This window comes from Anabaena sp. CCY 9402-a (assembly GCF_963920945.1).
Taxonomy (GTDB): Bacteria; Cyanobacteriota; Cyanobacteriia; order Cyanobacteriales; family Nostocaceae; genus Trichormus; species Trichormus minutissimus.
In genome coordinates, this window is record NZ_CAWUDL010000040.1 from 1 (window position 1) to 57,671 (window position 57,671).

The window sequence follows — 57,671 nt, forward strand, 5'->3', positions numbered from 1 at the left end:
TCACCTGTCACCTGTCACCTGTCACCTGTCACCTGTCACCTGTCCCCTGTCCCCTGTCCCCTATCACCTACCTATTGACCAATAAAGACCCAGCTAATAGAGAAATTGTTATCCCTAAAGCCGAACCTGCTATGACTTGTACAGGTGTATGTCCTAACAATTCCTTGAGGCGGTCTTGGTTAAAGTCTGGTTTTTCATGAAATAATTCATCAATCATTTGATTGAGGATGCGGGCTTGCTTACCGGCAGCTTGGCGCACTCCGGCTGCATCATACATGACGATAATAGCAAAAATTGTAGCCAAGGCAAAGTCAGGCGATGCCCAACCCAGGGTTTGTCCAACACCAGTGGCCAGAGATGTCACCAAGGCTGAATGCGCACTGGGCATACCTCCAGTGGTTACTAAAACACGGACATTCAGTTTGCGGTGTTGAACTAGCTCAATCACCAGCTTTAATGCTTGAGCTAAAAAACAAGCTGCCAGCGCAACCAGCAGCACCCGGTTGTCGAAAATGTCGCCTATGTCCTGCATGGTCTTTTGGTTCGGTTAGTCAGTATTAGCAGTAGTCGTTTTTCACAGAGTACGTTGAGATGCAACCCAAAATGCAGTTTCACCTTTACTCATTACTCATTACTCATTACTCATGAGAACGTTGAGATGCAACCCAAAATTCAGCGTCACCACACTCCAATTAAAAATACCCTACGGGTAGGCAGGCTTACGCTAACTCAGGAAAGCAAGCTACAAAATCCAAAATTTACAGCCCATTGTGATTGATTGCAATGGGTTTTTGTATTTAATTTGGAATTTCCCCAGATGTTAATCTAATGATTGCGACTGGTGATAAATTGAGCGAGTGCTTTGAGTGGCTGTGCTAATTCCCCAAATGGGTTTAGTTCTGCACAGGCAGACTCAATTAGTTCTTGGGCTTTGGCACGGGATTTTTCAATACCCCACAGACTAGGATAGGTAACTTTTTGCGCTACGAGGTCTTTACCTGCGGTTTTGCCTAATTGCTCTTGGGTACAGGTTATATCGAGAATATCATCAATGATTTGAAATGCTAGTCCGATGTTTTGGGAATAACGCGTGAGTCTTTGTACATCTTCACATGATGCGCCTGCGACAATTCCGCCGCAGACAACAGAGGCTTCTAGAAGGGCAGCTGTTTTATGGTTATGGATGAAGTTGAGGGTTTCTAGGGGAATATCTGACTTACCCTCTGAATCTAAATCGACCACCTGACCACCAACTAACCCCGCAGCACCTAATGCTTTTCCCATTCGGGCAATAACTTGCAATACCCTCTCCCTAGCTACACTTTCAGGTGTATGAGTCGCAACCAATTCAAAGGCGTAAGCCAATAAGCCATCGCCAGCTAAAATTGCAATGTCATCACCATAGACTTTGTGATTTGTCAGCCTACCACGACGGTAATCATCATTATCCATTGCTGGCAAGTCATCATGAATCAATGACATGGTGTGGATCATTTCTACTGCACAAGCCGTAGGCATGGCCATTTCGATTGTGCCGCCCATCATTTCACAGGTAGCTAGGCAGAGAATGGGACGCAGACGCTTACCTCCAGCTAATAGCGAGTAGCGCATTGATTCATAAATTTTTTCTGGATAAATGACAGGAAGAGACTCATCCAGCGCAGCTTCACAAAGTTTTTTTCGCTCTTGAAGATAAGCTGTTAGGTTAAATGAGGCTTTTTCTGGCATCTTCTGAAGGTTATCAGCTGCTACCATCCTTAGAATTCCTTAAATTTTTGGCTTTTGGCTATTTGTCATACACGTCACAATTTTAAGATGCTCTGGAGTCAAAAGATTAACTAATACTTCATTAATCAAGGAAGATGAATGATAAATGATGCGTTATGTTACATTTCATAATTTTTCATTTATCAATTAAAATTCCCTTCTCCTTTGCTGCTTTTAAATAGCTGGCAAATGTATTTTCTAACAACAGAGCCACCGTCATTGGTCCGACACCGCCAGGAACTGGGGTGATATATGCCGCGACATTAGCCGTTGGTGCAAATTCAACATCGCCAACTAAGCGACTTTTGCCACTATGATCAGTGACGCGATTTATTCCCACATCTACCACAACAGAGCCTGGTTTCACCATGTCAGCAGTAATTAATCCGGGGATACCTGCGGCGACAACGAGAATATCAGCGTTTCTAATGATACTGGTGATGTCTTGCGATCGCGAATGGGCAACAGTAACAGTAGCATCTGCTTCTAGTAGCATCAAGGCCATCGGTTTGCCAACTAAAATACTGCGTCCTAGCACTACCGCCTGTTTTCCCGCCAAAGGAATGTCATACTCTGCTAATAGGCGCATCACTCCTGCCGGCGTGCAACTGCGTAAGCCTGCTTCCTCTCTTACCAGTCGCCCTAAATTGACTGGATGCAGTCCATCAGCATCTTTATTTGGGGTAATTTGATGCAGTAACTTGACAGAATCTAAATGTTTTGGTAATGGTAGCTGTACGAGAATACCATCTACTTGTTCATCTTCGTTGAGTGTAGCGATCGCATCTTCTAATTCCTCTTGAGTGGTTTCTTTAGGAAAGTGTTTCCCAAAAGAAGCAATACCCACCTTAGAGCAAGATTTTTCTTTGTTACGCACATAAGCAGCAGAAGCCGGGTTATCACCAACCATCAACACCGCTAACCCAGGAGGACGGCCGATTTTGGGTTGTAATTCCTTGATTTGAGAAGCCAGTTCTTGCTGAATTTTTTCAGCTAAAGCTTTACCATCCAAGATTGTGGCAGTTTTTGTTTCCATAAGAATTCCTAAATTTCAGTATAGACAAGTTTTAATAGTCAATAGTCATTAGTTATTGAATCAATAGTTACAAATAACCTTACTTGTAGATTATTATGGCGTTGCCGCCCAATTGTCTATTTTCTCATATTGGGGACTGGAGATTGAGGACAGGTAACAGGTGACAGGGGACAGGTGACAGGTGACAGGTGACAGGTAACAGGTGACAGGTGACAGGGAAAAGAATTAATGACTCTAATCTATTTTTTAAATTACAAATTATGAATTACAAAGTACGAATTGGTATTACCTTAGTCTTAGTGGTGGGACTTTGTAGCTGTGCGCCTTTGAATGTGTCTGGCTTGAAAGGCAATAAAATTAGCTTTGGTAGCAATGTGACGGCGATTCAGAAAATTAAAGCCACACCAGACAAACAAGGTACTGTTTATGTCCAAGGGAAGGTAGAAAGAAAAGTTCCCTTATTAAAGCGTTGGGCATATTTAATTAATGATGCCACTGACCAAATTTGGATTGTTACTAATGAAAGCAATTTCCAACAGGGGGAGACAGTAGTCATGCAGGGTAAATTACTATACCAAAGTATTCCCATCGCTAAAAAAGATTTTGGGGAGGTTTATTTAGAAGAAAAGTAATAATACTTAACATAGATTCCGGTAATAAGATAGTATGAATGACCAAAAAATTCATGTAGCGATCGCCATTCTTTACCAAGATAATAAATTTTTAATGCAACTGCGGGACAATATCCCCAATATTCCCTACCCTGGTCACTGGGCGTTGTTTGGCGGTCACATCGAACCTGGCGAAACACCAAATGTAGCAGTACAGCGAGAAATTCTAGAAGAAATCGGCTACACTCTGCCACCTTTTGTGCAATTTGGCTGTTATCCCGATGAAAAAGTTGTGCGTTATGTCTTCCATGCACCCCTACTGGTAGAATTCCATCAATTGGTGTTAAATGAAGGTTGCGATATGGCGTTATTAACACCAGCAGATATTAGTCAAGGTAAATTTTATTCAAAAAACCTTGGAGAAGCAAGACCTTTAGGTTCTGTAGCCCAGCAAATCTTATTAGACTTCATTAGTCAATAGTCATTAATTCTTCTTCCTATCACCTGTCACCTGTCACCTGTCACCTGTCACCTATATCCCCTATCCCCTGTCACCTATCCCCCCATACCAGACACAATAAAGTTATAGCGCGTGTGGAGTCACCACTAAATGCAATCAATAAACAAATTGCCTCGATGGTTAACTGTGGGACTGGCGTTTCCTGTAGCTATTCTCAACGGTTGGCTATTAATTCAGGTTGTACAGTATTTTCAACCCTTGGTGAGCGTTTTAGCATCTGCCACCTTGTTGGCTTTTGTTTTAGATTATCCCATCCAATTTTTTCAAAGCCGTGGAGTGAAACGCAACTTGGCGATTGTTGGCGTATTATTGTTAGCTGTGGTGATTTTAGTAGGCTTAGGTCTAACCTTAGTACCACGGATCATCGGACAGCTGAATGAACTAGTTAATATTCTGCCTCATTGGATTGATTCTGGCGTTCAACAGCTTGACGTTTTGCAAAATTGGATAGCAACGCAAACTTTACCCGTAAATTTGAGCGGTTTAGCCACACAGATTTTAGAGCGATTTTCTAACCAATTGCAGTCTGCAACTGGTAAGATATTGGGTTTGGCTTTCGATACTATTGGGGTTGTGGTGAATGTGCTACTGGCGGTAGTGCTAACTATTTATATGGTACTAAATGGCGATCGCTTGTGGGATGGCATTTATCAGTGGTTTCCCTCTCACATCGGCTCGAAAGTCCGGCAAATACTACGGGAAGATTTCCATAATTACTTTATCGGTCAAGCCACATTAGGTGCTGTACTGGCCGTAGTGGTGACATTAGCATTTGTAGCGTTGCGAGTTCCTCTAGCACTACTTTTTGGGATTGGTATTGGATTGTTCTCTCTGTTTCCCTTTGGTACAGGTATTGGAATTACTATTGTTAGTTTATTAGTCGCTTTAGAAAACTTTTGGCAGGGAGTAGAAGTTTTAGGGGTAGCCGTCGCCATCGACCAAATCAACTCTAATTTTGTTGCACCACGCATTCTTGGTAATTTGACTGGTTTGAATCCTGTTTGGGTGGTAGTTTCTTTGTTATTGGGAGCTAAATTAGGCGGCGTTCTAGGTTTATTAGTTGCTATTCCTACCGCCAGTTTTATTAAAGATATAACCGATACTTGGCGGTCTGGGGAATTCAATCAGATAGAGAATACAGAATCAGACTCAGCAAAGGTTGAAGGTGAAGTAGTAGTTACCCATAGCTAAGTAATAGGAAGTGAATTCACACAACCCCTCTCTTGGTAGGGGAGAGTTTCGGAGAGGGGTTTTTGAATTCGTTGAACTCACTTTAATTAGACAAGAAAACGTAGCATTCCTAAATTTCTACATTCATTCTTTGTCAACAGATGCTAAATATCTAAACTTAAGCTTTAACTTTTTTCATTGGTCTTGCTTTTCTTTTGACTATTAAACTAAGACCACAAACAAGAATAGCACCTCCCATAGTTGTAGGCTCAGGTACTTTGGTATAAGTTACTTGACCAAAACCAATTTCAGTATTTTGAGAAGTGCCATCAAGAATTGTCAAATCTTCCCCAACTATTTCATAGAAAAATTCAGCAGGATTAACTTTATCAAAAAAGAAATAGCTTAGTTCTACAGATGGACTTCCTGTAGAAGATGGAGTCAAGGATACAACAGGGAAGTCTGGATAGGCTATATCATCTTGTTCTGTATAAATATTAGAGTCTCCGTCAAATTGAAAATAAAGTGACTGAACTATTGCTTCTGGAAAAATACCACTACTAAAAGTTGCGTCATCAAAACTAAAAAAGCCTTTTCCTGTCTTTGTCGGACTATCAACATTAAACGCATAATTAACAATAGCAGCAGATGCGGATTTTACATCTACGGCAGAAAAACATACAGCCAGACTAGCAGCAGTTAAAACTAAATTTTTAACTAATTTCATCTCAGTTTCCCTCACAATAAAGTTCTGCAATTAATGCACACAGCAAATTGTAAAAATAAGCTGACTTTAACTGTCTTATTGCTCAAGTTTTTTTGAACTTACAAGCAAGCACAGTAATTATTATTTATTAACACTATGCAAAGACAGTAAATAAGTCGCTAATTACTTAGACCTAGCTCATTTTTAGATAGTTAGTTTAAGCAGAATTTAATTAGAGGTAAAATGATACTCGATTATTTACACTATTAAGTTTTGTAACTGATTTCTAAGAAATTTTTATTAACCCTGGGATAACTCTATCTTTACGTATTGTCGTAAGAGCATATGGTAAACACTTATCCTGTAATACTTTTGCAGGATATTGCTATTAATTAGTATGGAATCTAATCATTCATTAAAGCTAAATCGTCGTCGGTTTTTGCTAAGTTCAGCTGTAACAGCCGGTGGAATTATTACCACAAACCTTGTATCAAAATCACAAGTTTTTGCCCAAGCACCTGCAATTATTACCTCAGATAGAATGCGTCCTGCTGTACCTTATGGCATAGCTAGCGGAGACATCACGAATAATAATGTAGTGATTTGGAGTAAGAGCGATCGCGCGTCCAGAATGATCGTAGAATATTCTACTAGCCCAGCTTTTAGTAGTGTGCAGCGCGTTTTAGGTCCACAGGCTTTAGCAGATAGCGACTTTACAGCCAGATTAAATCTCAGAAATTTGCCACCTAATCAACAAATCTTTTATCGGGTGCTGTTCCAAGATTTAAATCAAGATACCTACAGTGAACCTGTCAATGGAACTTTCCACACTCCCGCGATAACTGGACGAGATATTTGCTTCGTTTGGGGTGGAGATACTGCCGGTCAAGGATGGGGTATAAATCCTGAATTCGGTGGGATGAAAATTTACGAAACTATGCGCCAAATGCAACCCGACTTTTTCGTCCATTGTGGCGACACTATTTACGCGGATGGCATCATTCAATCCCAAGTCACACTAGATAATGGCACAATTTGGCGCAATATTACCACAGAAGAAAAATCTAAAGTAGCAGAAACACTCAAAGAATTTCGTGGTAACTATCAATACAACTTACTAGATGAAAATTTGAAGCGTTTTAATGCAGAAGTTCCCATGCTGGCACAGTGGGACGACCACGAAGTCACCAATAACTGGTATCCTGGGGAATTTCTTCTCAGTGACAATCGTTATATAGTTAAGGATGTTGACTTGTTAGCACAACGGGCAAGACAAGCCTTTTTAGAATATATGCCCATTGGCTATACAACCAATAATACAGACCAAGCTAGAATTTATCGTTCCTTCAACTATAGCCCCTTGTTAGATATTTTCATGCTAGATGAGCGTACCTACAGAGGGCAAAACACTCCTAATAATCAGCCAGTACCCGGCAAAGATACCGTTATGCTGGGTAGCAAACAAATCCAATGGATAAAACGCCAATTGCTGACATCCAAAGCAACATGGAAAGTAATTTCCAGCGATATGCCCCTAGGACTGATAGTTAGAGATGGTAGCAGAGACTTTGAAGCTTGGGCTAATGCAGACAATGGCGTACCATTAGGTAGGGAACTGGAAATAGCTGATTTACTCCGATTTATTAAACAGAGAAATATCAAGAATGTTGTGTGGATAACTGCTGATGTGCATTATGCAGCCGCCCACTACTACGACCCTAATAAAGCGCAGTTTCAAGACTTCAAACCTTTCTGGGAGTTTGTCGCCGGGCCTCTGAATGCTGGGACATTTGGGCCAAACACACTAGAAAATACTTTCGGGCCACAATTGATATTCCAGAGCCTACCTCCAGGTACAAGAGGAAATCGACCCCCAAGCGAAGGTTTACAATTCTTTGGTGCAGTCAAAATCAATGCTGCTACAAAGGTGATGACAGTATCACTACGTAACTTGGTAGGGCAAACTGTTTACAGTACAGATTTGCCACCAGAAGCTTAGTTAAATACTACACAGTCTAAGTCCGGATGGTGCGCGGACTTAGCCTAAATTAGGTCTTTGTAGATTATTTACAGCACTTTCTGCAATAGGTAGAGGGCAGGAGGTAGAAGGCAATATTATAAATATAACCTTTGCCTGTTTTTTTATGTCTACAGAAGCTTTTGCAAAAACTAGCTGGGAGTGGCAGCTATCTCAGTTCCAACAACAAATAGGAGAATGGTTAGAATACCAGTTTTATCGCTTTGAAAAAGTTCTCCCTGAATTTTCTCCTAACTGGAAACTCAGCCCTTGGGTGGCTAATTTACTGAACTTTTTGTTTTGGTTAGTAGTAGCTTTATTTGTGGCCGGAGTGATTTGGCGATTATGGCAAGAATTCAGTCCTTATATATATGCGTGGCTGGGTAATAATGGTAATTCTGCCCGTTATCGCTCAAAAATGTCTAACGAAAATGTCTCTCTAACAACTTTGTTGGAGCGATCGCAACAATTCTATCGTCAAGGTAACTACCGCGAGGCGTGTCGTTGTCTTTATTTAGCAATTTTGCAGCATCTGCATGATACAAAAATTCTCCTTCACCAACCCAGTCGCACCGATACAGAATATCTACAATTGCTGAAATTATCTAGTCAAACTTCTATCCAACCATACGAAACTTTGATGACAACTCACGAACAATTATGTTTTGGCAATGGGGAGATGTTACCAGAAAATTATGAGCAGTGTCGCCAAGCTTATCGGGAGATTACACAGCAATGAAGTCCTCAAAACGTAATGCTTGGATAGGTGCGATCGCGATCGCTGTAATAGTTATATTAAGCTTTATCGCTGCCCCCACTACTAAAATTTACATAGGTTCTAGCTATAGCCGCGCCGCCGATGGCTACGGTGCTTGGTACGCTTATATGCAGCAGCAAGGAACTACCATTCAACGTTGGCAAAAACCCCTAGAAAAGCTAGAAACTGAGAAAAAACCAGCCACCCTGCTCAGAGTTATGAGTTATTTGAGAGAGCCAGATTTGTTACCTGATGAGCAACAATGGTTAGACAAAGGCAATGATTTAGTAATTTTAGGTGTGCGATCGCGAGTTAGTCTATCAGATTTTCATACGCTGCAAGCATCGCCACTGGGTGAAGTTAAGATTGCTACACGCAGACGTTATCAAAAAGCTAAACAATCAGATATTTCTTTAGGCGATCGTTTTGGATCTGTGGTTTGGCAAAGCACACGCAAGCAAGGTAAAGTCTTGTTCTCCACGACTCCCTACTTGGCCGCCAACGCCTATCAAGACGACTTGAATAATTTTAAATATCTAGCCAGTTTAGTTAACCGAAAAGGCAACCAATTATTTGTAGATGAATACATTCACGGTTATAAAGATGCCGATGTCAAAGAAATAGAAGGTGAAGGAAACCTAATCGATTATTTGGCAAAAACTCCTCTATTAGCCCTACTCGTACAAGCTGGTATTTTATTGTTAGTGCTGATTTGGTCACAAAATCGCCGTTTTGGTCAATCAACAGCTTTAGAGACACCAGTGATAGATAATAGTGAAGCATATATCCAAGCTTTGGCAGGTGTATTACAAAAAGCTGAATCCAGCGATTTTGTTGTCGAAATGGTGGGAAGAGAAGAACAATTACAACTCCAAAAAGCTTTGGGATTAGGATCAGTACCGCTAGAACACCAAACTCTGCTAGACCTTTGGGTCAAAAAAACAGGTAAAAATGCCGCAGTATTAGATACTGTCTTAAAATTGCCAGCACGCAAACGTCGTGTCAGTCAACGAGATTTATTCAACTGGCTAGCAAAATGGCGAATCTTGAGGGAGTTTTAAATGAGTAATGAGTAATGAGTAATGAGTAAATTTCATTACTTATTACTTAAACCCTTGAATTTACGGTAAGTTTTTTTAGCAATGACACTACAACCAACGTTGTTGTTTAGCAAATGCAATACTAATAACTACAATTAATATGATCACACTAATCACAGCAGGATAAGACCAAGGTTGCTCTAGCTCTGGCATATATTTAAAGTTCATTCCGTAAAAACCAGTAATGAAAGTAATTGGTAAAAATATAGTCGAAAGGATAGTTAAACGATCAATTCGCTCACTAGTTTTACTGGCAATGTTATCGCGTTGAATTTCCATTAATTCTGACATCCAAGCTCTCAACGCTTGATATTCTTGCCAGAGATGATCAATTTGATAAACTAATTCTTCATTAAATAATACTTTTACTGGCTGAGTAATCCACGGGAAATCTTCATAATTCATCCGAGTTAGAAGTGACTTGATATTTTGAAAATTACGCCGACCGGAGCGGGTAGATTGCCTCATCGCCGCAATTTTATGGTAAGTTGTTTCATCCCCAGAATTTGCTAATACTTCATCCTCTAAATCATCGAGTTGTCTAGAAATAAATTCAAATACGCTATGATAATTGTTTAAAATATCTTTTAAAATTAAATATAAAATATAATCGACACCCCTGTTTTGAACATCTATAGTTCGCTTTTGAATATTATTGATGAGTATAGTTAAAACTTTGACTTCCGTTATTTCAAAAGTAATAATAAAATTTTTACCTAACACAGTGCTACCACGTGCCACTTGAAATTCTTGATTTTTAACTTGATGCGTGAGGATTTCATAGCCATCAAATAAGCAATCTTCTATATCTTCATCAATGCCTGTAAGGGAACGGTTAAAAATCATGTCAATCCGAGATGGATTGATTTGGAAGTGGTTAATAATTTTTGCAGTTCCAGTCCGATCCCGAAAGTGAATACAGCGCAACCAGATATTATGAGAACCATCAATTCTTTTCAGTACCGTATCAACATCTTTATTAGAAAAAAATTCCAGGTGATTCTGAGAGAAAGTCAGGAGAGTTAGCATATAGAGATCCTACTTCATTTTTGCTCATTACCACTTGATAATTGACTGAAAATTACAACAACTTGTGATTTCCATAAATATCACGAATTTGTTGATCGCGTATGATGTGTGCGGCTAGCGATTGAGTCAATACTCCACACCTATGAAGGCGATGATCTCCAACCGACCAGATACCGTTGGCGAATTCATTAAAAGGGTGGTTTTTGGAACTTTTGTTGAGGGATTACCACGGTGGCATAAGGATTTCCAGCGTTAAAAAACATTTCGCCAACGGTATCCCGACCATAGGCGATCGCTTGCCAATGAGTTACAGCCGGGAAACCCCGTTTGGCTACCAGAAATTGGTTTAGGAATTGGTTGTGAAAGAGGAAATTATTGTGGAATAACGCGGGAATGGATGTATTGGTACGATGAAGCAGGAAAGCGTTATCTCACACCAGAAGAACAGATTAAACAAGCACAACAACAGGCTAAACTTGCAGAACAACGCGCTCAAGAGTTGGCGGAACAATTAAGAGCATTGGGAATAAATCCTGATCATCTGGATAAATAAGAGGGACTGGGTACAAATTAAGTCAAAAGTCATAATTTATGCAAAGTTAGGTAATATACTGACCTGACAGCAGTCATAATTGAAACTGCGATTTTTAGATTCTGTTTGACTTTTTCCTCGTCTCCCTCCTGTTCTGCACTGAAATCTATGAGTGAAACCCGTCCAGTCTTAATTAACCTTGGCGAAAACCTTAACCAAATTATCGTCGGACAATCCAGCCTAGTACACCAGCTACTCATAGCACTATTATCAGGCGGACACATTATTTTAGAAGGTGTACCAGGAACTGGTAAAACTCTCCTTGTGAAAGTTTTAGCCCAACTTATCCAAGCAGAGTTTAGCCGCGTGCAATTAACACCAGATGTCTTACCGTCAGATATTACTGGGACAAATATTTTTGACTTAAATAGTCACAGTTTCACGTTGAAAAAAGGGCCTGTATTTACCGAAGTTTTACTCGCAGACGAAATTAACCGGACTCCTCCTAAGACACAAGCAGCTTTGTTAGAAGCAATGGAAGAGATGCAAGTCACGCTGGATGGAGAAAGTTTGCCATTGCCGGATTTATTTTGGGTAATTGCCACACAAAACCCCCTAGAATTTGAGGGGACTTATCCTTTACCAGAAGCGCAACTAGACAGATTTTTATTCAAGCTAGTGGTAGATTACCCTGACCAATCTGCCGAAAAGCAAATGTTATTAAATCGTCAGGCTGGTTTTGCTGGGCGACGTTTAGAGATTAACCGTTTGCAAGCAGTTACAACGGTAGCAGAAATCTTACAAGCAAGACAAGCAGTTAAAAACGTCAAGGTATCTGAGACAATTATTGACTACTTGTTAGCATTGGTGAGAGCATCACGCCAGTCGGTTGATTTGGCTTTGGGTGCATCACCCCGCGCTGCTGGTGCTTGGTTACAGACTTCTCAAGCTGCGGCGTGGTTAGCTGGACGAGATTTTGTCACCCCAGATGATATTAAAGCAGTTGCATCGCCTTTGTTGCGTCATCGCTTAATTTTGAAACCTGAAGCGATGCTGGATGGTTTACAAATTGATGTGGTAATTGCATCGGTGATGAATCAAGTACCAGTACCCAGGTAGTAATCATTATTAAGTGATGTTTCGCCGACAGAATTTTCACTGCTGTTATTCTTATGAGATTGCATAAAGCTTCGGAATCCAACCTAATTAGCAAATGTAAGGGAAAAAAACCCATCCAAGCTAATTCATAATTGGAGTTAATACCGATGAATGTCAATATTCGCTTTACTATGGCTATGATTCTCACCATTACTGGAACTCTGATTACGACAGTGGCAAAGGTAAATGCTCAATCTGTTGAGGAAGTTCAATCTCAGCCTTTGTCTACTCAAGTAAGTCCTCAAATTTTACGCAAAGTGGATATTTTGCGCCCGAACAGCAAATTCAACAGCCAAACGCAGGATCGATTCAGATTATTTGATCAGTTCCGCGATAATACGCCTGGATGGATAGAAGTAAAAAAAGATCCTTTTCAACGACGAATCGAGCAATTGCGCCCATCTGCTGTCGATACATTTCAGAAAATTGGTCATTAATTTGACAATCTTTCTTAGGGTTAGTCAGATATTGAAAATCAGTTAATTATTAATAAATTAACTCCTCTGACCTACCCTATGAATGTATCATTTGCATAAGTCCTGAAGAACCTTAATTTTTAATTAAGAATAATAATTACTGGTTGTTTGTATTAATTAAAATTACAAACAACATTTTTTAAAATTCTTCTAGCAAAACATAAAATTTAATTATGAATAAGCGAAAATTAGTTCAATTTGTCATCAAAACATCTAAGCATTGCAATTTGCGTTGTCGCTATTGCTATGAATATGAAGGGTTGGCAGATAAAACAGCCATCACTCTTGAGCAAATAGAAAATCTCTTTCGTCATGTTGCTGACTATTATCGCAATTTAGATTTTCCTGTTGATATTGAATTTATTTGGCACGGTGGAGAGCCATTGCTGCAACACCCTAGTTTTTATTGGCAAGCATTTGATCTACAAAATCAAATTTTTGATCATCCTAGCGATCGCGTCACTAATGCAGTGCAAACTAATCTAACTTTACTGGATCGGGAACGTTTAAGATTATTGTCGGAAGGGTTTGATCATGTAGGTGTATCTATAGACTTATTTGGCGGATTAAGGGTCTATCAAACTGAATTAGAGTCCCAAGACCGTGTGCTTAAAAATATGGATAAGCTATTGGATGCTGGGATTAGATTTGGCTGCATCACCGTCTTAAATAAGCGCAATATTGATCGGATTGCTGACATTTATCAGTTCTATCGTTCGATGAGCTTATCTGCCAGAATTCTCCCTCTGTTTAAAGGTGCTTTTGATAATCAACACGCTGGTTTTGAAATTACCGCATATGAAACTTTGGCAGCCTATAAAAAAATTTTCGATATCTGGATTGCAGATGATGAATTTGTATCCATAACACCTATTTCTGATGCAATTCAACAGGTCGTCTATCATTATACTCCCGATGCACCAACAGTTTTTTATGATAAGCGCGAGTGGGAATGTATTTATCTAGTTAATACGGATGGAAACCTTTATAGCTACGCCGATGCTTACAATCTAGAACGTAGCCACGGTAATATCTTTACCACGCCGATGAATCAATTAATCGATAATGAACAGCATTGGCGAATTGTCAAAGATGCAGAATCACGTATTGAACAAACTTGTAGTAATTGTCAATATTTTGGTAGTTGTAGTGGTTATCCAATGGCAGAAGGTAGCCGTGAGTATTATGAAGTTGATGATCGAGGTGTTATGCAATGTATTGTTGAACAAGGGATATTAAAATACATTGATTTCCGATTTCGTGAAATGGGTATTATTGACCAGGAGAATTATAAGATGGTTCTAGACCGTCTTAATGTTAATAGAGAAGTAAACACAGCATTAAGCTACGCTTAAACAAAGATAGATTGATGTAATTGTTAATTCTACCTGATGGTATTAGCATTGGCATTCATGAATAATACAGTTCAGTTAATATTTATGGGCGGATAGATGATGTTTTTGCTCTATTCTGAACTGTATTTGTCTTGATTGTAACTTTTTGTAATGCACTAATTTGAATAATATTTTCACTATTTTAGTATATTTTTATGGAACTCAGTATATGAATCAAATTATTGAAGATATGAAAATTATTTTGGATAGAAATGTAGAATTAAATCCCGAACGATTTTTCTTAAATAATGGTACTAGTATATTATCCGCAGCCGAGGCAAATAATCTTAATTACCTACAAAATTGCTTTATACCTACACAGGAATGGCGAAAAGTCAATTCAGTTGAACTAGAGCAATTAACTTCGATTGATGACTTGCACGGTAATTGGGATTTGGGTGGTCATATAGGTATTATTACAATCCCTGAATATCTGATTCAACCCTTGAGAGAAATTATTAGAACAATCGATATAGATTTGAGTCATTTAAGAGATGGTATGAGCAAAGTTACATTGCACCCTAACTATCAGTATGCAATACAAGCAATCCGCGCTCATCTCCAACAATATACTTTAATGACCAATGACGAAATAAAAACATTGGGAATACACTGTTCTAAACCTCAATTAATAACAACAACAGTAAATACTATTAAATATCTTCCTCGCCAGCCTTATGTAGGATTGCATTTAGATAGTTGGGAAAATTCACCTTTAAAACGTAGACATTTATCTAGTAATCGAATCTGTATCAATATTGGACAAGAGAATCGCTATTTTCTGATGATCAATCTTTCCTTAATGAAGATATTTCATTTGTTAGGGTTATCAACTATAAGTGATATCTCTAAACATTATCGTGGGGTGAAACTACCATCAGATTTTATGCTGTATTTTCCCACATATCCAGTGATGAAGATGACTTTAGCTCCCAATGAAGCTTACATTGCACCAACTGAGAATATTATTCATGATTCATCAACTTTAGACAAGCAGGAATTGGATTTTAGTCTAACTTTTCTGGGAAAATTTGGTATTTTGCATTGAGATAAAACTAGTATTTGATTTGTGAAAAACCTCATTACATCTCTCATTTTCTTCTCTCCTATTCCCTGTTAATAAATAGATTTAGCTAAAGTGTAAAAATCAAAGTCTTTGAACATTTCTAAAAATTTAAACACCGCCGGAATATGTAAAGAATCAGATAAAACAGCTATCCCCATGACTCTTTCTAATGGTTTGGGTAGGCTATAAACTTGCACTTCTGGAGGAATTGGCACTGCTGCTAAACGTGGCAGAATGGCTGCACTTAATCCTTGATTAACTAAACTAACAATAGTTGAGTCTTCTTGAATGTTGCTAGTGGTTTTGATGAAAGATGCTACTTGTTTTAAGTGATGATGTAGAGGTCTTCCACATGGTAGACAAGCAAGTATAACTGGTGAATATGTGTCTATATCTTCCCAAGTAATTTTTAAATCGCTAATTTTAGCTTTTGGCGGAAGTAAAACAACATACTCATCCCGCAAAATTTCCCAGGCTGCAAATTCATCACTAGTGGGTACATAAGTAATACCCAAATCGGCACGTCCTTCACGCAAACATTGTTCTGCTTCCAGATAAGAAAGACATTCGATCATTGTGACAGAAATGTCTGGGAATTGGTCGTGAAATTGGGCGATCGCTTTTGGTAATAAATGAGTAGCTACACTCCGAAAAGATGCTACCCGCACGTGACCACCATGTAAACCTTTATGCAGGTTGGCTTCTTGCTGCATCATCTCTAGATGCTGCATTGCTTGGCGAGCATGATGTAAAATTCGCTCTCCCGCAGGTGTCAAAACCGCGCCATAACGACCTCTGGAAAATAAAGGTACACCTAGTTCCTCTTCTAAAGTAGCGATCGCATGACTAACTGCCGGTTGGGTAAGTTGTAATTCTAAAGCTGCTTCACTGAAATTGCCGCGCTCCGCTACTGCAACTACGGCGCGAAGTTGGGAAATTTTCATGGACAATTTATGATGTTAATTTTATACAATCATTTACTTAATGACGGGTCAAAAACAATTTCAGAGAATTTTATTCTGAATCTATATCCTTTATTCTGACATCTTTTGTTTTCTATAAATACAATTTATAGAAACTATACAAGCCATGATTTGATTACAAATAGGGATGTTGTTAAAGTGATGTTGACTCGATCACAATCAGGAATAATCTTATGCAAGATGATATTGGGTGTCTACAATCTAAAGACATAGAAACACCTACTAGCATAATATTTAGACATAATTTCTGCTGGGGATTTTTACATAAAATTTGGCAAAAAGTAGTAAAAATATTACTAACAGAATCAAACGAAATTCAGGTTAATCAAAAGGTTGACCGTCACGGTAATAAATATTGGCAGGCCTACGACCCTGTAACAAGGATGTCTTTTACTTCAGGTTCAGAGGTTGATATCCGTATGTGGATTGAACAAATCTACAAGTATCAACAAACTAACTCTAGTAATTGGTAATATTCCTGCTTTTCAAATCTAGTTTCATCTTTAAAGATATCCCACCAACTCGGTTAATTTTTTCACTACCCGGAATGACTTCCCAACCCAACTTTTGATATAAATGTAAGGCTGGATTAGATTGTCGGATACTCAGGGATATTGAGGGATAAACAACTTTAGCGGCTGCTAGTAAATGTGTCATTAACTCTGTACCAATACCTTGATTTCTATATTCAGGGTAAACTGCGATCGCTAATTCAGGTGTTTGCTCATCAACAAAACCATACCCTTGATTTTCCCCAGCTAGTAAACGCAACCATACCGCCCCTATTGACTGCTGGCTACTTACCAAAGTAGCCACAAAACCCATGTCATCTTTTAAACCCCAATTGCTGACATATCTTGCCAACTCAGGATGATTCCTGGCATCCTGTACCGTCAAATCACCTTCTTCTGCCATGTGCGCTGCTTCATAGAGCATTTCCCACAAGAAAGGTTCGTCCTGTTGTGTAAGTTGACGAATTGCGTAATCCATGATCTAAATTTTCCTAAAAAGTCACTCTACTCAAGGTAATTTACTCAGGGGAGTAGCTAGACCGTCAATGCTTACAAGATTTTTCTGTTGTTGATAGTCTTTGACTCCCTGTTCTCCTTTTTTATCCGCCCAATTAACTAGAGTTTGGCGTTGACCCTTATATTCATAAAGTGGTACACCAAAACCACAGGATGTTTGCACACGTTCCACATCCACAATGATAATTTGACGAATTCCAGGGATTGGCGGAAACAATGAATACAAGGAATGCCAATCAGGGGAACTTGGTAGAATTGTTCTGCCCCGTCCATAGAGACGTAAGATGCAAGGGGGTTCTTCAAAGGCGCAAAACATCAAAGTAATTCGCCCGTTTTCTTCTAGATGGGCTGAAGTTTCGTTGCCACTGCCGGTTAAATCTAGGTAAGCGACCTGATGGGGAGAAATCAGCCGCAAACAATCTAATCCTTTAGGTGATAAATTCACATGACCATCAGGACTCAGGGGTGCAGAAGCAACAAAGAATAGTTGTTGAGCTGCGATAAAGCTTTGCAGTTGTGCTGTAATACAGTCAAAAACTTTAGCCATAGACTATAAAAACAGTGAGTAGGGAGTAGCAAAATACTTTACCATTGATATCTGATTTGGTTAAGTCTGATTGCGCAGCTAGGACTATTTTAAGCTTTTGATGGTGTCTTGATAGTAAGTAATCAAGCCCTCAATAATTTTAACTAAAATGCGATCGCATTTTAGTTGCGTAGCGAAGGGTAGCCACAGGTTTTTCCGTTAGGATTTTATCAGGCGCAAGTCAAAAGACACAATCTTGATTTATTCCACCGGGGAAGGTATTCACCATGACTGGTATCACCAAGACTAAGAAAAAGGGTAAGTCTTTACCTCCTAAGCTCATCATTGGCATGGGTAAATTTGTGTGGACAAATATTTGGCAGATAATGATGTCAAAACTTGCTCCTCGAAATCAATCAGGAGAGTATATTCGTCCTAGTAGCGAGTTTAGAAATTTTATCCAATCCGGGGGAAATAGTCCCTATCAACCAGCAACCGGACGTTATACCCTTTTCATCGGCATGGGTTGTCCTTGGGCGCACCGCACGCTAGTAGTTCGGGCGTTGAAAGGATTAGAAGCAGCCATATCAGTATCAGTGGTTTCTCCGTCTGCGGAGTCGGGTGGTTGGGTGTTTGACTCCCCTGAGGAAAATTGTTCTACTCTGGCTGAATTATATGCCCTTGCCAAACCTAGGTATAGTGGACGTTCTACAGTGCCAGTGTTATGGGACAAACAAACAAAGACTATTGTGAATAATGAGAGTGCAGATATTATTATCATGCTGAACTCTGAATTTAATGAGTTTGCCTTAAATCCCATACTGAATCTCTACCCAGAGGAGTTAAAACAAAAAATTGAGTCTTGGAATGAGAAAATTTACAGCTATGTCAACAATGGGGTGTATCGTTGTGGTTTTGCTCAGACACAAGAGGCTTACAACAAAGCTTGTGATCAGCTATTTACAACTCTGGATGAGATTGAGGGTACACTGGCTGATAGTAAATATCTGTGCGGAGATAATATTACTTTAGCCGATGTGCGACTGTTCACGACGTTATTCCGGTTTGATATTGTCTATTACGGTTTGTTTAAGTGTAACCGCCGCCGAATCAAGGATTATGAGCATTTGAGTGTCTATTTGCGTAACTTATATCAGCTACAAGGCGTTGCTGATACTTGTGATTTGGAGAGTGTGAAGCGAGATTATTATGGCAATCTTTTCCCCCTCAATCCCGGTGGTATTATTCCCTCCGGGCCTGATATGTCATATTTGAATCTTGATTGCTGATGAAACCCGAAGAACCCCACCCCGTTCACCCAAAACACAGTATATTTTGGGCTATTTTTATTGGCTTTTTATCACTCCTGGATTTTACTTAGCTGAGAAAATAGTTTTTCCCAGTCAATTGCAGGTGGTCTGCTTCCTTTATTGACTAATTCAAAAACTTGTCCTTCAGTCGATGGGTAAAAAAGAGATTCCACACAAGCTGCCGCGACATCAATTCTACTAGCATCACCTGCTAGGGTATCACCTTTACCAACAACTACATCTAACTTACTGTCTGTAGTAGCTTTCAAAAGAGTATTGAGATCGTAGGAAGTATAAGGGCCATCAATCAAGCGTCCTGGACGAATGATTGTGTAAGGTAATCCCGAATTGATAATTGCTTCCTCACCCTTTTGTTTAGCATCCAGCACACCAAAGCTATTGAGAATACTAAAAGGGGGTTGATTTTTACGGAGAATTCCCACCGATGAAATAAAAACAAACCTTTTCAGAGTGCTGGGTACAACAGCAACGAAGTTACTTACACCCACAAAATCAACCTTTTCCGGTGTATTTTTTGCCTTAGCTTCTCTGTAGTCAGTATCCAGAAAAATCTTTACCCAATCAATCAGGTTAGGTTTGGGGTCAAAATCCCATCTAGCAGAAGGAAAAGCAGTAGTTCCAGTACAACAGATGATGTGAGTGACATTCTCTACTGCTGCGGTGAGTGTGCTTGGTTCGCGGATATCCCCAACCACAATTTCTACCTTGTCATCAAACATCTTTGTAGCTTTTTGTGCATTCCGAGTTAGAGTACGTACCCTGACATTCTTCTCCAAAAGTTTTCCTACTACCAGTTGTCCCACACCACCAGTTGCACCAGCAACTAACACCAAATCATCATCTTTCATCAAAGTCATAACTGTTCCACAGATAGCCTACTGTTAATCTACTCAAAATATGAGTACGCAGTTTGCTACCACAGGCTTAATTTGTAATTCCCTATGTACCAGTTATCTTGTGGATGAGGGTGATTTCCTAATCCCCAATCCCCAATAAGTCAAAAGCCCGGCTGTGATAACCGGGCTTTTGATAATTGTAAAGGGGATATATTCCCCAAAGGGTTCAATATAAAGTTTCTGTATAAACCGTTGTATTTGACTCTACTAATCATTAATACCACTGCGTTTTGAGGATTTCCGGAAAATTAGCAAAATTTTTTGAGAAAATCAATCCAGGAAACTACTGAGAGTATAAACGCGTAGACTGGAGAATGGAGGAGAATTTCTGGTTATTTACCGCATTTTTACTGATGAATAATCTATCTGGTAGCTGGCAAGAGTGGTTAACGGTATCAATTTATTTGGGGTTGACAGTATTTGTGATGTGGTGCGTGTTCGCTACACAGAGGAGGTGAGGGGACAGGTGACAGGTGACAGGGAAGAAAAGCTAACGACTAATGACTCTTGACTAAATACTTAAACCAACACACACTTATGGAGGCGATGGTCTCCGACCGACCGTAGGCCATTGCTTGCTTATGGAGTAGATTTGTATTCAAGACGTTGGTGCAGATATATTTTGTTAAAATACGAACTTGGTAAATAAAATTATTCTCAGTAATATGTTGGTTGTGCAATGTCGCTGTCATAGCGATCGCCTAGGGTGGGCGAAATGCCAACGCCTACGGTGGTGCGGAGCATCATCGCACACACTCAACACGGCAAATAAACAGCATTGGGAGTATTGGAAAAATCAGTTGAGGATTAACACATGAAATATGGCATTGATATCGGACATAATTCCCCACCAGATACCGGAGCTAGAGGGATAAAATTTGAGGATAATTTAAATGTAGATGTTGGGAATAGAGTTATATCTAAGTTACAAGCTTTAGGACATGAAGTCATATCGTGTAAGCCTGATCGGTCTACGTCAGTCCAAAATTCACTCTCACAAAGATGTAACAAAGCTAATGCTGCTAGAGTTGAAGTCTTTGTTTCAATCCATTTTAATGCTTTTAACGGACAAGCTAACGGGACGGAAGTCTTTGCCGCTAGTGATTCAGGTAGAAGAATTGCCCAACCTGTATTAAATGAAATTGTTAAACTAGGATTTTTTAACCGTGGGGTTAAGAATGGATCTCACTTATTTGTCTTGCGAAATACAAATATGCCGGCAATTCTTGTAGAGTGTTGCTTCATAGATTCACAAAAAGATATGAATCTGTTCGATGCTGAAGCAACAGCCAATGCAATTGTTAAAGGCTTGACAGGTAAACTACCTAGCGTTCCAGTAAATTCTGTTCCAGATGAAGAACAGAATATAGATACTAGTGTGATGAGACTGCAAAAGTCTTTAAATCGGCTCAAAATTACCGATAGAAATGGCAAAGTATTAGTTGAAAATAATCAACTCAACGCCGAAACAAAATTTGCCATAGAGAGATTTCAAGGCATTGTTGGTATTGAAAGAACTGGTATTGTCGGGGAAACTACTTGGAGCATAATTAATCAGATTTTAGCCAAACGCATCATCAGACCTAATCATGCTGGCGGCCCAGTAGTCAAATATATACAATACCGAGTAGGTGTAGATGCTGACGGTATTTTCGGACCACAAACAGAAGCAGCAATTAAGAGATTTCAAAGACAAAATGGGTTACTTGCTGATGCAATCATCGGGCCAGCGAGTTGGCAAAAGTTAATTGGTTAGTTTACCCAAGTCTGCGGCCAAAAAGTTAAAAGTCAAAATGTGAAGATTTTCTTACTTTTGACTTTTGACTTCCTTTAATTAACCACGATTCCGTTCTAATAACAGCATCATGAGCAAGCTGAGTATAACTTGTTCTTCTTCGCGATCGCTGAGTTGATCGACTGGTTTAATGATAAATTTTCGAGAAAGAAACGTCGGGATTTTCTCTAACCGCATCACAACCGTACCATCAGCCCGACTCACCAAATACACAGGATTGAACACATAACCAGTGAACAACCCCAAAATCGGGATTTCTGCCAATAGTGCATCTGCAACCTTTACCCAAGGATTTTGCTCTTGAATATTTAAATGAGTCGTATCACCATCAAAGATATCATAACGAGCTTTCCACAGGGATTTTAACCCACGGCGTTTGACTGCACCAATATAAGCACCGTTACTGTCGGTGAAGTCATACCGAGCTGAGAAATCAATAATGCGATCGGCTTTAACATAGTAAAGAGGACGAGTACGTTCCGCATCAGCAAAGACGGTAATCGCTTCTTTGAGTTTGAATAATTTTTGCTTAACGTAGAAAACCAAATTATTTTGGGAATCAGCAACAGATATTTGTGGTGCGAATGCCCAGAGTTTAAACGTAAGTTCCAGTGGATACTGCATAGTGTCAATGAAAACAACCGAATTTATAACTTCATTATTAATCCCATTTATGACCAATGTATAACAAGCCACCAATTAATTAATATGAAGAGTGCAGAGTTGAAAGTGCTGTTAGCGGTAGCGAGGCGTTGAGCAGCGTACTCTTTTTCTTACTCAGCACTCAGCACTAAAGTGCTGACTACAAACCCTCAAAACTAGGGTTGAGATTTTTTCCAGAAAAATTGGCAAGGGGTTGCATAAACAGACAAAGGTCAACCTATTGAATCAGTGAAGGGGTTTCAACCCAAACTACACATCAACACTGAAATTTGAGGAACATGACCATGAAATTACGCCACTTAACCAGTTCTTTACTCACCGCAACTGCATTATTAACCAGCACACTTCCCGCTTTTGCCGGGCCTTTTGATGCTCAACCCGCAGGTATTTTTAAGCCTATTAATGTAGTCCCCAGTAAAGTTGGCAATACAACTCCTAGCACACCCGCACCTATCAGTAACCCAGTCGGTAACACGGAAATTCAAGGCTTAGGCGACCATCAATCTTGGGTTGATCCCAACACACTAGCAAAAGACCCCCGCGCTTTGTGTAGTGATGTCGGTTTAGGTAACAACACCCGCACCAGCAACAGCAAAATCGCCTTAGCTACATCTACCAGCACTCGTTCTAGTTCTTCTCGCAGCCATAATGATGGCGGTGGCGGTGGTGTCAGCATCTTTGGTATTGGTGTCAGTGGTAATGGTAGTAGCCAAGGCAACCAAAGTAACAGTAACTCCAAAGATACCAGCAACAACAGCACAGATGAACGTAGTAGCAGTTCTGCAACTGTAGTTCAAGGAAAAAATTGTGATGCGTTCGTTAACTCCGCCGCCGCTAGGGATATGAACTACCAAGATAACCTCACCCGCCGCTATGAAATCAAAACTGGTCGTCGTGGACAACAGGTTAACCAATTACTCGAAGATAAATAATAATTAGAGGTGTAAGGGTAATAGTCCATCTCCAATTCCCTCATTCCTCTAAGTCTGAAACAATTATTTTTAAATTTTGAATTCTTACGCCGCCGGGGTTAGTTAGTACCCTGGCAATTGCTTTATGTTTAGGAGAAACCATGAATACCAGACTACGAGGGGGAATCATTGCCCTCACTACAACCTTATTGTTGAGTGTCACACCTTTAGTTAGTGCTGAAACTCCTTCGCGCTCAATTCGTAATTCGCAAATTTTACCCTATCTATTAGATAATCCGCGTGATAGCTCGTTAGTAAGAGTGCGTTGTGTTCCCAAGTTTAGGCAAGGAGAAAACAGAAAGCGCAGTATTATTAGAGACAGTCTCTTAAACTCCAATTCGCAACGCCATGATACTGTCACTATTGAAATAGAAGGTAATTGTCGCAATGTCAGAGTTCGGGTGCAAGAAGACTCAAACTATTCTGATTACCAAGTTGAGAGTCCTGACGTAGACGATAATTATCCCGACGTTGAAGATAGTTGGTTAACCCGTGAGGGTTCGGGATGGCATTGGCTATTACGAAATCAACGATGATATTCCCATGCCCAAAAATAGTTTGTGATTTTTTCCAGAAACAGGCTGCATAAACCCAGAATCACCAACCTATTGATTAAGTGAAGGGATTAACACCCAAAACACTGAAATCAAAGGAAGAAATGACAATGAAAACCCAAACCTTTTTAAGCCTCGCCTGTTCTCTGTCTATTTTAGGTGCTTTAACACTACCAGCTACAGCCCAACCTGTTCCCACCGAAGCAACTCAACCCCAGGTAGTCAACGCAGAAATTAGCATTCCCCAAGATACAGCACTCATCGTTTCTTTCCCCGCACCGATTACCGTAGATGTAGGGCAAAAAAAGGACTATCCCCTGACTGTTCCTTTAGCTAGTGCCATTAAAGATGCTCAAGGTAACATCATTGCACCAGAAAATACTCCTGTTAGCATAGTGTTGAAACCAAGCGATGGCGGTGCAAAAATTGTCGCTCAATCTATAGTGATTAATGGCCGCATCGTTGCCATTAAAGCATCTAGTCAAACCATCCCCGGTACTACTATTACCCACAAGCGAGCTAATGACAAAGCTGTAGAAAATGGTTCTATTTTTGGTAGGATTGGCGGTAGCATCATGGGATTTTCCAGCAATGGCGATCCAGATCAGTTTGACAGGGGTGCAATGTTAGGTAGTGCTGTCGGTTTGATTTCTGGTTTACGTTCCGCAGAAAATACCCGTGTGGTGCAGATTCCCCAAAGTAGTGTTTATGTATTGTCCCTAGATACTCCTATCACTTTATCTGCTCGCTAAAAACTGGAGGTTAATTAACCCCTCTTCCTAATTGACAACGGGATGCAGGATTGTGAGATGAAAGTTATGTCTATTTTCTGCTTGCAAATATCGTTCTTGTAAAGGTTGCCATTCTTGCCACCACCGATAACGGTTAGCAGTTAATAAGCTAGTGAATTGAGGTAATTTGGTGTTAATGTCTGACTTGAATACATCCATTAACCACTCACCCATAACTACACTATCTTGAATGTTGCCCAAAATATCTTGAATGTTTTTTATGTCTGCAATATAAGCCGCATAAGATTCGCTATATAACTCAGTAAATAATTCCATTTGATAGCGTAAACGCTTGGCTTGTTTTCGTAAATCGTGAATAGCTTCGCCTTTATTCGTCAAAATTTTTTCTATCTCTTTTGTTGGCAATTCACTATAGATTTTCACCCCAGAATCTACAATTTTAGTCCCTACCAAAAATCCAGGATGGAGCAAAAATTGACTTAGTTCAGGTAATAGTAAATCTGGTAGTACCTGCTGAATTGGGAGAGATGCTAAGGGTTTATAAGCTGGTTTTTCTAACCATTCTTGCAAAGATTGTTTTAAGGATTTATAAGATTCATCCTTCAAAGTTGTTAGGGTTTTAGTCACAGCATCTTCACGCTGTTTAGCTAAAGCATGAAAAGCTGTTTGTAGAGCTTTTTGTTCTTTGGGGGGTAAGTTTGGTTGATAAATAGTTTCTAAACTTTGCTTTAATACATCTAAGTCGCGCAGATTACCAAGGCGGCGAGCAATTTTACCGACATTTTTCTCACTAGCCTGCTTAGGTAAATTTAATACTATGCCAAACCGACTAATAGCTGTGCGTAGGCGACGCATCCCAACTCGCATTTGATGTAGTGCTTCTGGATCTTCATCTTTCTTAACAGGTTTTTCCCACTTCAATGTTTTATTAATGTGTTTTTCAATAGCCTGATAAGCGTAGTTTCCTAGAGTTTTTACTGTAGATTCTGTAGCTAATTGCATGGTTGATAGTAATGACTTAAACAGGTTATTGCATAATAGCATTAGTTAAAAATTTCTATCTATCTGCTGATAGTTATCTTTTTATCAGAGTTGGAGCTTTTAGTATTGTGATTAACAGCAGAAAAAATTCAGCCGTTAGTTTTCATGAGGATAAAAAACTATTTCTCTAGTTTTGAGGCGGCGTTTTTGTACTTTTTCAGAGTAAGTGTAATGGCGTTTTGCGATCGCCACAAACAAAATAGAATTTTATATCAATAATTGTATTATTTGATACTGGATTTATCACTTTAATTGACTATACTCCGCATCATGATCGGGGAGAATATCTTCTACATCCCGCAGCACAGGTACAAAGAAACCCAGGAAACCAACCAGCAACATACACACCGCACAAATCACATATAACAGCGCAATTCCTGCACCAGTACCAGTTCCAAATAATCCTCCAAGAAGACTAACCAGAACACCACCTGATTGTAAGGCAGGTGTAAAAACTTGATCTGCCAATAGCCCTGCTACTAAATAGCCTACCGCAGAACCGATCTGTAAAAGTAGCGATCGCGCCGCAAAAACTCTTCCTTGCACATTGGGTGGTACTTTCGCTAACCAAATAGCACTATCTGAACTGCCATTTAAAGGGAAATTGAACGAAGAACAAAATTGTGCCGGAATCCAAACCCAAGGTGTTCTACCCAAACCAAAGACAATTTTACTGATACCTGCACCCATCATCCCCAATAAAACGCCTTTAATTTTCCGTTTAAAACCACCCCCAGTGCTAACAATTATCGCCCCTGTCACACCACCAAAACCAGCCGCAGCAGCCAAGCTACCTAGCACTAAAGTATTATTATTAGTGCGCGACAAAATCATTGGCGAGTAAAGGGAATTTCCCATATCATGGGGTAGCCAAAACAATAAATTAACTATTAACAATGCCAGCAAACTTTTGTGAGTAGTAATATAACGCCAACCCAATCCCAAATCTTGCCAAATATCAACTACTCTTTCGTTGTTTGTCGTTTGCACTGGTTGCGGAATACTAACTAAAAATAAGCTGCTAATTGCGATAGCGAAAGTAAAGATATCAATTAACCAAATTCCTAGAAAACCAATGACAGTGTAAAGATACCCCGCCAAAGCAGGTGCAATAATTTGACTACCGTAACCGGATAAAAATTCTAAACTACTAGCACGAGTATAGTGTTGTTTAGGAATCATCAGTGATACTGATGCTGAGTACGCCAAAGATTGAAATTGATTAAAAGTTCCAACAATCGCGCCTGTCAGGTAGAAGTGCCAAATCTGTAGATTATTGGTAAGATGCAACAACAAAATTACAATTGTGCTGAGAACGGCAACTGTATCACCCACCATCATTAAAAATTTGCGGTTAAATCTGTCTACAATTACACCACTAATGGGAGTAATAATAATACTTGGTAACAAACTAAAAAAACCTACCAGAGTCAGGGTTGTGGCTTTACCTGTAATTTCCCATGCCCAAATTTCAATTGCAAAGCCAGTCATATTGCTACCGATGGTAGAAACTAATTGACCAAGCCAAACGATGAGAAAATTACGCATACTAGCTGGATTTGGTTGTTGTGGCATAAAAATTCTCTTACTCTCTGCGCGACGGACACTTTCGACAAGTCAGGAAACCCGCCCACCGAAGTGTCCTCCTCTGCGTGAAAAAAATCCTCCCGTAAAATATGCAATGCCCATGAATATAATTTCAGTCAGATTCTTTCATGTATTCCTTGATTTGGGCAATTCGTTCCTGTGGTTTTAATAAAGGACAGTTTGTACACTTTTCATCAAATGGAGGAATGAAAGCATATAAACAACAGGTAAGACGGACTGTGGTTGTAGCTGGTAAACCGGCTTCGTTGAGTTGTTCAGTACGTACTAAGTTGTAAAGAAGATTGCGTCCCGGCATAACTGAACTGTATGGTTGTTCATACAAGACCGAATAATCTGTTTGTATCGCCTCTGAATTTGTACATTTATTGATTTCAGCAAACTGTCCTTCTGAAGCGTTCACCGCATTACCCCACATAGTTTTTTTGGAGAGTTTGGTTAAGCGATGAACACGGTCTATCATTGGGGCTAGATTACGCTGGAATAAACCTGTAAATACAGCTTGGTGTAAGGCTTCTACACTATTTACTATTTTTCCGGGGTAGTCTTGGGGAATGGGAATAGGTAATCTCTGAGGATAAATTACAGTACCACTCAAATCATGAAACCATAAAGCTTTGGGTTCACCGTCTTCTAATACAAAACTCACATTATTTAATCCAGCATCTAAACCGACACCAGCCCAAGTCATCAAGGCTAAAACACCCGGTAATGTTGTCCAGCTATAAACTTTGTTCCAGATGGATGCAGCAATGCGAATATCTTGAGTTTTTTGGTATATATCACTGGCTTGCCAATGAGATAAAAGTCTATCTGCTTGTAAATAATTATTTAATGAAATTACCTCAGCACCATCAGGAGGCTGAGTAAAAATTATGCAGTCTGTATAGGAACTATCTAAAGTGTGTTGAGCAAGAGTAAATATTTTTTGTAAGAAATTTTGTCCAATATTGCTAGTTATTTGTTGAAACATTATTTTTTTATTAAGTATTTAAATAGGTCATCTAAAATGGCATTGGCTGATAGAATATTGCCAAATATCCAGTAACCAGAATCAACAGTATATACTCGCTGATTTTTCACTACATTTAGTTTTTGCCATAAAGGACTATTTTGATATTTTTGAAAAGAATCTTCTGCACCAGGATCTAAAGCCACAAACAAAAAATCTGCATCTAATAACTCTAAACGCTCTAAACTAACTGAAACTAAAGGCTGATTTTCATAAGTAGTCAGTTGATTTTGCATCTCTGGTAGAGGTATTCCTACTTCTGTAAACAGACTTCCAGGAAATGAATATTTAGTGCGAAACTCTGTAAATTGATTACCAGCATAAAAGCGACTTACCGAAATGGTTTTTTCTTTGAGATTCTGATTTATAAAGGTGCGTAATTCTTGAACTCGTTGTTGATATTGCTCAAGTAATTTTTGTGCTTTCTCACTTTTTCCGATGATTTCAGCAATCCGTGAAAAAGCATCTTTCCAACTATTTTGAATATAATCTAGTGTAACTGTGGGTGCTATTTGAGAAAATAATTTGTATTGTTCTGTGCTGACAGAAAAACCCAAAATTAAATCTGGATTTAATTGCACCATTTTTTCTATATTTGGCTGACCATCTTTCCCTAAAGAAACTATACCTTCGGCTTTTTTACCCAAATTTGGTATTATGCTACCTGTAATATTAGGCTGTGCTGTTGCTATTGGTTTTAAGTTCAGTGCAAGTAATACTTCCATAGAAGTTTCATCCAAAGCAATAACGCGCTGAGGCTTTACAGGAATACAGCTTTCACCTAAAGGATGTTTGATTAGTCTACACTCAGATGTTTTTATTCTTGTCGTTATCAAGTCGGGATTTTCAGGAGAATTAATATAACAACTATTAACCAAAATTAAAGTTAGGGGTATGAGAATAAACAATTTGATGTAGCGAAGTAAAAACTGTTTCATTATTAGATATTAAATTAATTATTCCACTAAATATTTAATGAGGTCATCTAAAATAGCATTAGCTGATAAAATATTTCCAAAAATCCAGTAACCAGAATCAACGGTATATACATGATTATTTTTTACTACATTTAGTGTTTGCCATAGAGGACTATTTTGATATGTTTGAAAATTTTCTTCCGCACCTGGGTCTAATGCTATAAACATCGCGTCTGATTCTAGTAAATCTACACGTTCTAAACTAACATTGTTATAACTGACATTTGCACCTCTACTAACTTGCCATTGTGCTAGAGGGATAGATAATTTTAATTCCTCTAAAATGCCGACAGGAAATGATAATTGATTCAAAAATTGTGTAAATTGAATAGTTGTGTAAAATCGCATGACAGAAATTTCTGTATTTTTAAGTTTTTTAGAAAAAATCAAGCTTAATTCTCCAACTCTTTGTTGATATTCTGCTAGTAGCTTTTCTGCTTCTAGATTTTTATCAAGTATTTTAGCAACCTGTATTAAGGTTTCTTTCCAGCCTGTTTCTTTATAATTAATAGAAAATGTTGGAGCTATTGCAGAAAATAATTGATAATTTTGAGGACTGATAAAAAAACCTACAATTAAATCAGGATTCAATTTGATAATTGATTCAAAGTCGGGATTACTTTCCTTACCTAAATCAATAATTCTATCTATTTTACCTTTCAATATAGATGATTTATTTCCTACTCGATTTGCTGTTGTTGCTGCTATTGGTTTTAAACCTAAAGCTACTAAAATCTCTAAACTCTCTTGGTCAGTTACAATGATACGTTGGGGATTTAGAGGAATACAGGTTTCTCCTAATTCATGCTTAATATTTCGACACTCAGATGTGAGTAAGTTGACTTTTGATGAGTAGCTTTCTGGCAGAGAAAAGTTATAACAACCCTTGAGGAATATTAAAGACAGGGTTATTACCAAAAATAATTTTATGTAATAAAACCATTTATTCAACATTGTATTTTTCGGCAATGAATTTGCTCATAAAACAGCCCTAAGATAAATCAAGGGCTGTATTTAATTAATCTTCAATCAAAATAGCAATTTGTCAATTACAATTGCCAACCTAATGTGAATTTTACCGTGCGGGGTGCGCCAGGATAAACGCGCAGCAGACTTTCACCTGCTTCAAAATACTCATTGTCAAATAAGTTTTGTACATTCAAAGCTGCTCGGAAATTATTTTTGCGGTAAAACAAAGCGGCATCGGTACGTAAGTAACTGGGTAGGCTAAAGCTATTGTCTAAATTTCCCTGTCTTTCTCCTACATAAAAAAGTCCTAAACCAAAGCCTAATCCTTGGAGATTTCCCTGTTGCAATTCGTAGGTACTCCACAAACTAAAAGCGTGTTCTGGTACATTATTAATGCGATTTCCGACTGGAATATCATTGTCTTCGGTTACTTGTGCATCTGTGTAAGCGTAGCCACCAATTATTTTCCATCCTGGTGCAATTTCACCTGTGATATCTAGTTCAACACCTCGACTTCTTTGTTCTCCTGTTTGAATAGAAGTATTACCACTGGGATCTCTTTGATCAGTAGTAAGAACATTTGCACGTGTGATTTGATATAAAGCTAGAGTAGAAGAAAGATTTTCTGTCCAATCTACTTTCATTCCCACTTCATACTGAGTTCCCCGTTCTGGTTTAAAAAGTGTATTTTCAAAACTTGTGCCAGTTACTTGTTGAAATGAACGGCTATAGTTAGCGTATAAAGAAATGGCTTGACTGGGTTGGTAGACAATACCAATACGGGGACTAAAGGCTTCATCTTGTTGAGAAGAAGTTGTTTCACCTTGAGCATTTTCGGATTTTTGGTTGACAATATCAAATCTACCACCTAGAACCAATTTAAAGTTTTCTGAGAGGGAAATTTGGTCTTGCAAATAGATACCTAAACCCTCGGAAATAAAAGGTTCATTAGGAAATTCATCAAGTTCTGCGCCAAGACTATCGCGGCGATAAATGGGATTAAAAATGTCTAGGGGAGCAAGTTCTCTTTCAAAGACCCTGCCTTCGTTATAAGAAATATCTCTTGAAAGGTCAATCCCAAATAAAACTTTGTGTTCAATACTACCTGTTTTGAAATTGCCGACAATATTCGTATCTAAGTTGTAGGCTTGTTGGGCGAATTTAGCAACAACTAAACCTCTTTCTAGTGTGCGGTTATCATCTAATAGTGCAGAGGGAAATAAAGAATTTTGTGCGACACTTAAATAGGAAAAAATAAAGTTATTCCGTAACTGCCAATCTTCGTTAAACCGATGCTCAAAATTGTAGCCAATGCGTAGAGATTGACGGTTGTTTTTATCAATTTCATCAAAAGGCTCGCCAATAAAACGATTACGGGGGATTTTACCGTTGGGGTTAGGTAAGACTGTACCCACAGCAGGTAAACCCCGGTCATTAGGTTGTTTTTGGTCTGAATACTCAGCCTCTAACGTTAATTGGGTGTTCTTACCCATTAACCAAGTTAAGCTAGGAGCAATAAGGAAACGCTCTCTTTCAAAAAAATCAACAAATGTGTCTGTTGTAGATACAGATGCGTTTAACCGATATAGTAAAGTTTTGTCGTTATTTAATGGCCCGGTAAAATCTATAGAACCGCCATAGGTGTCAAAACTGCTAATAGTTCCCTCAAAGGAATAAGAAGGAGTGCTTTGGGGTTTTTTCGTGACGATATTAATCGTACCTCCAGCACCCCCTTGTCCAAATAGAACTGATGCTGGCCCCCGCAAAACTTCTATCTGTTCTATATTTTCAGTATTCACATTACTTGTGATATTAGTATCGTCCCTTAGTCCGTTACGGATGATATTACGGTTACTAAAACCACGAATGGTAAATCCTTCAAAAACTGAACGTTCTGAGTTATCGGCTATAACACCTGGTGCATTTTTCAAAGCTTCATTCAAACGCCTGACTTGCTGGTCTTGCAGGACTTGTTGAGGTATTACCTGAATTGCTTGGGGTACATCACGCAGAGGCGCATCTGTTTTTGTGGCGGTGCTGGCTGTAGGTATGCGATAACTATCCCGTTCACCTGTGACAGTCAACTCAATTGGTTCATTACTTTCGGCTGTTGGTTGTTCTGGTGGTGTTTCACTCGTCGGCTGTTCTGGTAGCTGTGTTACTTCAGCTACAGGAGCAAGTGCAAAGATTAAACCTTCTTCACTATCAAATAACTCTGCTGTTGGTAAACCTGCCTCACCTGTTACCGTTACCCGCACAGTATTAGCATCAGCTTGAGTGACACTTACAGATACAATCCCGCTTACTGGATTAGCAACGGTAAATTCTTTGCCTTCAGGCAGTGCTAAGACTGCATTAGGAACATCTGCAATATAATTATTCTCTGCACTTTTAATGACAGGACGAAGTGCTTCTGGTTTAGCACTTTCTAAAATAACTTCAATACCCTTTTCTGTATTAGTGACTTTTACACCTGTCACTTCCACAGGTGCAACATCATTTTGTTGTACCAGTAATAACTTTGCTGTACTGCTAGAATAATGTGATTTAGTTTCTGCAACGGCTGGTTTTACAAGTAATGATACCAGTGCCAACACGATCCCTGCTGAAATAACCTCTTTCGCTGGTCGAGACTCCATACCCCTCACTCCACAAAGTCAAACTCAATATTGCAAGTAATTTGCAACTATCTGTGGAAAAAGTTTATGTAATTTATGTGATGTAAGTCTATACAGTAGACGGAGAGTTTTAGACCATAGACGGAGAGTGTGATCAATTTTTGACATAAACCTGCAAGTAAGCAGCAAATAGTCAAATAGGGGAGTAGGTTTAGGGGTTTGTTGGTTTTGTGATTATTAAACGGCTTTTCTGCCTAAGCGACAATCTTGGGGAGTAATACCAAACTTACGTTTAAAGGCGGCGGCGAAGTGGCTTTGATTGGCATAACCAACTGTATTGACTACAGTTCTCACGTTCTGCTTTTGTTCCTGTAGCAACTTTCGCGCTATTTCTAGGCGATAGTCACGCAAATATCCAAATACTGTAGTACCGAATACTTCACGAAAACCGTACTTGAGTTTGTTGTCATTAATGCCGACTTTTTTCGCTAAGTCGATTAATGACGGTGGATGATCATAGTTTTTGGTTAAAATATCCTTGGCATGATAAATTTTCTCAACATCACCAGCTTTGAGATTAATGAGGGGTTGTTTATCTCCCTCAGTCTCTATCAGTTGAGCAAACTGCAAAGCTAGCAATTCTAATACCTTGCCTTCCAGATACATTTTTTGTATTATCCCTTGATAGGGTACATTGAGCATTTGCTGTAATGCTGTCTGCATGGGTAGGGTAATCTTACCGACTGGGCGGTGAAATAGCGATGGAGAGTCACTTTCTAAAAAAGGCTGTAACTGTTTTGGTAAATGCTCTAGTCCATCGATGAAGGATTTAAAGAAGTCTAGGTCTATACAAATTTTAATTAAATAGATGCGATCGCCTGCAAAATATTGTTCTACTTCTTCAATATCTGGTAAGTAGAATAGGTAATTATTTCCTACTGTTTCTTGATAATTTTCTCTAACCCCTGGAATCCCTGGACAAATTACATTATGATTACCTGATAAATAAAATTTAGCTGTTAGTATGTAAGCACCAGAGTGATCAACTATACTATTGACTTGCTGGTAGTAATAATCATCAAAAATTTCTAGAATTAATCCTGGGCGGAATTCAACTACTTGGGAATAAGTATCACATAAGCTGTGGCGGAATCTCTGAATTTGGTCAAATCCTTTAGTATTATAGGTTACCTCTAGATTTTCTAAAGTTTCCTGTTCAATTTGATTGATTTGCTCTTCCGTCAGGATATTTGTCATGCTTTAACGGCAATTTTGTGAATAAATTGCGAAGTATTCTTAACTAGAAAAAGTATTAATGGTTAATTTACAACAATCATGAGTATATTTGCAATAAGGAATTTATAGCATTAATCCTTGAGCTTGTCATACCAGGTGCTGCTTTGGGTGTAAGTGGGTTGCAAATGCAAACTCTCTTTAAAAATCCCTTGGCGATGCCTTTTGTGTTACGAATTAGTTCTGGTGCAAGTTTAGGTGTAGCGTTGGTAGTATTAACTGTAAGTATGACTACACCAGCTTTATTAAATTCTGATGAAATTTTACTAATGCACTACTTTAGCTTGTCAGTCCACTACGGGGAGTCTGAGAATAGTAAGTAAGTCGGTGTGAATAAACCTAACTATGTTAAGTAATATAAAGTTATTGTGATCGAGTTCGTAGTAAGAACTTTAGTCCTACAATAAAGACTAAAGTCCTTACTACAAACCTTTAATTATTTACGCCGTTTTACTTAATAATGATATTTGTGATTTAAGGGATTCGATAAAATGACTAATTCACATTTCCTTAATCAAGTTTTATTAACATTTAGAGAAAATTTTGGAGAACATAGAAAAGATTTGTCCGCAGTCAGATTAACTCAAGACAAGTATTTATGGTTCGGTTCAGATGAAACATCAACAATTGAGCGATTATCTTTAGTTGTTCAGGATAAATTTGCCGAACATCAACAATTTCGCGTGACAGAGTTTATGTCTTTACCTGCACCGGAAGATGAAGAAATTGATATTGAAGGTTTAGCCTGTGATGATTATTATTTATGGTTTGTAGGTTCACACAGCTATAAACGTAAAAATACTAAACCCGATAATACTGATAAGAAAAATATTTCCAGGCTAGCGAAGATCGAATCTGAACTCAACCGCTATATCTTAGGAAGAATCCCTTTAGTAGATGGACAATTACTCAAGTCTTGTCAACATCCAGAAAATCCTAATGTGCAGTTAAAGGCGGCTAAATTAGAGTTAACTAAATACAGTAATGTATTGATGGTGGCTTTAGCTGATGATCCGCATTTAGGTTTTTTTGTGAAAGCGGCTATTCCGGGAAAAGATAATGGTTTTGATATCGAAGGTTTAGCTGTCAATAAAAACAGGATTTTTTTAGGATTGCGTGGCCCTGTATTGAGGGGTTGGGCGATAATTTTGGAAATTGAGTTAGAAAGTTCTCAGTCTGGCTTATTAAAATTACGCAAAATTGGTGCAGATAAAAAAGAATACAAAAAGCATTTTATTTGGTTGAATGGTTTGGGAATTAGAGATTTATGTTGGGATGGCGAAGACTTGTTAATTTTAGCTGGGCCGACTATGGATTTAGATGGAGTTGTACAAGTTTATCGGTTGAAAAATGGTGTGAATTTACCAGAAAATACTCTGCATAATCCAGATTTTGTCCAAGAAATTCCGCATGGCGATCGCAATAATCGTGCTGAAGGTATTACCATATTTTCAGATATTGCTGGTGTGTCTTCCCTGCTAGTAGTTTATGATTCTCCAGCCCCAGATAGACTAGTAGATGAAAGTAGTGTTCTAGCAGACGTATTCAGACTTGGTTAGAGATTGGTTGAGATAGCCTGGACTGGACACGTGGGAATACACTGCTCACAGACAATACAACGCGATCGCGTAAACGTCAGTTTATAAGTTTCTGGATGCAGACTCAAGGCTTCTGTGGGACAAACCCCAGTACACAAGCCACAGTGAACACACGCATCCTCATCAACAGCTATTTCCCCCAAGGTAGAAGAAACATTGATATGTCGCGATCGCATCCACTCTATAGCTGCATCTAATTGATCAATATCTCCTGATAGTTCTACGACTAGTTTACCAATTTGATTGGGCGCAACTTGGGCGCGGATAATATTGGCAGCAACATTAAACTCTTTCGCCAGTACATAAGTCACAGGCATTTGTATTGCACGTTTAGGGAAGGTGAGGGTAACTCGTTTTTTCACAGATTTAGCAGAGGATTTTTATTAATGATAGTGGTGAGTAATGAGTGGTGAGTAATGAGTGATGAGTAATGAGTAATGAGTAATGAGTGCTGAGTGATGAGTGATGTTAGCGGTAGCGCGGCGTTTAGCCGGTGTTGAGTTGGCATTTCCTCATCTTTGCTCCCCTACACCCGGACTGCTTTACTCGGTTAAACTAAAAGAGAAATTAGTTAATAAGTTTTAATAAATTTTTATGACAAGTGATTCACCTGCAAAGCCGGAAACTACTGCTGGGACGAGATTGAGAAACTTTTTGATTGCTATAGTAGCGATCGCTCTTAGCGTTGCTTTATTCTTGGGATTACGAACTGAGACAAATTCTTTTTCTTTAGCCAACTTAGAGTCAGCATCTATACCCCTAGAAGTTGCTACCACTAACGGTAAGCCTTCTATTATAGAGTTTTACGCTAATTGGTGTACTGTCTGTCAAAAAATGGCCCCTGCGATCGCTGAACTAGAACAGCAGTATACTGATAAGGTGAATTTTGTCATGCTGAACGTAGATAATACTAAGTGGTTGCCAGAGATGCTGAAATACCGCGTAGATGGTATTCCCCACTTTGTATTTCTAAATAATACTGGGGAAAGTGTAGCTCAGGCGATCGGTGATCAACCACAAACAGTTATGGCCAGCAACCTGGAAGCTCTGGTGACAGGTTCTTCCTTACCCTATGCTCAAGCTAGCGGTAAAGTATCGCAATTCTCTGCACCAGTTACAACCACTAGTCAAGATGATCCGCGCAGTCATGGGATTCAGGTAGTTAATTAGGAGTGTAGGAGACAAAGGGGACAAGGTAGAGAGTTTCCCCAGTCCCCAGTCCCCAGTCCCTACTCACCAATTGTCTTTAACTTTTTCTTCATAAAAAAGCCTTGAAATCTCCGCCAGTTTGCTTTTACAACTTTCCATTGTTGTAGGGTATGTAGAATAATCAAAGCCAAAAATGTATAGGCTATCCAAAAATGAATGTTCCTACCTAAGTCTACTAAACTAGAGTTTTGTGGAAAAATATCGGGTAACGTCAACCCAAAAAAGGGGACGTTATTACTTCGATAAGAATTAGAAAAGAAGAACCCACTGACTGGAACTGCAAACATCAATAGATAAAGCAAAGTGTGCAGTGCAAATTTCCGTGTCCATTCAGGCGTAAACTTTGGCAAATTCTTAGTGTATTTTCGCCACCATACCCGCAGCAAAACTAAAATCCGCCAAGTCAACAAAGCGACTACCAATGCTCCCATTGATTTGTGAAAATCATATAATTCTGATCTTAGGGGAGTTTCACGGGATAGACGCGCCATAGCTGAACCAGTGGTAAATAAAACTAGATAACAGACGGCCATTATCCAATGTACAGACATGAGTTGCTTGAACGCAGAGTTAACTCTAGATTTCCTAAATACTGGCGTTAAATCCATACAAACACACCTGATTTTGGCATGGTTTCATTTTGCAATTTTATTGGGCGTTAGCAGTTATCTATGACTCAATGTGTTAAAAAATAGTGCCATAATTGTGACGTTAATAGCATTTTCAATTGTTCCCTTCTGACTCTGAATATTCCTCTGTGTTCTGCAAGTAATTTTTAGCAAATAAAGATTATTCACTTCGCTAATAATTCTACGCGTAAGGAAAAATCAAACCAGGCATGAGTGCTATATCTTATCTTGCTGATAAGTTTCTAAAACACCACTACGCATCATTAATGGTGGCCATATCAACAGAAAAAAGCCCATCCATACTAACACAGGTATGGAAATAATAACTGTCAGCCAAATAATTTTAAAAAGTAACCAGCTACCACTAATAATAGTGATGCCAGTGAGTAAGATTGACCAAGGTTGACACCACCAAGGCTTATATTTCCAGGGACTTAGAGGCTGTTGCTCAGACATGAGATTTTGTTTTTCTGTAATTAATCTTTGTCATACTTGTACTTGTTAGCGTCTACTCCTAATTTGCCCTCTCCACTCATCCAAAGAAACGTATTTATTTTCTATGATATCCAAAGCCTCAATTACACCACTGGAACTAAATACACGAAACCAATAAACTGTGTAATTGTGGTTGTTTGGATCATCTTCAAAAACGCGGATTGTGTAGTAAGGCTGGGTAGGACTAGGAACACTGTCTACGATCGCAGCTACTTTAATTGTTCTTCTAGAAAGCTGTTCTATTTCTTTGGCTTTACGTTGTACTAGAGGGAGTTTCCAGACTAAGCTAAGGGCTGTTTTTTCATCAATTTCTCTGGTAGTCTGAGCAACCTGGACAACATTATTTTTCTCTAGTGCAGCTAATATTTGAGGCGTAGCTAGCTCTTGATTTAACCTATTTCTGGCAATTTGAGCCATTGCCATATGTCCCACGCCTACTAATAAAACAGTCACGATAGGATACAAAATGATTCTTTTCATGTATCTGTCCTTCAGAATTGCTATGACATTTACAGGCAAGGTTGAAGACATTGATTGTTTTGGGTTACTTTACAAATCTTAATTAAGTAATTTTACAATAAAACCAGAACAGGTTAACAAATAAAACGATTTTGCAGATGCAAGTTGGGTTAAGCGCAGTGAAACCCAACATAGATATCGGTGTTGATGGTGGGGATTTAAACCCACCATATGCCTTGATAAGTGATAACTGATTTAAACTCCTACAGGTGTATTTGCCTGCCTAACCTGTGGTGTTGCTATCATTCGCATTCCGGCTGGTGCTGCTAAAGTTAAACCACGACGTATAGGACGCACGGGACGTTTATTCACTAGAGAAACTTGATACTGCGATAAAATCGTCGCTAAAGCAATTTTCATTTCATACTGGGCAAATGCTAAACCTATACAGCGACGATTCCCACCACCAAAGGGCAAATATTCATAAGGGGAAAATTGCTTTTCTAAAAAGCGTTCCGGTTGAAATTGTTTAGGCTGTGGGTAAACTGTTTCGCGGTGGTGTGCTAAATAAATACTGGGAACGACTAATGTCCCTTTGGGTAGTTGATAACCCATAACTTCAATTGGTGATTTGACAATCCGCAAAAATCCAGCCAGGACAATGGGATATATCCGCAGGGTTTCTTGACAAACGGCTGTCAAATACGGCAATCTAGCAATATTACTCGGTTCTGGGTTAAAACCGAGGGTATTTATTTCCTCTAATAACTTCTCCCGGACTTCTGGCAATTGGTCAAGCCAGTAAAAAGCCCAAGTCAATGCCGAAGCAGTAGTTTCATGTCCTGCAACCAACATTGTCATTAATTCATCACGTAATTCCACATCTGACATCCGCTGTCCGTCGTCATAACGAGCCGAGATTAATAAACTGAGAATATCTTGGCGATTTGCCCCAGACTCAGCCCGACGTTCCGCAATCAAAGCATAAATTAATTGGTCGATTTTTTGAATCAGGCGCACCACTCGCCCCCAAGGACTCCATGCACCTAAATCTTTTTGCATGAAATCAAAAAAGAACAGGGTAGACATTAAAGGAGAACCAATCAAGTCTAATACGGTAGTCAGGGATTCCCGCAATTGTTGAAACATTGACCCTTCATCTACGCCAAACACCACCCGCAAGATGACGCGCATAGTGATTTCTTGCATGGAGGCGCGGATATTAAAGGGTTTGCCAATCTCCCAATCGTTGGTTACTTGTTGAGTTATCTCCTGAATCGCTTGTCCGTAAGCCCGCATCCTCTCACCATGAAAAGGCGGTGTTAATAATTGCCGTTGACGCTGGTGGCGATCGCCTTCCAGTAAAATGACAGAATTATCCCCCAATAAAAACCTTAAAATGCCGTTCCCCCCTCCAGTCTCGAAACATTTAGCATCAGCCGTAAAAATCTGCTCTAATGCTTGGGGATGGCTGAAATAGACAATTTGGTTATCCTTATTGCGTCTCCAGACTGTGAAGTTATCACCATAAACCTTGGCAAAATCTTCCACATACTCCACTGGCTGAGTAATGAACTTGAACAGCCGGCGTAAATAATGGACTCTTGGCCCGTCGGGTAAGTTTTGAGTTGCTGTCATCTGAGTAGAAGTTCATATCTATTGCATTCTATTGTTACGAGTTTTTTTTATAGTGGGGATTTTTCTGGCTCTTCTAGCCACGACTCAAAATCAAATTAGAGAAATCAAGCCGTGTGCAACTTTCTCAGCCGCCTAACCTCCAACTCCTTCTCTCTTAAAGCAGAAGCAAAAAAAATAATTTTTTTTGATTTTTGAATTTTGATTTTTGAATTGAAGAAAGCGGTATATTCATGTAAGGCAGGGTCGGGAGTCAGAAGTGCCAAAAATCATCGCTATTCTTAACGGTAAGGGAGGAGTCGGTAAAACGACTACCGCAGTTAATTTGGCTGCCCAGTTTGGAAAAAAGAAAAAAGTTATTCTTGTAGACACAGATATTCAAGGTTCTGCTAGCTGGTGGTTTGGGCGGAATGAGAATGGTATGGGATTTGACCTATCCCAAGAAACAAATCCCCAACTGTTAAGTCAGTTGCAAGCAATCAAAGGTTACGATTTAGTAGTAGTGGATACGCCGCCCGCGCTGCACTCGGAAGCCTTGGCGGCCGTAGTAGCGATCGCAGATTATCTAGTGTTACCTACACCTCCAGCCGCAATGGATTTAGCCGCCCTGATTGAAACAGTCAAGGCTGCTGTAATTCCTGCTGGCGTTCCCCATCGAGTGTTACTCACAAAGGTTGATACACGGAGTATAAATGAAGCAATAGAAGCCCAACACACTCTCCAGAGGCTAGGGATTCCGGCTTGTAAGTCTTTTATTCGGATCTATAAAGCCCACGAACGGGCAGCATTGGAAGGTGTGGCAATTAATCAATGGCGAGGAAATAATGCTAGAGAGGCGGAGTCAGACTACCGCCGCGTAGCTGAAGAATTACAGCGTGATTGGAGAAAATAATGGCTAGAAAACAAAGTCTTTCGGACTTAATCCAAGAAGAAGCACAAAAATTTACACCCTCAGCAGGTGAATCTGCGATCGAAGTGGCTGCGGAAGCAGTTGTAGAAGATGCCGCAACCCCAGAAGAAATCACTGAACAAACACCGGAAGCATCGGCTACTAAGCGTACTAATCCCACCAAAGCTGATTTAGAAGTAACCATTAAAGAATTACAAACCAGTTTAGCCGCGTCTCAAAAAAGTTTAGCTGCGTCTCAAAAAAACGAAAAGGCTCTCCAGGCGCAAATAGTTGACTTACAATCAGCTTTAGCTGAACAACAAGCTTCAGTAGAAAAGGTGACAAAAGAACTTTTTGAGACTAAAAAAACCGCGCTGCAACTAGCTGAAGCTAATTCCCAACTCATAGAAGAAAGTAAATCCTTACAAAAGGAACAGGACACACTCATCGAAGCTAGTAAATCTTTAAAACAGGAACACGCAATACAAATTCAAAAACAACAAGAACAAAAAAGTTTTAAGCCTATTGTTAACTACAAAAAATCTCACCGCTCACCTGAACATATGCCAGTACAGCAAACAGATGCCCAGGAAGACTTTTCTGCTAATACTTGGTTGTATGACTAAGATAGGTGACAGGTGACAGGGGATTAAGAAAGCAGGGGAAGCAGGGGAAGCAGGGGAAGCAGGGGAAGCAGGGGAAGCAGGGGAAGCAGGGGGAGCAGGGGGAGAAAAATCCAATTCCCAATGCTCAATACCCAATTCCCAGTCCTCTGGACTAGAATTTAATCAGGCTGATCTAATTTGAGTGCTAGAAGATGTGAGTTTATTTGTATCTCGATACCAAGTCTGAAAACTGGAAGTTACGGCAATACAAACCAAGTCCGGATGGTGCGCGGACTAGTGAAAAATTAAAGTTTTACCCTACTTCCCTCTTTGCTGTCACCTGTCCCCTGTCCCCTATCACCTCTATTTCTGAAGAATTTGCGTGTCTTATACAATTTCGGGATGCCATTCAATACATATCCGCTTCTAAATCCTGAGAATTGTTGATGAAATATTGGATATTGTCCATATTGTTGCCTGTAATGGTGATTTCTCATCCTATTGCCGTACAGGCGGCTGCTAGTATAGTTGTTGATGCTGGTGATAAATCTCTCAATATCACTGGTTGGTTGGGTGAAGAAAGTGCTTTGGTTGGCAATTTGCGCTTGACTGCTCAAGGTGAAAATATTGAGAAAGTTGTATTCTTAGCTTCAGACTTACGGCGCAAAGAAGGCGGTGAAATGATCAACCGTCAGCAAATAGCGATCGCGGGTGAATCACAACTTTCCGTCGGGATTCCGCAAGATTTCCAATTGCGGGTAACTAATATTCGTCTCCCTGGAACTTATGAAGGGACAGTACAAGTATTTCTACCCAATCAATCCCAACAGCTAGTCCAAACTATTCCTCTCCAGGTAATTGCTAAAGTTAGACCAAATCTGATTCCTGTGGGGGGTACAGAACAAATTCAACTGCGTCTAGTTAACTGTGACGGGTTTCTGGGATTTTTCGATTGTCTCATTGCTAAAGGGTTACTCCCAGCCAGTGCATTTTTAAACGAATGGCAATTGCAATTTGATAACCCTACCCAAGCACCGGTCAGCATCATTGATACTAAAGTCATCCTCAAAGGTGAGCAAACTGGATATCAATTAACCGAACAGAGTTTGAGTTTACCGCAAGGGCAAATCATTTTAGCGAGCGATCGCATCATGAGTTTACCTTTAACTTTAAATCGCTCTGTTATCCCCCCAGACCGTTATACAGGTGCTATCTACCTGACTTTATCTGGACAAACTCAACGATTAGTCATCCCCATAGATTTAAAAATGCGGTCTGGGCCGATGTTACCTCTGATGGTGTTAATTTTTGGTGTTCTATTAGGACGATTATTTAAATATATGCAAGAGTCTGGCGGTCATCTCACCAGAGCGATTACAGCAGTTTATCGTCTCAAATCTCGCATTAGACAAGAGGTGGAACACGCTGAAGACCAGAAAATATTACAACGGATGGTAGATTGGGTAGAGCAATTAATTAAATGGGAAAAAATAGATCAGGCATTTGCAGAAATAGCCGCGATTGAAGCCAGACTTGAAGCATTAAATAAACTCCGCAAAATCGAGATGCAATTACTGGAGATTAATGGAGAAGTAAATTTATCTAAATTTGCTCAAGAATTGCAGAGAGATATTGCTAAAACTCGGATATTTCTGGCACAAAAAAATGATGCCGCCGCTAAAAAAGCGATGCAAGCAGTAATGAGAGGTATGGCCACCCTCAATCAAAAAATGGATGTTAACAATGGCATCAGGCAAAATCAGCCTTTTTTCTCTCTGGAATTAGCTAACGCTGTCAATGATTCATTAATTCGGGCTGATGAAGTTTCTCTTCACGATTTACCAGATCACTCTAATTGGGAAATCCGCTTGCAGGATTTTTTAGTATTACTCTCTGGTGTATCTGATGATGTTCGCATTGGTGCTACAGTTTGGCTTATCCGACCATTTTTATCGCTAACTTTACTAGTCGGCTTATCTTTGGTAGGTCTTGGTTCGCTTTATGTAGATAATGGTCTTACGTTTGGTTCTAAGCCTTTTTCTGATTATTTGGGATTAATTTTATGGGGCATTAGTGCTGATGTGGCTAGCCGTAATCTCAGCAGTTTACAAAGTCGTAATAGAGATGATGATTCTAATCTCATTTAATTTTTTTATCAGTTTTTGCAATTATTTTCTATCAATATGACATTGCTATTCTAACTTTCTCAACTTGTTTAGGTGCTGGCATATCATTAAAAAGTGCGATCGCTCGATTAAAATTATCCTGGCTCTCTTTCATTTCACCAATTCTTTGATAAGTTAAACCTAATTGATAGTGGGCTTTAGCTAAATTGCATTTATCAGAAACCTTGGTCATGCTGGTAATCGCTTCTTGATGCTTATTTATCGCTATTGTAAACTCTCCTTGCTCTCGATACAAAGATGCTAGACAAGATATAGCTCGCGCTTCTAAAAAGGAAAACTCATTATATCGACAATGGGTAATTGCTTCATTGCAGTTTTCTAAGGCAGTTTCTATCTGCCCTAAGTTTTTGTAAGTTAAGCTAATAAATAATAAGCTGACTCCTCGACCCCAAGAGGTTAATCGGTCATTGCGTAATCCCCTATTTATCTCTTCTAGCATAGAATTTACATGGTTATTTTGACTCACTGAAGATTCTAAATAAGCTAAACAACATAGAGAATACACAACATATTGGTAATAAGTTTTGTTATTGGCTACGAGTTTTTTTACCGAGTGCAAAAGATAATTAGCTCGTTCTACTTCCCATAAATCTATATAACAAAGGCCTAAATTAAAAATACTCGATACTTTCTCTTGAAAAAAATCACATTTTGTAGCTATTTCACTGGCTTTATGGTGACAATCCATTGCCCCGGAAATGTTACCAATTTGGTGATAGGCTCGTCCTAAGATATTATGTAATATACTCAAATGACACTCAGAATTTAAGTTCTGAATTAGAGGATTGATCACAGCAATCAATGTTTCTAACAAACCGACTCTAGTAAACAATACACCCAAAGATAGAACACTATCCCATCTATTTTGCCTACCTTGGATAATCACATTGGCGGCTTGCTCAAAATCACCAATTTCCATATAGTGATGATAAGCTTCTAGTGCCATCAGTGCATTTTGATGGTCTGCAACTTTAGTCACACTATTATTCCAAAACTCTGCTGCTTTGCGGTTAGTAATTTCCCATTCTCCGCTTTGCCTTAATCTGGCGATCGCTTCCGTACAAATCACTGGATGTAGCCAGTATTTCCCTTTACGAGATTCTATCAATAAACGGTCAAATAAAGATTTAATGACTCTTTTTGATTGTTGTTCTGGCACATCCCAGAGCAAACACTGGAGTCCTTGGATACCAACATGATTCACATCTTGATAACGATAGCATCCCAATCGACAAAGAAGTTTATAAGCCTCCCTATCCATTTGTTTTAAACGGTCAAATTGACTGGAAACTAAATGTTCTAGCTCCCTTTCAATTAATAAATCATCCCGATTTTCTCGCCAATAAACATCTGCATCTCCTTCAAAATCCGTCATAATTACGCCACTGATAATTTGCATCGCCTTCGCATTACCACCGAAGGCTTGCCACATTTGACTGCGTGCTGTTAAACTCCCTTTCATCTGACGAATTGCAAAAAATTCTTGCCAAGCAGACTCATCCAACCCTTTGAGAGCATAGAAATTGACATCAACTCCAGACTCATAGAGGCGTTCCCGACTAGTAATAAGTGTGACTGATTGGAGTGTGGGATCTGCTAAGACTCTTAATAGTTCTATGTAAAGACGACGATCAGGTATAATACAGCCATTTTTATCTAAGGCTGATTCCAGATTGTCAATTAATACGCCTGTTTTTCTGGTTTCATCCCGGAGTTTGCGCCGCAGTCGGTCGAGATTAATCCCAAATTCCTTACCGGGTTCTTCGTTAAAGTGTCCTCTTAACCATTCCTCAACTACACTTTCCACAGAACCAATGTTTTGGCTTTCCTTCGCCATCCACAGTTCTAGGAGATAAAAACCTTGAGCTTTGAGATACTTACGCGCTAAGGTAGTTTTACCGACACCACCTTTACCTTGAATCAGAATAATTTTCGCACCAGAATTAACTAGGGAATTAAGTTCAGCGATTTCGCGATCGCGTCCTACAAAGTTATAGTCTGGTTCTTGTGGCTTGCCATTATTGACGGCTGAGTTTAAAATAGGTGTCGTTCTTGAGGATTGTTGCGATTTCCCGAATCTCTCCACAGCTGCGCGAAAAGTGGATTTCGAGACTTTTTCCCCCAGTACATCTGAAAGTGTATGCCACAGTTCAGCACCAACTGCTTTCAAATGTGCTTCTGTGTATCGACAAAGGTCAGCCATATCTTGATACGTCTGTTTTTTATCCTCCCACGCAGAACGCAAGATGACCCTTTGAACTATATCTAGATGTTTCCCTGTGTGATCAAATACCAACCTGTCCAAAAGCTCTAAGGCTTCTTCTGCACCCATCGATCATCGTCTGTATCATTGTTGGTTCATTATACTCATATTTTCACTGTTTCTTGCCTCATCTACATACCACAAACTACTTTTTCCTACCAAGTGAAAAATACTTAACTTACTTAATCCGACTGCAAACTAAATCAAACTGTATTACTCTTGTAATTAATACAGGCAAGTTAGGTTAATTGCCAAGTGAATGTGGTTGAGGAAAGATGTAAATCGCTACTACTTTTAATTGAATCCTGAGCAATCATAACTGAATAACTAATATTATCTAGCAAAACTGAATAAAAGTAGCGGTTACTAAATAGGCAGTAAAGATTAACTAACTAGATTCTGTAGAGAGTGTTTACAAATAGTGTGTAAGTCTTCACCCTACAGGAGGTTCAATAATGTTGAATAAAGAATGTCATCACGATTGCAATCATAGTTATTGCCCATTTGCTCAAGATACCAAGAACCCCAATAGATACGTTTGTCTTAAATGTGGTGTGGAGAGAGAAATAAATAGATACTCTGGATTTGGTTCATTGTTGATGTTGTTATTAATGTTATTTGCCGCATTTCAACTGATAGTTGTTTTAGAAAGACGTAACTATCAAAATCAGCAGCGACCAGAGTCAGCAGTCACAATTCAAGAGAAAGTCAGAATCCAGTAATTAGATTAATACTAAATTCAGGCTTCTGTATTTTTCTCCAACTATTTCCAGGAGTGCATTATGAACACAAATGAAGATACCATCCTATTTCGTGTTACGTCTAGGTCATTGAAATACTTCTTGTTAATGTTTCTTGGCTTTTCTATTGTCTATGCTATTTCTCATGCTTTAGGAGGTTTAAACATCATTCCCATACTAGTTTATGTTTTACAACATTTATTTGTACCATTGGGAATCATGCTTTTTTGCTTAATTACAATCACCGTAATTTTTGAATCTTTGCGTTAGTAAGATATAAAAGTTGAAAAATGGTTTGTAGTCAGCACTTTAGTGCGTAGAAAATCAGGACTAAAGTCCTTACTACGAACCTTCTTTGCATTTATTATTTCTTCCAAGGAAATTTTGTCCCCATTTCAGTTAATGCAGAAAAGATGAGATACGCAATTAGTAAACCAACACCTGCGAAAAAAGCCAGTAATTCATTATCCATAAAAAAAGTCCGCTTGAGCGGACTAGGGTAGAAGGGTCAAATGATCGAAATTGACTATGAGATTCTTAAATCCCTCTTGTATTGTTAGCAATTAAGTATTCAAAATCAAGCATTAAGCAACAAGTTTGAGACATAATTACTAGAATTATGTCTTTGGTTGTAGATATTGGTAATCTAAAAAACATTAAATCAACTAAAAAACTTCTCCACGCATCGTATAAATATTTCTACACCCATTCCCAAGGCTGTTTCATCAAAATCAAACCGGGGATGATGATGGGGATAGGCTAAATCTTTTTCTGGATTAGCAGAACCGAGAAAGAAATAACAACCAGGAACTTCTTGTAAGAAAAATGACATATCCTCTCCGCCCATAGTTTGGCATTCTGGGACTATCCCCATAGGCGTTTCTACAATTTCCTCTGCAACCGATCGCACTAATTCCGTAATATTTGTATCATTAATCACGGGGGGATAAAGTGAACAATATTCTAAATCATACTTTGCCCCATGACTTTGACAAATGCCAGCAATAATTTGCTCAATGCGTTGATGAAAGAAGCCTTGGAAAGCAGGATTAAAATACCTTACAGTTCCTTTCATGGTGGCTGTGTCAGCAATCACATTGTGAGTTGTCCCTGCGTGGAGTGCGCCAACAGTCACTACGGCAGAATCAATGGGGTTGACATTCCGCGCGACAATGGTTTGTAAAGCGTTGACGATTTGGGCAGCCACTACCACAGAATCAACTGTTTGATGGGGTATTGCGCCATGTCCACCTTTACCCAAAATCTTACAGTCAAATAACTCTACAGCCGCCATCAACGCCCCACTGCGAACTCCCACAGTTCCCAAGGGCAAATTATTCCAGAGGTGCAACCCAATAATCGCATCAACATCAGGGTTTTTCAGGACTCCAGCCTCAATCATTGGCTTTGCACCCCCTGGACTTTCTTCCGCAGGTTGGAAGATAATTTTTACCGTACCCGCAAAATCTTGACGGTGCTGTTGTAAATAATAAGCTGTTCCGAGCGCGATCGCAGTATGTCCGTCATGTCCGCAGGCGTGCATCACCCCATCATGCTGTGAACAATAGGGTACTTCGTTGAGTTCTTGAATTGGCAAAGCATCCATATCTGCACGAATTGCCAAAACTTTATGAGTGCTGAGTGAGGAGTGCTGAGTGCTGAGTGCTGAGTGCTGAGTGCTGTTAGCGGTAGCGCGGCGGTTAGCCGATGGGAAGTTATGAGTTGGGGGTTTTGTTCCTTTGATGGTGGCTACTATACCAGTTTTAGCAATCCCAGTTTGATGGTCAATTTCCCAGGCTTGCAATTTGCTGGAAATAAATTCAGCTGTTAGCTTTTCTTGAAAACCTAATTCTGGTTTTTGATGTAGTCGCCGTCGCCATTCTACTAACTGTGGTTGCAATGAACGAATTGCTAAACGCACACGCGATAGGTTAATGGAAGCGGGAGTGGGAAAGCTAGAAACCATCACAATTATTTTTGGCAGAGAATAGATTTTTTAACCACAGAGACACGGAGACACGGAGAAAGAAAAAAGTTAAGATAGTTTTTCTAAGTCTAGATTTGAGGCGATTTGAGCGAGTTTATCGAGGTCAGTCAGGTTATCTATATATGGTAGACAGCCCAATACGGGAATGTTGCTGAGGGATTGAATTAGGTCTTTTGGTGTTAAATCGGCAATTTCTGCGTCGGAATGGGGTTGTGTGCAGTTCAAGACAATTCCTTTGAGGTTAATCCGTGTTTGTCTGGCTAAGGCTACATTAGCTACTGTGTGGCTGATTGCGCCTAATTTGACTGGGACGACTAAGACTGTTGGTAAACGCCATTCTCCAGCTAAGTCAGCTACTGTTAACTCATCGGTAACTGGTGAACCTAAACCACCTAATGATTCTATTAACAGGAAATCACACTGCGATCGCAATTTAGTTAAAGTTTGCCAGACTATCGCTAAATCTACTGGGCGATTTTCTTTAGCGGCGGCGATGGGAGGTGCTAAAGGTGCTTGAAAGTATAGGGGCGTAATTTCTTCAGGTGATTGTTCTAATTTAAATGTATTTTGATACCATTCGCGATCGCCTACTCCTGATTGAATTGGTTTCATAATCCCCAAGCGACTTTGAGGATAATATTTTTGCCAGTAGGCTGCCAAAACGGTAGTCAAAACAGTTTTACCTGCTTCGGTATCAGTGCCAGTAATTAGTAGTTCTTTTAACAAGCGGGTTTAAATCTGGATAACCGGAATTACTTTTGAAGATGAATTTGCAATTGTTCACAAATCATCAACATTCTAATACATTGCTGTTGAAATTTCCTCAACAGCTAATCATCCCACTCTCCACGCTGCTCAACGCCCCGCTACCGCTAACAGCACTCCTCACCGGCTAAACGCCGCGCTACCGCTAACAGCACTCAGCACTCCTCACTCCTCACTCCTCACTCCTCACTCCTCACTCCTCACTCCTCACTCAGCACTCAGCACTCAGCACTCAGCACTCCTCACGGTAAAGTTGTCGCTTCAGGAATTGGCGTAAAGGTGCTATCTGCAGGTGGGTTGATCATCTCCATGTCATCAGTTGGGGTGGGTGTCGGTGTAGGGGTAAGGGTTGGGGTAGGTGTGAGAAAAGTAGGTGCAGGTGTAGGTGGAGGTGTAAATGTAGGCGTGGGTGTAAATATGGGTGTCGGTTGGATGGGTTTTTCGATCGCCACATTCAAGTTATAGTCACTAGCCGCTACTCCAGGGGCTAAAGTTAACTGAATAGTATATCTACCAGTGTTGGGCAATATATCTACATAGCTAGTTACTTGCTGTGCGCCACTGTCAATTGGTTGTTGATTGGGGGCTAATACTGTCACCAAAACGCCGTCACCTTGGATAACAGAAATAGTTAACTTGTCTCCTGCTTCTCCAAACAAACTATATTGAATGATTTGATTGGCTTGGAGAGTATCTTCAACTATGGCGGTGTTGATATCTCCCAAATTAAGACGTTTGTTAATAATTACAGGTTCTGGCGTAGGTGTAGGCGTGGGAGTAGGGGTTGATGTACCCTCAACCACCGGGGAAGGAAAATTTTGTGGTGGTAATGTTTCTTGTGGTTGAGATGATGAGTGACTGCGGATAGAACTGACTAATGCCCAAGAACCGAAACCTGCCAAAATGACGACAGCACTCCCAATAGCCCCCAATGCCAAGGGATTATCTAAAACTGAACTACTGCGACTGGGTGGAATTACCGGATCAAGTTTGTTGGGTGGTGGTGGTGGTACAAAGTCAGGACGGCGACCAACAGCGACTGTTTGCACACGGGAAATTTCAGGGAGAGAGACACTCATCCTAGATTGATCTAGTATTTCTAACGCTTGTGCTACTTCAGCTGTATTTTGATAGCGATCGCTAGGAGTATAATTCAACATCCGATTCACAATCTGGGCAAATATTGGATTTACACTCACCCACTTTTGCCAATTCCAAGTCAGTTGATTTTCGTCAAATAATTCTGATGGTTCTTTCCCAGTCAACAAAACTATTGCTGTCACCGCTAAAGCATACAAATCACTACTAGGATAAGCACGCCCTGTTTGCATCTGTTCACTAGGCGCATAACCCAATTTGCCGACAGTGGTGACAGGTGTTGTACTATCTGGAAATTGCAGACGCGTTGCCAGTTCTTTAACTACACCAAAGTCAATCAACACTGGTTGAGTATCGCCATCGCGCAAAATGATATTGTCTGGGGAAATATCACGATGAATAATCCCCCGTCCATGAATATGCTCTAATACAGGTAATAAGGAGCGTATCAAATATAATACTTCGGCTTCAGTAAAACTCTGGCTATTCTTTTGGCGGTCAGTCAATATTTGCCGATAGGTTTTACCTGCAACATAGTCTTCGACTAAAAACAAGCGTTGGTCTTGCTCAAACCTTTCGCGAAACCTTGGTATTTGGGGATGTACTATCTGATACAAAACAGTCGCTTCCCGGTGAAACAGTTCTTGAGCCTTTTCCCAAGCTAACGTTCCCGTTCTAGAGGGAATCAATTCTTTAATCGCGCACAGTTCATTAAAGCGTCTTTGATCTTCCGCCAAATAGGTTCTACCAAATCCCCCTTGTCCAAGAATTTGAATAATGCGGTAACGGTTTTGCAGAACAGTGCCAATGGAAATTGGTGGTTGCATGATTCATTAATAGAGATGTAGTCGCAACTGAGAAGGAAGTCATCCACCAAGATAATCTCAGCAGTGACCACTTTGGGGGTATGGGGCAATATTTAAGAGACAGCGATATTCTACCTTACACAACACTCAGCACCCAGCACCGGCTAAACGCCGCGCTACCGCTCTAAGCGCAGCTATGCCCGCAGGGCTTTACAAGCACTCTCCACTCCCCATAATTCCTAGGAATATAGTTTTGACATAGTTAATTACCGTGGTAGAATCTATTTGCTCAAAATATTCATCAATAATAAATTATAAATCTGCTGTCAGCGTAAACCCTTCCGTAAGGGAAATAAAATACCCCAAAAATACTAATAATTTTGTGCAGGTAGCATAATCTTCAAATATTCAGATCAGCAATTTCAACGGATTTTAAAAAATAAAAACAATTGTAGTTATTTACTTTAGCTACTTTGTTAAGAAAAGGCTATAAGCACTCTTACCATACATCTATGATTTGGCGAAATATTAGGATAGAAGTCTGATAGTAAAGGCGAATGTAACAATTTCAGCTACTTGTACCTATTTTGCAAAAGCTAGTTGTGATTATTAGCAGTTAACTCTTAATTATTGATTTTTTAAGAACAGTTATCAAAAACCCACATTCCATAACTAGTGGAGCATGGACAAAATAAAAATAGCAATATTAATTGTTCAAAGCCATAAGATATAAGAGTTTTGACTTCCACGTAGTGGTGCTAGCCAACTCATCATTTATGACCTCCACAGCTTAGAATTGGGCTATACTCTTAAATTAAAAATTTTTTTGTGATTTATAACCAAAAATATAGTCAGTCAGTTTATATTATAATTTTGCAACTACTATCATTTAGATATTCAGTAAACATTCAGATACCCCCAACATATTTGTTGGTAAATGTCTCTGGTTGCTGAGTCCTATAGCAATCCTCAATCCTTTGTAAGAGCCGAAAACCCGTTTTTTCAAGAAAATGAGGTTTTACAGTCTCGGAACTCTGATAATTCAAATAGGACGGTTATATCAATTTAAGAGCTATTCAGTCTTGAATTGAGACATACAATGGTATAGAGGCGGCAATCTCGAAAAGATTTGGTTTTTTGTTATTACCCTAGGTTCAACTAATGAGACTAGTTTACAGAGTTGGTGTCAGTTCATCTATGAAGAATTTTTTGTCACAAGGAAGGGAACATGAGCAGCTAATAATTATGTTGAGAAATATTTAAAGTAATTATCAAAGCTTCAAGAAAACTTACAGATGTTTTTTTTGGTCTATTTCAGTTAAACCTACTAAATATCTAGTGCTAATATTGCCATGAATGCACATCGAGGATCTGCTGTGCTCAGTTCTACCACTTTCAAAGTGCAGCCAGCTGCAACAGGACTGACTGAAAATCATCGCCTGCGGCTTTTTTCTGGTTCTGCCAATGTACCACTTTCGCAAGAAGTAGCTCGTTACCTGGGTATGGACTTAGGCCCTATGATTCGCAAAAGATTTGCGGACGGGGAACTATATGTCCAGATTCAGGAATCGATTCGGGGTTGTGATGTCTACCTCATCCAACCAACCTGTCAGCCTGTGAATGATCACTTGATGGAATTGCTGATTATGATTGATGCCTGTCGGCGGGCTTCTGCACGGCAGGTAACAGCAGTAGTTCCTTACTATGGTTATGCTCGTGCTGATCGAAAAACAGCCGGGAGAGAATCCATCACAGCCAAGCTAGTTGCTAACCTGATTACTCAAGCAGGTGCTAACCGGGTTTTGGCAATGGATTTACACGCGGCTCAAATTCAGGGCTATTTCGATATTCCCTTTGATCATGTTTACGGTTCACCCGTCATCCTGGATTATTTAGCCAGCAAACAACTACATGATATTGTAGTTGTCTCCCCCGATGTTGGGGGTGTAGCGAGAGCTAGGGCTTTTGCAAAAAAACTAAATGATGCCCCCTTGGCCATTATTGATAAGCGTCGTCAGGCGCACAATGTGGCTGAGGTGTTGAATGTGATTGGTGATGTCAAGGGTAAAACCGCCGTTTTGGTTGATGACATGATCGACACTGGTGGGACAATTGCTGAAGGCGCTAGGTTACTACGTGAAGAAGGCGCACGTCAAGTATATGCCTGCGCTACTCATGCAGTGTTCTCTCCACCTGCGGTTGAGCGGTTGTCAAGTGGCTTATTTGAGGAAGTAATTGTCACCAATACAATTCCCATACCAGAAAGCGATCGATTCCCCCAACTAGTAACGCTGTCAGTAGCTAATTTGTTAGGGGAAACCATCTGGCGGATTCATGAAGATACTTCTATAAGTAGTATGTTCCGTTAATTAGTGCTGAGTGCTGAGTGCTGAGTTCTGAGTTCTGAGTTCTGAGTTCTGAGTGCTGAGTTTTGAGTTTTGAGTTCTGAGTTCTGAGAGAAAGAGATGTAGCGTTCCTGCGTCTCTTTCTCTGAATAACGCATATTTAATTTCTGGAGATGTCTATTGTCTCCCCAGTCCCTATGAGCCATCTTCCTGTTTCATTAAGACTGTCTTATTGAATCGCCACCAAATTCTCAATTTCTGTAACTACTCGTGTTAACTCTTCAACAATGGCAGTAGTTTGAGTTTGATTGAACGCATCTGTCATCGCTCGATAATACCAAAGAGTACCAACTTTTCCTCCTTGGAAGCGTTGCCAGAGTGATTCACCCATTAAGCGATAATCTTTGAGAATTGAGCGGGCATTGTAGAGTTTATCAGCTGCGGATACCAGTAATACTGAGGGAGAAGCTGTAGCTATATGAGCAATGTATGCTTCCTTGCGTTGTCGCCAAGGGGGTTTAGGTATGGTGTCCGCATCTGTACAACCATCGACAATTGCTGTGATATTTTTACCAAAACGGCGGCAAATTTCGGCTCGTGTCGTTGCACCGCCTTGGTCTTCTATGGCATCGTGTAATAAGGCTGCGATCGCTTCATCTTCATTCGCACCATATTCTAAAGCAATACTGGCAACACCCAATAAATGAGAAATATAAGGAACACCAGAACCTTTACGCACTTGTTGAGCGTGGAGTTCTGTAGCGTAGATTAAAGCTTGGGTAAAGCGTTCAGAAAGCACCATTGTTAATAGATTGTAAGTAAACAGGTTAACTTGCTTCTGTACCTATGACAAATAGTAGCGATCGCTAACTATCTCCTGGCATATCGTGCGAAAATTGTTACCAGCTATGCCGGAATAATCAAGCAAACCTGAAAATACTGGGAGGATGGGGCAAATGTATAGTAGACAATACAAAGCACGTAAAACTTCTGCTAAGTCCTCCGACACACCAGTATCAAATCAGTTTGCACCGCGTCCCTTTGTCGTCCAGCCTCAACCACAAACGCCAGATTTACAGACTCAACAGGAGAAAGCAGAGCAGTCTAGTAATAGCTTTGCCAATATATCAACTTTTCGTCCAGGCTATCAACCGCCATCACCACCACGCATTCAGATGAAGCTGACAATTGGTCAGCCAGGGGATAAGTATGAGCAAGAAGCAGATCGGGTAGCCGCAGGTGTAGTGCAACGGATTAATTCGCCTCAAATTAGTCAGATTCAGCGTTTAGATGCTCCAGAAGAAGAAGATAAACTGCAAATGAAACCCTTCGCTGGTACTATTCAGCGTCAGGAACAATCAGAAGAAGACAAACTGCAAATGAAGCCAATTGTGCAGCGTTTGTCTGTTGCGGGAGGGATGGCTGCAACACCTGATTTAGAGAAGTCAATCCAAGGAATGAAGGGTAACGGACAACCCCTAGCAGAGAATATCCGACAACCAATGGAGCAGGTATTTGGGACTGATTTCAGTCGGGTAAAAATTCATAGTGATTCCAAATCTGACCACTTAAATCAATCAATTCAGGCTAAAGCTTTTACAACAGGACAGGATATCTTCTTTCGCCAGGGGGAGTATGCGCCTGGAACTAGAGGAGGACAGGAGTTAATTGCTCATGAGTTAACTCATGTGGTACAGCAAAGAGGTGGTGTAGTACAGCGATCGCACCCTAGGATAGATAGGCAACTACCAAATACATACACAACGTCAGATAATCTGATTCAAAGACTGGATCAAGAAGACGTAACTAGCAAAACAGATAAAACCCTTCTTAAAAAGATCAGAGATAATTATAACAATAGTCTGGGGCTGGGAAAAGCTCTCTACAAATACAAAGGCATTTGTTTTGAAGACTTCGACTATTATTTTGAGCAAGCAACCAGTTTAGGTGGACTCGAAAAAACGATTGATAACGCCATCAAAAAAGCAGAAGCTAAAAAGCAAGCAGATGAAACAAAACCGACTGAAGTAACAACACCAGAACCAACGTCACCTGCAATTTCTCAACCACCTTCAACAACTCCTACAGGGAGTGGACAAGGGAACAAAACTAAGAAAAAGAAACCGCCAAAACAGGATATAACTGCTCAGGTTTTCACTGGTAGCCCAGCAACTAAGCAAGAACCCGTTTACGTAACAAAAGATGCGACAAATCCCCTAATTAAAGAGTGGATTAAACAGCAACCTGCGGGAGCAACAATTATTAAGGGCGAAATAATTGTGAAAGAAGATACTGTCTACATCCATGCAACAGTTAGAATCCGCGATACAACAGTCACAGATTACCCGGAGTATAATCAATATAATATTGAAACCCACTATCACCCAGTACCAATAAGCAAAAACTTTCTTCATGTCAAGAGGAGTGCAGGCTCAGATGCTGGTAATGTCGTGAAGTCAACTTCCTGGTTGATACCAGGCGGGGCAAAAACTTTGAACGAGGCTGTAGCAGCTTGGGACAGTGACCATCCAACTCAGAAATCCAAACATACCTGGTAGGATGATAACCCCCCAAATCGGGGAAGACAGGATGCGATGTAGCTGTGGTATTCGCTCAATAGTTTCTGATGTAGCTGTATTTCAGAGGTCGCGCATTCCAAGTTAATCTCATCTTCTAGCGGAAAGTCTAATGTCCACAGCTAAAAAATCAGTATAGTATGCGGACATGAGTGCGATCGCTAGGGGTTTTAGTCGTGGTTTATGCACAAATCAAAGCCAAGCTACCTGGTCTTTTCCCAAAAGAACAAAAGTTAGAAGTTGCAGAAACTGGGTCTATTCCTCCGGCGGTAACTGTTGAAACACCCATTTCTCCAGGCTTGGATACGGTTTACAGACGCTATCAATGCTTGAGTGAGAATCCTTTAACCTGTGTATGGACGCAAAAAACCCTAGAGACAGATCCCACCGCTAAAAAATGCGTCAAATGTAGTTTTCCGGCTATTTTGCCACCAAAAACTGAAATTCGTGGCTACCGGGGTCGATACCGCATAGATAGCTTTCTGGGACAGCGAGGAATGGGACGGTTGTATGAGGGTATTCAGGTTGCAGACCAACAGCCTGTGGTAATTAAAGAATACCTGTTACCCCAACGTGCTTTTAATCTTGAGGAAACCAGAGATAGAAAACAAGCCTTTGAGCGTTTGGCGGGGTTGAGTTTAGCCGATGGTCGAGTTCAGGATATCCGCTTAATTTTACCTTGGGATGCGATCGCTGATCCAGTAGAAGAACGCTGCTATCTGATCACTGGCGGTAATCAAGATACCTATCCCACCCTGCGGACATATCTTACTCATCATGGTGCAATGAGTGAAACGGAGGTGTACCATGTTCTCAACCAAGTCTTGCAAACATTGCAATTTCTCCACGGACAAAAATTTAGTCTGCCTTCGGGTCAAGTACAGCAGGGAATAGCACACGGTAATCTAAGTCTGGATAGTTTGTTATTAATTGCCAATCAACAAGAGTTTTTCACCCATGTCTGTGATTTAGCAGTCTGGGAAAGTTTATTTTTACTGCCAAATTCTCAACCAGTTACTCCTACCTTTGATGA

General features: G+C 39.8%; 55 protein-coding genes and 2 pseudogenes (1 of these 57 running past the window's edge). 29 read left to right on the plus strand and 28 right to left on the minus strand.

Annotation, left to right across the window (positions count from 1 at the left end):
* Positions 1-67 precede the first annotated feature (67 nt).
* The 3 genes from ACM0OR_RS15800 to folD form a co-directional block, all read right to left on the minus strand.
* The gene (locus ACM0OR_RS15800; protein ID WP_323269062.1) at positions 68-532 is read right to left on the minus strand and encodes a divergent PAP2 family protein; all 465 of its coding nucleotides are present in this window, start codon (positions 530-532) and stop codon (positions 68-70) included.
* 293 nt (positions 533-825) lie between these two features.
* Entirely contained in the window at positions 826-1,755 is a 930-nt protein-coding gene (crtE, locus tag ACM0OR_RS15805; protein ID WP_414577291.1) for a geranylgeranyl diphosphate synthase CrtE, read from the minus strand.
* Between the two features lie 148 nt (positions 1,756-1,903).
* Positions 1,904-2,803, minus strand: coding sequence for a bifunctional methylenetetrahydrofolate dehydrogenase/methenyltetrahydrofolate cyclohydrolase FolD (gene folD / locus ACM0OR_RS15810; RefSeq protein ID WP_414577292.1), 900 nt, complete (start codon positions 2,801-2,803; stop codon positions 1,904-1,906).
* A 260-nt stretch (positions 2,804-3,063) separates the two neighbouring features.
* Here folD and ACM0OR_RS15815 point away from each other — a divergent pair, with 260 nt between their 5' ends.
* The 3 genes from ACM0OR_RS15815 (at position 3,064) to ACM0OR_RS15825 (ending at position 5,125) form a co-directional block, all read left to right on the plus strand.
* Positions 3,064-3,435 (plus strand): hypothetical protein, encoded by a 372-nt coding sequence (locus ACM0OR_RS15815; protein ID WP_414577294.1) that lies wholly within the window; start codon positions 3,064-3,066, stop codon positions 3,433-3,435.
* A gap of 34 nt (positions 3,436-3,469) precedes the next feature.
* Positions 3,470-3,895 carry an NUDIX hydrolase gene (locus ACM0OR_RS15820; RefSeq protein WP_414577296.1) on the plus strand — a complete coding sequence of 142 codons (426 nt, stop codon included), beginning with the start codon at positions 3,470-3,472 and terminating at the stop codon, positions 3,893-3,895.
* A 129-nt stretch (positions 3,896-4,024) separates the two neighbouring features.
* Positions 4,025-5,125 (plus strand): AI-2E family transporter, encoded by a 1,101-nt coding sequence (locus tag ACM0OR_RS15825; RefSeq protein WP_323269066.1) that lies wholly within the window; start codon positions 4,025-4,027, stop codon positions 5,123-5,125.
* A gap of 157 nt (positions 5,126-5,282) precedes the next feature.
* On the opposite strand, the gene ACM0OR_RS15830 is transcribed toward ACM0OR_RS15825, so the two are convergent.
* Entirely contained in the window at positions 5,283-5,831 is a 549-nt protein-coding gene (locus tag ACM0OR_RS15830) for a PEP-CTERM sorting domain-containing protein (RefSeq protein ID WP_323269067.1), read from the minus strand.
* A gap of 376 nt (positions 5,832-6,207) precedes the next feature.
* On the opposite strand from ACM0OR_RS15830, the gene ACM0OR_RS15835 reads away from it, so the two are divergent.
* The 3 genes from ACM0OR_RS15835 (at position 6,208) to ACM0OR_RS15845 (ending at position 9,645) form a co-directional block, all read left to right on the plus strand.
* Complete coding sequence (locus tag ACM0OR_RS15835; RefSeq protein WP_323269068.1) at positions 6,208-7,809, plus strand: alkaline phosphatase D family protein; 1,602 nt, start codon at positions 6,208-6,210, stop codon at positions 7,807-7,809.
* 145 nt (positions 7,810-7,954) lie between these two features.
* A complete protein-coding gene (locus ACM0OR_RS15840) occupies positions 7,955-8,566 on the plus strand; it encodes a DUF4129 domain-containing protein (RefSeq protein ID WP_323269069.1) in 612 nt (203 codons plus the stop codon).
* Entirely contained in the window at positions 8,563-9,645 is a 1,083-nt protein-coding gene (locus ACM0OR_RS15845; protein WP_414577299.1) for a DUF4350 domain-containing protein, read from the plus strand. The genes ACM0OR_RS15840 and ACM0OR_RS15845 overlap by 4 nt, the downstream gene beginning before the upstream one ends.
* An 87-nt stretch (positions 9,646-9,732) precedes the next feature.
* On the opposite strand, the gene ACM0OR_RS15850 is transcribed toward ACM0OR_RS15845, so the two are convergent.
* Positions 9,733-10,713: a magnesium transporter CorA family protein gene (locus ACM0OR_RS15850; protein WP_414577301.1), complete on the minus strand. Its 981-nt coding sequence runs from the start codon at positions 10,711-10,713 to the stop codon at positions 9,733-9,735.
* A 304-nt stretch (positions 10,714-11,017) separates the two neighbouring features.
* On the opposite strand from ACM0OR_RS15850, the pseudogene ACM0OR_RS15855 reads away from it, so the two are divergent.
* The 5 genes and pseudogenes from ACM0OR_RS15855 to ACM0OR_RS15875 all read left to right on the plus strand — a co-directional run.
* Positions 11,018-11,266: pseudogene (locus ACM0OR_RS15855) on the plus strand (hypothetical protein); the annotation flags it as partial.
* 147 nt (positions 11,267-11,413) lie between these two features.
* Positions 11,414-12,364 (plus strand): MoxR family ATPase, encoded by a 951-nt coding sequence (locus tag ACM0OR_RS15860; RefSeq protein ID WP_323268972.1) that lies wholly within the window; start codon positions 11,414-11,416, stop codon positions 12,362-12,364.
* A gap of 146 nt (positions 12,365-12,510) precedes the next feature.
* A complete protein-coding gene (locus ACM0OR_RS15865) occupies positions 12,511-12,840 on the plus strand; it encodes a hypothetical protein (protein ID WP_323268973.1) in 330 nt (109 codons plus the stop codon).
* Positions 12,841-13,052: 212 nt separating this feature from the next.
* Positions 13,053-14,234, plus strand: coding sequence for a radical SAM protein (locus ACM0OR_RS15870; RefSeq protein ID WP_414577304.1), 1,182 nt, complete (start codon positions 13,053-13,055; stop codon positions 14,232-14,234).
* A 208-nt stretch (positions 14,235-14,442) separates the two neighbouring features.
* A complete protein-coding gene (locus tag ACM0OR_RS15875; RefSeq protein ID WP_323268975.1) occupies positions 14,443-15,321 on the plus strand; it encodes a hypothetical protein in 879 nt (292 codons plus the stop codon).
* Between the two features lie 68 nt (positions 15,322-15,389).
* Here the strand turns inward: ACM0OR_RS15875 and ACM0OR_RS15880 are convergent, their stop codons facing one another.
* Positions 15,390-16,283 carry a LysR family transcriptional regulator gene (locus ACM0OR_RS15880; protein WP_414577306.1) on the minus strand — a complete coding sequence of 298 codons (894 nt, stop codon included), beginning with the start codon at positions 16,281-16,283 and terminating at the stop codon, positions 15,390-15,392.
* Positions 16,284-16,495: 212 nt separating this feature from the next.
* Here ACM0OR_RS15880 and ACM0OR_RS15885 point away from each other — a divergent pair, with 212 nt between their 5' ends.
* A complete protein-coding gene (locus ACM0OR_RS15885) occupies positions 16,496-16,795 on the plus strand; it encodes a hypothetical protein (RefSeq protein WP_323268977.1) in 300 nt (99 codons plus the stop codon).
* Here ACM0OR_RS15885 and ACM0OR_RS15890 read toward each other — a convergent pair.
* On the minus strand, positions 16,782-17,312 hold the full coding sequence (locus ACM0OR_RS15890) for a GNAT family N-acetyltransferase (protein WP_414577307.1): 531 nt from the start codon (positions 17,310-17,312) through the stop codon (positions 16,782-16,784). The genes ACM0OR_RS15885 and ACM0OR_RS15890 overlap by 14 nt on opposite strands.
* 30 nt (positions 17,313-17,342) lie before the next feature.
* Positions 17,343-17,897: a pyridoxamine 5'-phosphate oxidase family protein gene (locus tag ACM0OR_RS15895; protein WP_190708291.1), complete on the minus strand. Its 555-nt coding sequence runs from the start codon at positions 17,895-17,897 to the stop codon at positions 17,343-17,345.
* Positions 17,898-18,163: 266 nt separating this feature from the next.
* Between ACM0OR_RS15895 and ACM0OR_RS15900 the strand changes: the two genes are divergently transcribed.
* On the plus strand, positions 18,164-19,165 hold the full coding sequence (locus ACM0OR_RS15900; RefSeq protein WP_414577309.1) for a glutathione S-transferase family protein: 1,002 nt from the start codon (positions 18,164-18,166) through the stop codon (positions 19,163-19,165).
* A gap of 71 nt (positions 19,166-19,236) precedes the next feature.
* Here the strand turns inward: ACM0OR_RS15900 and ACM0OR_RS15905 are convergent, their stop codons facing one another.
* Positions 19,237-20,064, minus strand: coding sequence for an SDR family oxidoreductase (locus tag ACM0OR_RS15905; protein WP_414577310.1), 828 nt, complete (start codon positions 20,062-20,064; stop codon positions 19,237-19,239).
* 421 nt (positions 20,065-20,485) lie between these two features.
* Here ACM0OR_RS15905 and ACM0OR_RS15910 point away from each other — a divergent pair, with 421 nt between their 5' ends.
* On the plus strand, positions 20,486-20,614 hold the full coding sequence (locus ACM0OR_RS15910; RefSeq protein ID WP_323268982.1) for a hypothetical protein: 129 nt from the start codon (positions 20,486-20,488) through the stop codon (positions 20,612-20,614).
* A gap of 303 nt (positions 20,615-20,917) precedes the next feature.
* A complete protein-coding gene (locus ACM0OR_RS15915; RefSeq protein WP_190708285.1) occupies positions 20,918-21,859 on the plus strand; it encodes an N-acetylmuramoyl-L-alanine amidase in 942 nt (313 codons plus the stop codon).
* Positions 21,860-21,937: 78 nt separating this feature from the next.
* On the opposite strand, the gene ACM0OR_RS15920 is transcribed toward ACM0OR_RS15915, so the two are convergent.
* Positions 21,938-22,522, minus strand: a complete 585-nt coding sequence (locus ACM0OR_RS15920; protein ID WP_414577312.1) for a hypothetical protein — start codon at positions 22,520-22,522, stop codon at positions 21,938-21,940.
* 323 nt (positions 22,523-22,845) lie between these two features.
* On the opposite strand from ACM0OR_RS15920, the gene ACM0OR_RS15925 reads away from it, so the two are divergent.
* From ACM0OR_RS15925 to ACM0OR_RS15935, 3 genes are all read left to right on the plus strand, one after another.
* Complete coding sequence (locus ACM0OR_RS15925) at positions 22,846-23,493, plus strand: hypothetical protein (protein WP_414577313.1); 648 nt, start codon at positions 22,846-22,848, stop codon at positions 23,491-23,493.
* A gap of 140 nt (positions 23,494-23,633) precedes the next feature.
* Positions 23,634-24,068, plus strand: coding sequence for a hypothetical protein (locus ACM0OR_RS15930; RefSeq protein WP_414577314.1), 435 nt, complete (start codon positions 23,634-23,636; stop codon positions 24,066-24,068).
* 128 nt (positions 24,069-24,196) lie between these two features.
* Positions 24,197-24,838: a hypothetical protein gene (locus ACM0OR_RS15935; protein WP_414577316.1), complete on the plus strand. Its 642-nt coding sequence runs from the start codon at positions 24,197-24,199 to the stop codon at positions 24,836-24,838.
* A 27-nt stretch (positions 24,839-24,865) separates the two neighbouring features.
* Here ACM0OR_RS15935 and ACM0OR_RS15940 read toward each other — a convergent pair whose 3' ends face one another.
* The 7 genes from ACM0OR_RS15940 to ACM0OR_RS15970 form a co-directional block, all read right to left on the minus strand.
* Positions 24,866-25,840, minus strand: coding sequence for a CHAD domain-containing protein (locus ACM0OR_RS15940; protein WP_414577317.1), 975 nt, complete (start codon positions 25,838-25,840; stop codon positions 24,866-24,868).
* Between the two features lie 282 nt (positions 25,841-26,122).
* Positions 26,123-27,454 carry an MFS transporter gene (locus ACM0OR_RS15945; protein ID WP_323268989.1) on the minus strand — a complete coding sequence of 444 codons (1,332 nt, stop codon included), beginning with the start codon at positions 27,452-27,454 and terminating at the stop codon, positions 26,123-26,125.
* A gap of 124 nt (positions 27,455-27,578) precedes the next feature.
* Positions 27,579-28,457, minus strand: coding sequence for an IucA/IucC family C-terminal-domain containing protein (locus ACM0OR_RS15950; protein ID WP_414577319.1), 879 nt, complete (start codon positions 28,455-28,457; stop codon positions 27,579-27,581).
* Entirely contained in the window at positions 28,457-29,434 is a 978-nt protein-coding gene (locus ACM0OR_RS15955) for an iron-siderophore ABC transporter substrate-binding protein (protein ID WP_190708269.1), read from the minus strand. Before ACM0OR_RS15955 ends, ACM0OR_RS15950 begins: the two co-directional genes overlap by 1 nt.
* A gap of 18 nt (positions 29,435-29,452) precedes the next feature.
* Entirely contained in the window at positions 29,453-30,427 is a 975-nt protein-coding gene (locus ACM0OR_RS15960) for an iron-siderophore ABC transporter substrate-binding protein (protein WP_414577321.1), read from the minus strand.
* Positions 30,428-30,522: 95 nt separating this feature from the next.
* Positions 30,523-33,081 (minus strand): TonB-dependent siderophore receptor, encoded by a 2,559-nt coding sequence (locus ACM0OR_RS15965; RefSeq protein ID WP_414577323.1) that lies wholly within the window; start codon positions 33,079-33,081, stop codon positions 30,523-30,525.
* A 216-nt stretch (positions 33,082-33,297) separates the two neighbouring features.
* Complete coding sequence (locus ACM0OR_RS15970) at positions 33,298-34,317, minus strand: helix-turn-helix transcriptional regulator (protein ID WP_414577325.1); 1,020 nt, start codon at positions 34,315-34,317, stop codon at positions 33,298-33,300.
* Between the two features lie 86 nt (positions 34,318-34,403).
* On the opposite strand from ACM0OR_RS15970, the pseudogene ACM0OR_RS15975 reads away from it, so the two are divergent.
* Positions 34,404-34,604: pseudogene (locus tag ACM0OR_RS15975) on the plus strand (iron chelate uptake ABC transporter family permease subunit); the annotation flags it as partial.
* 240 nt (positions 34,605-34,844) lie between these two features.
* Complete coding sequence (locus ACM0OR_RS15980) at positions 34,845-35,912, plus strand: DUF3616 domain-containing protein (protein WP_414577327.1); 1,068 nt, start codon at positions 34,845-34,847, stop codon at positions 35,910-35,912.
* On the opposite strand, the gene ACM0OR_RS15985 is transcribed toward ACM0OR_RS15980, so the two are convergent.
* Positions 35,909-36,313 (minus strand): NIL domain-containing protein, encoded by a 405-nt coding sequence (locus ACM0OR_RS15985; RefSeq protein WP_190708259.1) that lies wholly within the window; start codon positions 36,311-36,313, stop codon positions 35,909-35,911. The two genes, ACM0OR_RS15980 and ACM0OR_RS15985, sit on opposite strands and share 4 nt — an antisense overlap.
* 232 nt (positions 36,314-36,545) lie before the next feature.
* Between ACM0OR_RS15985 and ACM0OR_RS15990 the strand changes: the two genes are divergently transcribed.
* The gene (locus tag ACM0OR_RS15990; RefSeq protein ID WP_414577329.1) at positions 36,546-37,121 is read left to right on the plus strand and encodes a thioredoxin family protein; all 576 of its coding nucleotides are present in this window, start codon (positions 36,546-36,548) and stop codon (positions 37,119-37,121) included.
* Between the two features lie 59 nt (positions 37,122-37,180).
* On the opposite strand, the gene ACM0OR_RS15995 is transcribed toward ACM0OR_RS15990, so the two are convergent.
* The 4 genes from ACM0OR_RS15995 to ACM0OR_RS16010 all read right to left on the minus strand — a co-directional run bounded on the left by ACM0OR_RS15995 (position 37,181) and on the right by ACM0OR_RS16010 (position 40,381).
* Positions 37,181-37,768 carry a cytochrome b gene (locus ACM0OR_RS15995; RefSeq protein WP_414577331.1) on the minus strand — a complete coding sequence of 196 codons (588 nt, stop codon included), beginning with the start codon at positions 37,766-37,768 and terminating at the stop codon, positions 37,181-37,183.
* 237 nt (positions 37,769-38,005) lie between these two features.
* Positions 38,006-38,245 carry a DUF6737 family protein gene (locus ACM0OR_RS16000; protein ID WP_414577332.1) on the minus strand — a complete coding sequence of 80 codons (240 nt, stop codon included), beginning with the start codon at positions 38,243-38,245 and terminating at the stop codon, positions 38,006-38,008.
* A gap of 45 nt (positions 38,246-38,290) precedes the next feature.
* A complete protein-coding gene (locus ACM0OR_RS16005; protein WP_414577334.1) occupies positions 38,291-38,764 on the minus strand; it encodes a hypothetical protein in 474 nt (157 codons plus the stop codon).
* A gap of 234 nt (positions 38,765-38,998) precedes the next feature.
* Positions 38,999-40,381: a cytochrome P450 gene (locus ACM0OR_RS16010; RefSeq protein WP_414577335.1), complete on the minus strand. Its 1,383-nt coding sequence runs from the start codon at positions 40,379-40,381 to the stop codon at positions 38,999-39,001.
* A gap of 256 nt (positions 40,382-40,637) precedes the next feature.
* Between ACM0OR_RS16010 and ACM0OR_RS16015 the strand changes: the two genes are divergently transcribed.
* The 3 genes from ACM0OR_RS16015 (at position 40,638) to ACM0OR_RS16025 (ending at position 44,019) form a co-directional block, all read left to right on the plus strand.
* Positions 40,638-41,270, plus strand: coding sequence for an AAA family ATPase (locus tag ACM0OR_RS16015; RefSeq protein WP_190708247.1), 633 nt, complete (start codon positions 40,638-40,640; stop codon positions 41,268-41,270).
* On the plus strand, positions 41,270-41,893 hold the full coding sequence (locus ACM0OR_RS16020; protein WP_190708246.1) for a hypothetical protein: 624 nt from the start codon (positions 41,270-41,272) through the stop codon (positions 41,891-41,893). Before ACM0OR_RS16015 ends, ACM0OR_RS16020 begins: the two co-directional genes overlap by 1 nt.
* Before the next feature lie 425 nt (positions 41,894-42,318).
* Positions 42,319-44,019 carry a hypothetical protein gene (locus ACM0OR_RS16025; RefSeq protein WP_414577337.1) on the plus strand — a complete coding sequence of 567 codons (1,701 nt, stop codon included), beginning with the start codon at positions 42,319-42,321 and terminating at the stop codon, positions 44,017-44,019.
* Between the two features lie 31 nt (positions 44,020-44,050).
* Here the strand turns inward: ACM0OR_RS16025 and ACM0OR_RS16030 are convergent, their stop codons facing one another.
* Entirely contained in the window at positions 44,051-46,390 is a 2,340-nt protein-coding gene (locus tag ACM0OR_RS16030) for a tetratricopeptide repeat protein (RefSeq protein ID WP_414577339.1), read from the minus strand.
* Positions 46,391-46,776: 386 nt separating this feature from the next.
* Here ACM0OR_RS16030 and ACM0OR_RS16035 point away from each other — a divergent pair, with 386 nt between their 5' ends.
* Positions 46,777-47,043: a hypothetical protein gene (locus tag ACM0OR_RS16035; protein ID WP_414577341.1), complete on the plus strand. Its 267-nt coding sequence runs from the start codon at positions 46,777-46,779 to the stop codon at positions 47,041-47,043.
* A gap of 60 nt (positions 47,044-47,103) precedes the next feature.
* A complete protein-coding gene (locus tag ACM0OR_RS16040) occupies positions 47,104-47,331 on the plus strand; it encodes a hypothetical protein (RefSeq protein ID WP_414577342.1) in 228 nt (75 codons plus the stop codon).
* Between the two features lie 391 nt (positions 47,332-47,722).
* Here the strand turns inward: ACM0OR_RS16040 and ACM0OR_RS16045 are convergent, their stop codons facing one another.
* The 3 genes from ACM0OR_RS16045 to ACM0OR_RS16055 all read right to left on the minus strand — a co-directional run bounded on the left by ACM0OR_RS16045 (position 47,723) and on the right by ACM0OR_RS16055 (position 51,738).
* Positions 47,723-49,027 carry a M20 family metallopeptidase gene (locus ACM0OR_RS16045; protein ID WP_414577344.1) on the minus strand — a complete coding sequence of 435 codons (1,305 nt, stop codon included), beginning with the start codon at positions 49,025-49,027 and terminating at the stop codon, positions 47,723-47,725.
* A gap of 69 nt (positions 49,028-49,096) precedes the next feature.
* Positions 49,097-49,774 carry a dethiobiotin synthase gene (gene bioD, locus ACM0OR_RS16050; protein WP_414577346.1) on the minus strand — a complete coding sequence of 226 codons (678 nt, stop codon included), beginning with the start codon at positions 49,772-49,774 and terminating at the stop codon, positions 49,097-49,099.
* 281 nt (positions 49,775-50,055) lie between these two features.
* On the minus strand, positions 50,056-51,738 hold the full coding sequence (locus tag ACM0OR_RS16055) for a protein kinase domain-containing protein (RefSeq protein ID WP_414577347.1): 1,683 nt from the start codon (positions 51,736-51,738) through the stop codon (positions 50,056-50,058).
* A 1,331-nt stretch (positions 51,739-53,069) separates the two neighbouring features.
* On the opposite strand from ACM0OR_RS16055, the gene ACM0OR_RS16060 reads away from it, so the two are divergent.
* Positions 53,070-54,086 (plus strand): ribose-phosphate pyrophosphokinase, encoded by a 1,017-nt coding sequence (locus ACM0OR_RS16060; protein ID WP_414577348.1) that lies wholly within the window; start codon positions 53,070-53,072, stop codon positions 54,084-54,086.
* On the opposite strand, the gene ACM0OR_RS16065 is transcribed toward ACM0OR_RS16060, so the two are convergent.
* A complete protein-coding gene (locus ACM0OR_RS16065) occupies positions 54,083-54,220 on the minus strand; it encodes a hypothetical protein (RefSeq protein ID WP_414577349.1) in 138 nt (45 codons plus the stop codon). The two genes, ACM0OR_RS16060 and ACM0OR_RS16065, sit on opposite strands and share 4 nt — an antisense overlap.
* A gap of 71 nt (positions 54,221-54,291) precedes the next feature.
* Complete coding sequence (locus tag ACM0OR_RS16070; protein ID WP_414577359.1) at positions 54,292-54,861, minus strand: HD domain-containing protein; 570 nt, start codon at positions 54,859-54,861, stop codon at positions 54,292-54,294.
* Between the two features lie 157 nt (positions 54,862-55,018).
* Here ACM0OR_RS16070 and ACM0OR_RS16075 point away from each other — a divergent pair, with 157 nt between their 5' ends.
* Both ACM0OR_RS16075 and ACM0OR_RS16080 read left to right on the plus strand, forming a co-directional pair.
* The gene (locus ACM0OR_RS16075; protein WP_414577350.1) at positions 55,019-56,620 is read left to right on the plus strand and encodes a DUF4157 domain-containing protein; all 1,602 of its coding nucleotides are present in this window, start codon (positions 55,019-55,021) and stop codon (positions 56,618-56,620) included.
* Between the two features lie 194 nt (positions 56,621-56,814).
* On the plus strand, positions 56,815-57,671 hold the 5' end (the start) of the coding sequence (locus ACM0OR_RS16080) for a substrate-binding domain-containing protein (RefSeq protein WP_414577352.1). 1,390 nt of this gene lie beyond the right edge of the window; 857 of the gene's 2,247 nt are visible here — the first part of the coding sequence; the start codon lies at positions 56,815-56,817; its stop codon lies beyond the right edge, outside the window.

Coding starts and splice junctions, on each gene's coding strand:
- ACM0OR_RS15835 (WP_323269068.1), top strand. CDS start 6,208: ATGGAATCTAATCATTCATTAAAGCTAAATCGTCGTCGGTTTTTGCTA.
- ACM0OR_RS15825 (WP_323269066.1), top strand. CDS start 4,025: ATGCAATCAATAAACAAATTGCCTCGATGGTTAACTGTGGGACTGGCG.
- ACM0OR_RS15920 (WP_414577312.1), bottom strand. CDS start 22,522: ATGCAGTATCCACTGGAACTTACGTTTAAACTCTGGGCATTCGCACCA.
- ACM0OR_RS15995 (WP_414577331.1), bottom strand. CDS start 37,768: ATGGATTTAACGCCAGTATTTAGGAAATCTAGAGTTAACTCTGCGTTC.
- ACM0OR_RS16010 (WP_414577335.1), bottom strand. CDS start 40,381: ATGACAGCAACTCAAAACTTACCCGACGGGCCAAGAGTCCATTATTTA.
- ACM0OR_RS15980 (WP_414577327.1), top strand. CDS start 34,845: ATGACTAATTCACATTTCCTTAATCAAGTTTTATTAACATTTAGAGAA.
- ACM0OR_RS15840 (WP_323269069.1), top strand. CDS start 7,955: ATGTCTACAGAAGCTTTTGCAAAAACTAGCTGGGAGTGGCAGCTATCT.
- ACM0OR_RS16055 (WP_414577347.1), bottom strand. CDS start 51,738: ATGCAACCACCAATTTCCATTGGCACTGTTCTGCAAAACCGTTACCGC.
- ACM0OR_RS16025 (WP_414577337.1), top strand. CDS start 42,319: ATGAAATATTGGATATTGTCCATATTGTTGCCTGTAATGGTGATTTCT.
- ACM0OR_RS15860 (WP_323268972.1), top strand. CDS start 11,414: ATGAGTGAAACCCGTCCAGTCTTAATTAACCTTGGCGAAAACCTTAAC.
- ACM0OR_RS15880 (WP_414577306.1), bottom strand. CDS start 16,283: ATGAAAATTTCCCAACTTCGCGCCGTAGTTGCAGTAGCGGAGCGCGGC.
- ACM0OR_RS15845 (WP_414577299.1), top strand. CDS start 8,563: ATGAAGTCCTCAAAACGTAATGCTTGGATAGGTGCGATCGCGATCGCT.
- ACM0OR_RS15935 (WP_414577316.1), top strand. CDS start 24,197: ATGAAAACCCAAACCTTTTTAAGCCTCGCCTGTTCTCTGTCTATTTTA.
- ACM0OR_RS15930 (WP_414577314.1), top strand. CDS start 23,634: ATGAATACCAGACTACGAGGGGGAATCATTGCCCTCACTACAACCTTA.
- ACM0OR_RS16045 (WP_414577344.1), bottom strand. CDS start 49,027: ATGGTTTCTAGCTTTCCCACTCCCGCTTCCATTAACCTATCGCGTGTG.
- ACM0OR_RS15965 (WP_414577323.1), bottom strand. CDS start 33,081: ATGGAGTCTCGACCAGCGAAAGAGGTTATTTCAGCAGGGATCGTGTTG.
- ACM0OR_RS16065 (WP_414577349.1), bottom strand. CDS start 54,220: ATGCGTTATTCAGAGAAAGAGACGCAGGAACGCTACATCTCTTTCTCT.
- ACM0OR_RS15890 (WP_414577307.1), bottom strand. CDS start 17,312: ATGGATTACGCAATTCGTCAACTTACACAACAGGACGAACCTTTCTTG.
- ACM0OR_RS15940 (WP_414577317.1), bottom strand. CDS start 25,840: ATGCAATTAGCTACAGAATCTACAGTAAAAACTCTAGGAAACTACGCT.
- ACM0OR_RS15865 (WP_323268973.1), top strand. CDS start 12,511: ATGAATGTCAATATTCGCTTTACTATGGCTATGATTCTCACCATTACT.
- ACM0OR_RS16060 (WP_414577348.1), top strand. CDS start 53,070: ATGAATGCACATCGAGGATCTGCTGTGCTCAGTTCTACCACTTTCAAA.
- folD (WP_414577292.1), bottom strand. CDS start 2,803: ATGGAAACAAAAACTGCCACAATCTTGGATGGTAAAGCTTTAGCTGAA.
- ACM0OR_RS15800 (WP_323269062.1), bottom strand. CDS start 532: ATGCAGGACATAGGCGACATTTTCGACAACCGGGTGCTGCTGGTTGCG.
- ACM0OR_RS15875 (WP_323268975.1), top strand. CDS start 14,443: ATGAATCAAATTATTGAAGATATGAAAATTATTTTGGATAGAAATGTA.
- ACM0OR_RS15905 (WP_414577310.1), bottom strand. CDS start 20,064: ATGACTTTGATGAAAGATGATGATTTGGTGTTAGTTGCTGGTGCAACT.
- ACM0OR_RS16030 (WP_414577339.1), bottom strand. CDS start 46,390: ATGGGTGCAGAAGAAGCCTTAGAGCTTTTGGACAGGTTGGTATTTGAT.
- ACM0OR_RS15850 (WP_414577301.1), bottom strand. CDS start 10,713: ATGCTAACTCTCCTGACTTTCTCTCAGAATCACCTGGAATTTTTTTCT.
- ACM0OR_RS16075 (WP_414577350.1), top strand. CDS start 55,019: ATGTATAGTAGACAATACAAAGCACGTAAAACTTCTGCTAAGTCCTCC.
- ACM0OR_RS15970 (WP_414577325.1), bottom strand. CDS start 34,317: ATGACAAATATCCTGACGGAAGAGCAAATCAATCAAATTGAACAGGAA.
- ACM0OR_RS15900 (WP_414577309.1), top strand. CDS start 18,164: ATGACTGGTATCACCAAGACTAAGAAAAAGGGTAAGTCTTTACCTCCT.
- ACM0OR_RS15885 (WP_323268977.1), top strand. CDS start 16,496: ATGCAAGATGATATTGGGTGTCTACAATCTAAAGACATAGAAACACCT.
- ACM0OR_RS16035 (WP_414577341.1), top strand. CDS start 46,777: ATGTTGAATAAAGAATGTCATCACGATTGCAATCATAGTTATTGCCCA.
- crtE (WP_414577291.1), bottom strand. CDS start 1,755: ATGGTAGCAGCTGATAACCTTCAGAAGATGCCAGAAAAAGCCTCATTT.
- ACM0OR_RS15960 (WP_414577321.1), bottom strand. CDS start 30,427: ATGTTGAATAAATGGTTTTATTACATAAAATTATTTTTGGTAATAACC.
- ACM0OR_RS16005 (WP_414577334.1), bottom strand. CDS start 38,764: ATGAAAAGAATCATTTTGTATCCTATCGTGACTGTTTTATTAGTAGGC.
- ACM0OR_RS15945 (WP_323268989.1), bottom strand. CDS start 27,454: ATGCCACAACAACCAAATCCAGCTAGTATGCGTAATTTTCTCATCGTT.
- ACM0OR_RS15895 (WP_190708291.1), bottom strand. CDS start 17,897: ATGGCTAAAGTTTTTGACTGTATTACAGCACAACTGCAAAGCTTTATC.
- ACM0OR_RS15815 (WP_414577294.1), top strand. CDS start 3,064: ATGAATTACAAAGTACGAATTGGTATTACCTTAGTCTTAGTGGTGGGA.
- ACM0OR_RS16000 (WP_414577332.1), bottom strand. CDS start 38,245: ATGTCTGAGCAACAGCCTCTAAGTCCCTGGAAATATAAGCCTTGGTGG.
- ACM0OR_RS16040 (WP_414577342.1), top strand. CDS start 47,104: ATGAACACAAATGAAGATACCATCCTATTTCGTGTTACGTCTAGGTCA.
- ACM0OR_RS15820 (WP_414577296.1), top strand. CDS start 3,470: ATGAATGACCAAAAAATTCATGTAGCGATCGCCATTCTTTACCAAGAT.
- ACM0OR_RS15870 (WP_414577304.1), top strand. CDS start 13,053: ATGAATAAGCGAAAATTAGTTCAATTTGTCATCAAAACATCTAAGCAT.
- ACM0OR_RS16020 (WP_190708246.1), top strand. CDS start 41,270: ATGGCTAGAAAACAAAGTCTTTCGGACTTAATCCAAGAAGAAGCACAA.
- ACM0OR_RS15830 (WP_323269067.1), bottom strand. CDS start 5,831: ATGAAATTAGTTAAAAATTTAGTTTTAACTGCTGCTAGTCTGGCTGTA.
- ACM0OR_RS15990 (WP_414577329.1), top strand. CDS start 36,546: ATGACAAGTGATTCACCTGCAAAGCCGGAAACTACTGCTGGGACGAGA.
- ACM0OR_RS15915 (WP_190708285.1), top strand. CDS start 20,918: ATGAAATATGGCATTGATATCGGACATAATTCCCCACCAGATACCGGA.
- ACM0OR_RS15955 (WP_190708269.1), bottom strand. CDS start 29,434: ATGAAACAGTTTTTACTTCGCTACATCAAATTGTTTATTCTCATACCC.
- ACM0OR_RS15950 (WP_414577319.1), bottom strand. CDS start 28,457: ATGTTTCAACAAATAACTAGCAATATTGGACAAAATTTCTTACAAAAA.
- ACM0OR_RS15925 (WP_414577313.1), top strand. CDS start 22,846: ATGAAATTACGCCACTTAACCAGTTCTTTACTCACCGCAACTGCATTA.